Genomic DNA, 57,671 nt, shown 5'->3' with positions numbered 1-57,671 from the left:
CAGGCCCGCGGCGAGACGGTGGACGCTCGATCGGATGTCTATTCGGTCGGCTGCGTGCTGTTCGAGATCCTCACCGGAGAGCCCCCGTTCACCGGTGACTCTCCCATCGCGGTGGCATACCAGCATGTTCGGGAGGATCCGCGGCTGCCGTCGCTGGTCCAGGAGGGCGTACCGCGCGAGCTGGATTCGGTCGTTCTGAAGGCGATGAGCAAGAATCCCGCCAACCGCTATCAGACCGCGGCCGAGATGCGCGCGGACCTGATCCGAGTGCTCGGCGGGCAGCGACCGAGCGCGCCGATGGTGATGACCGACGAGGATCACACCACCTTCCTCGACTCCACCGGTCCTTCCGCGCACGGATACCGTCGCAGCGGCGAACACGGCGACGCGGATCTGGACAATTACGACTACGAATCCAACGACACCCGGCAATCGCGGCGCGTCGTCTATCTCGCGCTTGGTGCCGTCGTCGCGGTCGCGGTGGCCTTCGGTCTGTTCTGGATGCTCGGTCCGGGGAGCAAACCCGATCAGATCGCCGTCCCGGATCTGTCCAACACCTCCATCGATGAGGCCCAGAAGACCTTGGAGGATCTGGGGTTCAGTGTTGCCATCCAGCAGAAGCCGGATGGCAAGGTCAGCACCGGCAATGTCATCTCGACCCAGCCGCTGGGCGGGTCCCGTGCCGATGAGGGCAGCACCATCACGGTACAGGTGTCGACCGGCCCCCAGAAGGTCCCCGTGCCCCAGTTGGCCGGTCTGCCCCGGCAAGAGGCCGAACAACGGCTCAGCGAGGTGGGCCTGCTGCTCAACCCGCAGGTCCGGCAGGGACCATCCAGCCCGCAGGACAAGGACAAGGTGATCGCTCAGGAACCGAGTTCGGGTGTCGAGGTCGACGCGGGCGGTCAGATCACCGTCACGCTCGGATCGGGGCCGGAACAGGTGCGGGTGCCCAATGTCGTGGGTCAGCAGATCGAGGTGGCCCAACCGAACCTGGTGGACAGCGCGGGATTCAAGATCGTGATCCAACAGGTGACTTCGCAGCGGCCACGTGGCGAGGTGCTGGCCACTGATCCGGCCGGCGGCAGTATGGCCGACAAGGGCTCCACCATCACCGTGCAGGTCGCCGACAGCAACCGTATTCTCATGCCGAACCTCACCGGACTGAGCGTGGCGGAGGCGGCGAATGTGCTGCGGGAAGCCGGTTGGGCGGGCAGCGTCAACCAGATCCGCCAGCTCACTCAGATAACCCTCGATTCCGAGCAGGGCGGCAAGATCATCGGACAGACCCCCGCACCCGGCACCACCATCACGACCACCTCGCCGGTCACGGTAAACGTGGGCGTACTGCCCCTCGGTACCCCCTGAGTCGGACCGTCGGGGCCCGCCCGGTCGCCCCGGGTTTCGGGTCTGCGTCGGTCCCTCCCAATCGTTATCCGCGGCTCGTTCCCGTCACCCGATCGAGATGCGTTGGACATCGGCACGCCTCGATGAATTATGGTGAATCCCATTCACGCCCAAGGGATTTCCCACGTGTACCCGAGAAGGATCGCACGCTCGACAGAAGGGCCACCGAGTTGGCGAACGAGTGTGTCCGGAGCGTGTCGGCCAAGGCGTATCGACCGGAGCGGCCGGATGGGAAGATGGGTTTGCTCCATTCGAACCAGCATCGCTGAGGAACGAGGAGGTAGGCCGTGACCACTGCCAGGGACATCATGAAACCGGGCGCTCACTGGATTTCCAAGGATCAATCGGTCGCACAGGCGGCCCGCACCATGGCCGAACTCGGCGTCGGCGCACTGGTCGTCGCCGATGAGAACGAGCGGATGTGCGGCATCATCACCGACCGCGACATCGTGATCAAATGCGTGGCCCAGGGGTTGTCCCCGTCGGGGACCCGCGCCGCCGAACTCTGTGAGGCGACGCCCCGATGGGTCGCCGCGGATGCCGACGTCGACGAGGTCCTCGACGAAATGGAGGGCCATCAGGTCAAACGGATACCGGTTATCGAGGACAAGCGCCTCGTCGGCATGATCAGCGAAGCCGACCTGGCCCGGCATCTGGACGACAATCAGCTCGGCGAATTCGTCACCGCGGTTTACGGACGGTCCTGACCGTCGATCCGGACAGGCCTGGGCGGCGATCGGACAACCGTCGCCCGGACCGATTCCGGTGGTAGATCACACCGCCAGCGCCGCCACTTCCGCTTCCAACGTCTCGATCAGCCCTTCCGCGGGACGTTCCCCGCAGCTTTCGAGCCAATTCGCCAACATGCGGTGCCCGCCCTGGGTGAGCACCGACTCCGGGTGGAATTGCACTCCCTGGATGGGCAGGTCACGATGGCGCATGGCCATGACTATGCCGCTCTCGGTCCGACCGAGCACCTCGAACTCGTCGGGCAGGGTCTCTTCCAATACGGTGAGCGAGTGATAGCGGGTGGCGGTGAACGGGTCGGGCAATCCCGCCAACACACCGGCGCCGATATGGAATACCGAACTGGTCTTGCCGTGTAGCAGTTCCGGAGCCCGGGTCACGGTCGCGCCGAAGGCGGCACCGATGGCCTGGTGGCCGAGACACACCCCGAGCAACGGTGTCCGCTCTCGCGCGCAGGCATGGACCAGGTCGATACTGGCCCCCGCGCGGTCGGGAGTGCCGGGTCCGGGGCTTATCAGCACACCGTCGAAATCGGCGGCGACGGCGTCCCGGTCGGCGAGATTCGGATCGTCGTTACGCCAGACCACGGCTTCCACGCCCAGCTGGCCCAGGTACTGGACCAGGTTGAACACGAAACTGTCGTAGTTGTCGACGACCAGAACACGCATGATGAGAGCCTACGTGTTCGGCCGGCGGGCCGTCGCATCGATTACGTCCGCCCGATCACGCGCCGCTCCCGGCGCCTCCACTCGACTCACTTCGGCCGGCGTGCCGCGCCATCTCCTTCGGCGTCGACACCCGAGCGTGGTACCAGGTGATATAGCCTGAAGTCAGGATCTGCACGCCGAATACGAGGACGTCATGCCGAAGTCGAAGGTCCGGAAGAAGACCGATTACACGATCAATCCCGCCGCCAACCGAACCCCGGTGAAGGTGAAGGCAGCCGGGCCGTCGCCGGCCTGGTATGTCGCCATCATGCTCGGCTTCATGCTGGCCGGGTTGTTGTGGTTGCTGGTCTACTACCTCGCGGCAGAGCAGATCGGCTGGATGAACGATCTGCACGCCTGGAACTTCCTGATCGGGTTCGGACTGATGGTGATCGGCCTGATCATGACCATGCGATGGCGTTGAGCCGCGCGCGGATTACACACATGTCATTCATACACACCTGTGGATGAACCTGTGGACAACTCACAACGCCCGAGCGGTGGGGTCGGAGAAAGGCCGTATGGCATGACGACGCCGACGCACCCCGCCCGCCCGTCCACCAGGACCGATTGGGGGCAACCGCCCACATGCCATCCGTGAACCCGGCCCCACGCCTGGCGTGGACCACCCCCACCCCTGCGCTGGTCGCGGTCGCCCTCGGCGGTGTGATCATGGCCGTCGCCGCCGTTTTCTCCCCCGACGCCCCCAGCCGGTTCCTCGTCGGCGCGGCCGCGGTGGGTCTCCTGTGGATGGCCGTGCTCGGCTTCCGGCAGCGCCCCCGACTGGCGCTCGTTCCCGGCGACGATCCCCACCTGGTGGTGCGCACCCTCACCGGACCGACACGCTATACCCGCGAGCAGATCCTGCGGGCGCGCCCGGTGTACTACCGCCGTCTCGGCCGCAAGATGCCCATGCTGGAGATCGACGTGACCACCGATGGCGCGGAACGGCTGCTGATCTTCGGTCGATGGGATCTGGGAACCCATCCCGAGGAGGTGTACCACACCTTGCGCACCGAACTGAACCTGCGTGGTGAGGACGTGCGATAGATCTAGACGGTCAGCGCCGTCGACATCACCGCGATCACCGATAGTGCCACCACTGCCAGCGCCCCCAGCGCCGTCCACCCCACCGCTCGCGCTTTTTCCGGGGTACGCGCCCGCAACCATTGGGGCAGGAACAGCACACCGAGCGTGGCCAGGGTGCCCGCTGCCAGTCCGCCGAGATGGCCCCACAGCGAGATACCGGGCAGCGAGAAACTGATGAAGACATTGATGCCGATCAGGATCAACATGCTGTTCGGGCTCTGCCGCAGTCGGATCAGCACCACGGTGATCGAGCCGAACAGCCCGTATACCGCGCCGGACGCGCCGGCGGTCAGGTTTTCCTGGTCGAGCACCATTACAGCGGCCGAAGCGCCGAGCAGTGAGACCAGGTAGACCGCCAGATAACGAGCCCGGCCGAGGACCAGTTCGATATCCCGTCCCGCGACGTACAACGCGAACATATTGAGCAACAGGTGAATCGGCCCGTAGTGCAGGAAGCCGGATCCGATCACTCTGATCCAGTCGCCGGTGGCGACCGCGGGTGGGTACATGACCCAGTCGAGGAAGAGTGCGGAACCTGCGTAGTTGTCCAGCACGCTGCGCGATTGGGCCGCGGTGATCCCGAAGACCAGCACATTCACCGCGATCAAGGCGTAGGTCACGAAGGGGATCGCGGTCCGGGGGGCCGTTCCCGCGGCCACCGTCCGTACCTGCGGTGCCGAACGCCGATCGACGCGCAAACAGTCCACGCAATGCTGGCCGACCGAGGCCGGACGCAGACATTCGGGGCAGGCGGGCCTACCGCACCGGGTACAGGACAAACCGGTCGAGCGGTCCGGATGACGCACACAGACCGGTATCGACTGCCGTGGGTCCGCGGGGTACTGGGGGTTCATCGGAACATCCGGTTCACAGGGGGACGGCCCGAATCCGAACAGGTCGCGGGGCCGGCACCGTGGCTGGTACTCACGAGCCCATCGTGCCACGGCCCCTTCGATCGCCCCGGCACCCCAGGCGGGGCCACACCGCTCCGACACACCCCGACTGCGGGCACCACCTGGGGTTCTGCATATTCGCCCGGCCTGTGTAAAAGTTGATGAATGAGCTTGGGACCATTACGTCTGTCCGGTCGTTCGCGTAATCGGCTGTTGGCCGCCGCCGCGGTCGCGGCAGCCGGTGGTACCGCTCTGGTGATACGCAACAAACGCCCACAGCTACCCGACCCTGCCCCCGTTCCACCGCGGATCGGCTATACCCGCGGTAATGCGGTGTCGACCTCCGAGGGGACGAACACCGACACCCGACCGCAGGTCAGCGACTGACGGTCCGGTGGTACTGGCGCAGCGCGGCCGGCACGAACACCGCGAGAATGATCACCACCCAGAGCAGGGTGGTGGCCACCGGATGCTGCATCGACCAAGCGGTCGAGGTGTCCGCGAGCGGTGAGGTGTTGCCGAACAGTTCGCGTGTCGCCTGGGTGAGCGCCGATACCGGGTTCCATTCGGCGAATACCCGCAGCACGGCCGGTAGGTCGTTCAACGGCACGAAGGTGTTGGCCAGGAAGGTGAGCGGGAAGATCACCATGAAGCTGGCGTTGTTGAAGACCTCGGGCGTGCGGACGAGCAGCCCGACCACCGCCATGATCCAGGAGATCGCGTAGGCGAACAGCAACAGCAGCATGTAGGCCAGGATGGCGTCCAGGAACGAACCCCGGATACGCCAGCCGACCATCAGGCCGGTCAGTGACATCACCACCAGGCTGACGAGGTTGATCACCACATCGCTGACAGTGCGGCCGATGAGCACCGAGGACGGCGCCATGGGCAGCGTGCGAAAGCGGTCGATGATGCCCTTCTGCATATCCTCGGCCAGGCTCAACCCGGTGAAGGTGGAGCCGAAGACCACGGTCTGCGCGAAGATGCCCGCGATCAGATACTCACGGTAGCCGCCTTCCAACCCCGGTACCTTGATCGCACTCCCGAAGATGTACGCGAAGAGCAGTACGAACATGATCGGCGAGAGAGTGCTGAAGATCAGCACATCGGGTACCCGCTTGATCTTGATGACATTGCGTTTGGTGACGGTGAGGCTGTCACCGATCACCATGGACAATCGTTCGAGCAGAGCGAGGCGTTCGTCCGGGTGTTTTCCCGGGGCCACCGTGGTCATCCGGTCTTTCCTTCCGTTGCCGCCTGATTCGTCAGGGGATGTGCGGGCCCGGCTCCTCCGGCCGCCGGGTCCTCCCCACTTGTCGGGCCGGCCGCGACAACAGTCGAGGTTCGCTCCGCACCATCGGCCTCGTCGGCGCTGTCGACGGGTTTCTCATCCGCCTCGCGACCGGTGAGGGTGAGGAAGACATCGTCGAGCGAAGGTCGTCGTAATCCGACGTCATGGATCTCGACCTTGTACTCGGCCAGCCGGCCGACCGCGGAGACCAGCGCCTGGGAACCATCGCTGACCGGCACGATGATCCGGCGCAGCGCCGGTTCCAGATGAATCTCTCCATCGGCCAGGGCGGCCAGCGCTTGTCGCGCCACCGGCAGATCGTCGACGTGGCCGACCGTGAGTTCGATCCGATCGCCGCCGACCTTGGTCTTCAGTTCGTCGGCCGTACCCCGGGCGATCACCCGACCGTGGTCGATCACCGCGATGGCATCGGCGAGCCGGTCGGCCTCCTCCATGTATTGGGTGGTCAACAGCAAGGTGGTGCCACCGGCAACCAGTTCCTCGATCACATCCCACAGATCCAGCCGGGCCCGCGGGTCCAGGCCCGTCGTCGGCTCGTCCAGGAACAGGACCGGTGGATTGGCGACCAGAGCGCCCGCGAGATCGAGCCGGCGACGCATACCTCCCGAATATCCCTTGACCGGGCGGTCGGCGGCATCGGTGAGCCGGAAGCGGTCCAATAGTTCGCGGGCGCGTGCTTTACTGCGCCGGATTCCCATGTGGTAGAGCCGACCCACCATTTCGAGGTTCTCGAAACCGGTGAGATATTCGTCCACCGCGGCGTACTGTCCCGAGGCACCGATCCGGGATCGCAGCGCACGCGGGTTCCGAAGGACGTCCACCCCGGCCACGGTCGCGCGGCCCGCATCGGGAACCAAGAGTGTGGTGAGGACTCGGACGGTGGTGGTCTTACCGGCTCCATTGGGGCCCAGCAGGGCGGTGACGGTCCCCTCCGGCACGGTCAGATCGAGCCCGTCGAGGGCCCGCAGCCCGCCGTATCGTTTGACGAGCCCCTCGGCGACGATTGCGTCGGGCATGGTTCTCCTGGGATTCGTATCTGCTGTTTCGCGTCTGCTGTTTCGCGACGACTACGTGTTGTTCCCGACGGCGGAATCACACCGACGGCAGGGCTCATATCCGGTCGTTCAACCAAGGCGGATCTCAGTATTGCGCCACCCGCCGCCGTTTTCACCTCATTTATCCAGGCCCGGGATTGCCGCATCACAGTGCGGAGGCCGTCCCCACCCCGGCCGCCGCTCGGGCCGCGCTCGTGCGGGTTCGACCGATTCGGTGATTGCGGACGAACAGGAAACGTCGTGTGCCGCCTTACCGCACGATGTGTTGCGGCCACCGGCGCCGGTGTGAACCGCCCCAAAAAAAGTTCGAAACTCATGGTTCGCCTTCACACCTAGCGGCGGATCATCGCGTAGGATCGTTCGTGTCGGCCCCTCCCCCCCGGGCCGACCTTATGCGGGCCTCGGCCAACTCCCCCCCTTCGCCGAGGCCCGCTCTCATGTCCGGACCCGAAGTTCCGGCCCTCGTTCCGGCCCTCGCGACTCTCACCTCTCTCGGCACCGACTCGTCGAAATCGCAGCGCGCTACCACCGTCCTCGACGGATGGGCCTCGCTGTGGCGAAAATTGACCACCGCAATGATGAGATATTTCTAGTATCATTATCTCATTCTGTCGCTGCAGTTGATCAAGGGAGATCCGCATGACCGCGTCCGTCGACGACACCGCCTTCACCCGGGTCGACCCCGACGTGCTTCCCCCGCGTCGGCCGTTCGGTCCCGGCACCCGCACCTGGGAAGAGGTCGGCCTGATCACCTTCTCTCTCACCGCAGGTTCGGCGTTCCTGTTGCAGACCATGGAACCGACCATCTCCGCCGTGGTCGACAAGTACTCGACCTTCCGCACCGATCCGGTCGGCCGAGCCGTACGCAGCCTCTCCGCGGTGATGACCTGGACCTACGGCGGCGAAGAAGCACTGGCCGAAACCGAGCGTCTGCGCACCATGCACGCCCCGCTCAACACCGTCGACGAACACGGGGTCAAGCACAAGGCACTGTCCAGCGGCCCCTGGGCATGGGTGCTGCACACCGGCACCTTCGCGTTCAGCGAAAACGCGAAGTACTTCTCGCGTCGGCCGCTCACCAGAGCCGAGAAAGAGGAGTACTACCGGGAAACATTGCAGTTGATGCGTAACTTCTCGGTGCCCCCCAAGGAATTGCCCGCCACCTACGCGGATTTCGAGAAGTTCTTCACCGATACCGTGGAAAACCATCTCGTCGCCACCCAGACGGCTCGCGACTACCTGAAGGTGATCCGCACCATCGCCCCGCCGAAGCAGTTGCCGCGGATTCTGCACCCCCTGTGGCGGCTGTCGGCCGATCCCATCGGACGGATGCAGTACTTCGTCACCGTGGGCACCACCCCCGAGGCTGCGCGACGCAAACTGGGCCTGACCTGGACCGAATCCGATGAACGCAAACTGCGTGTGCTCGGTTGGGTGATCGCCCGCCTGATCCCCCTGCTGCCGGAACGGCTGCGTTATTTCCCCATCGCCTACGAAGCGCGCCGACTGGAGCGCGACAAGGCCAAACTGCGCAAGGTCATCGCCACCCGACCGGTCTGAGAATCGCTCGGGCATATCTACCTCGGGCATATCTACCTCGAGCATATCTACGTGGCCGCCCTCGCCTCCTCGACGGGGGCCACACAGAGGCATCTCCGGGCCGCTTATCCGGCTCGTCCACGCTCGTACCGTGGAAACCCTTCTCGTATAGAACAGCTCCGCGGCGGCATCGAGCACAGGTGGCTCCACGCGGACGATCGCAACAGTATCTGTTAACGCTCGTTATACTCTCGCGGAGCTCGAGCCGACAGGAGCCGCGACGATGACCAGCACCACCCTCGTCCCCGACTACCACCAGGTAATCCGCCTGTCCAGGGAGCTGGGCCCGTTCACGGTCCCCGAGAAATTCCGGGACGAGAACGACCACATGAACGTGCGGCACTACTTCGACCTGTGCGTCGAGGGAGCGGGTCGGGTATTCGACCGGATCGGCATCACCGACGACTACCGCGCCGAACGCGGTCAAGGTTTCTTCACCGCCGAACACCACATTCGCTACTACGCCGAAACCCGGGTCGGAGACGAGGTGTCGGTGTACTTCCGCGGTATCGAACGCTCCGACAAAGTCGTGCACGGTATGGCGCTCCTGGTCAACGACACCACCGAAAAACTCTCCTGCACCCTGGAATTGGTCGGTATCCACGTCGATCTGACCAGCCGGAAGGTCACCCCGTTCGCCCCCGATATCGCCGCCGCGATAGATCGCGAACTGCGCTCCGCGGATGTCGACTGGTCCGCACCCGTCTGCGGTGTCATGGGAGTTCGCCGGTAGCCGACCCGATAACCGGCAGGTGATTCGCCACCGGTGTATCGAACTCCGCTCACCTCGGATCGTCCGCGAATACGTCCGCGGGCCCGGCGGCCCGGTCACCCTCGCGATGAGATCTGCTGCACGCTCCAGCTGTTACCGTCCGGGTACTCGAAGAAGATGAAGCCGACATTGTCGAGCGGATCCATTGTGGGAGAATGATTTTCGTCCACAACTCGGATATCGGTGACCGCGACGCCGCGCGCCACCAGTTCCTTGTGCGCCTGCTTGATATCGGACACGACCAGTTGGAGACCCTTCACGGAGCCGGGTTCCATCTTCGGGATCGCGCCTTCGCCGATGACTATGGAGCAACCGGAGCCCGTGGCATCGGCTGCACGATGCGCCCGCTGTTGCCGACCCTTGTATCGTGGTCGACCGTGAACCCCGATCGCTCGCTGTAGCAGTCCTTCGCCCGATCGATATCCGATACCCGGACGATAACGACCCCGCGGGTCCAGTTCATGGCGTTTCCTTTCGGATCGGTACAGATCTCAGCAGAGACGGCCCGACGCCGCGAGAATCATCGCCTCTCGGTTGCGTGGCTGCCAAACGTTCGTGCGTTCGACCACCCACCGACGGGTGTGGTTGATCGGCACGAACGCGCCCTTCGGACTGATCCGCCAATCGCATCCCAGCTCCTCGAGGAGACTTCGAGTGATCACGGAGTCCTGGCCTGCGTCCAAGTGGACAGTGATCTTCTGCGGCAGATGAAATCCAAAACCTCGAGTTTCTCGAGTGTGGGACGCAGAAGAGGAAAGTCGTTCCGGTTGGCTCCGGCCGGGACCCGGCCGATTGGAATGCCACCGCATTTCACCACGAAGTCGTCGAGGTCGGGCCCGACCGCCTGATCATGGCACCAAGAGCGAGACGGTGGATTGCGTTGAAAACACCCGCTCGGATCCATTCATCGCGCCGGGCACGCATCCTGGTCGCCGAGCAGGTCTCGTCCGCGTGCTGTCGGTAGGAACCTCCCAGGACGAGGCGGGCAAGGAGTTTGTCGAACACGACCCTGTCAAGGATGCGGGAGCGATGGCACCCCAGAGGATGAGCGATGGTCCGTTCGGGAAGCAGAGGAAACAGAAGCGCCCGCCCCTACGACAGACACGCGACTGCGACAGGGGCGAGCGTCGTGCTGTTCGGTCTATGCGTCGGCCTTGACAGCACCTGAAGCCCGGCCGGTGACCACCGCGCCCAGGGCCGGCCCTGCGATAGCCAACACCGCAGCGACAAGGAATGGATCACCGGCGTGCAGAGCCGGAGCGAAACCGATTCCCACATAAACGGCCACACCGGTCGCGCCACCGAGCTGGTCGGCGGCGCGCTGGACGCCCGAGGCGATCCCGGCGTCGTCGTCCGTGGTCCCGCTGACCGCGATGTACTGCAGGCCGACAAGGCCGAAACCCATACCCGCCGCGATCAGCAGCATCGCCGGGAACAACCATGCCGCCCCACCACCGAGGACGGTGACGACAGCGACCACGACCATCGCGCCCGCGGCGCAGGCGAGTCCGATCATCACACACGCACGCGCACCCCAGCGTTCCAGCAAGTGCGGTACGAGCATCGAAGCCGCGATCAGCGCCACCGCCAGCGGCAGCATCGTCAGTCCTGCCCCGAGCGGACCGATGCCTAGCCGGTCTTGGAGATAGAAGGTGAACAGCAGGAACGAGGTCGACAGCGCTCCACTGAGCAGCGTGGTGGTCAGGTTCGCCCGCACCCGGGACCGGTCGGCGAAGAAGGTCATCGGGACCAGCGGGTTCTGCGACCTCGACTCGACCCACACGAACCCGACGGCGGCCGCTGCCGCACCGGCAAGCGAGGCCATGATCGGCCACGGACTCGTGCCGGGCTCACCGGCCTCGACCACGGCGTAGACGAACAGCAGCGGGCACGCCGTCAGCAGGAGCGCGCCGGGCAGGTCCGGCCGGCCCCGCTCACGGGGCACGGACCGGTCGGCCGGAACCAGGAAAAGCGCAGCCATAACCACGACCACGATGAACGGCACCGAGACCAGAAACACCCATCGCCATCCCAGGTGAGCAGTGATGATCCCGGACAGCGCGAACCCGAGCACCAAACCGCAACTGGCCACGGCTGCCCACACGCTCAGGGCGTGGGAACGGCGCGGCCCTTCGGGGAACAGCAGCACGATGGTTGCCATCGCCGCGGGCAGCGCGACGGCCTCACCGGCCCCTTGCAGGAGACGAGCTGCGACCAGCACCGGGAACGAGGGGGCAAGGCCTGCCAATAGGGACGCCGCGCCGAACAACATCGTGCCTACCAGGAGGGTACGGCGGCGGCCCAGCAGGTCGCCGAGCCGACCGCCGAGCATCAGCAACCCGCCACCGGTAATCGTGTAACCGACCACGACCCAGGTCAGGGAGTGGCCGTCGATGCCGTAGTCCGCACCGATCGAGGGCAGCGCGATGTTGACCACGGTCACGTCGACCGCGATGAAGAATTGCAGCATAGACATTGCGCACAACACGAGCCATACGCGTACAGGGGCGGGACTTTGCCCGCGAGAAGTAGAGGAAATGCCTGAAAGCATCGAGTGCTCCGTCGCTCTGAAGGGTTACCGAGCAGCACCAAGGGCCGCTCCGGACCAGTTCACGAAGCGGCTGGACGTTCCAGGTGAAGTGTTGTTACGAGCTGGTCGTCCCGCCGCTAGCGAGACGACCAGGTCACTGCCGCGCAAGCGGCCGAGCACGAAGCGCCTGACATGCCCCGAATCCTATCGACGAGCATCTGCTCCCATGTCACAGACGTCTGCACCTATCCGCGCGATCTCTAAGGGATTTCGGCGGTTTCGCCTTGAATGAGGAGCGGAATGAGGAGCGCTCTCTACCTGAGATCGCAGGTAGAGAGCGTTTTCTGTGGAGCCTAGGGGAATCGAACCCCTAACCCCTGCCTTGCAAAGGCAGTGCTCTGCCAATTGAGCTAAGGCCCCTAGCGAAGTACCGGATGGTGCCACATTCGCCTGCGAAACAGTAGCGGTCCGGCACATACACCGTCAAACAAGGGTACCCGGATCCGACCCGAGCCACGGCCTGGACAGTCCGTAGACGCCGACCAGGCCGTGATCAGGCGGCCGCTACTCGGCGGCCGGTCGAAGTGACAGGAACAACGATCCGGCGCGGGTCAGCGCGTGGTGACCTCATGCCAGAGATCGGCGTCGCTGCGCCGACGCAGCTTGGTGACACCGATGAGAACAGCCAGTACAGCACCGATGATGAGAACGCGTTTCATGGCTATCAGCCTAGTCGTAACCGATTCGGCCGGTTGAGCGGTCCCTCGTTGACGATACAAGACCGGCCCGGTGACTCGGATAATGAAGATCCTTGTCGCAGAACGGAAGCTACGGTTCCTCCGACCGTGAGGATGGATCCCCCTCAGAGCATGCCTGCTCTCATTCGAGGTTTCCATCCGCAGGTTGTGCGGTAGGGGTGCGGCAACCCCGATGCCCGGGCCGCTCGTTCGGCGTCTCGGCCCCTTCCGGAACGGGCCGGTGGGATCCGACGAAAACGACCCTCGACCGATAACCGATCAGAGGGTCTTTTGCAGATATTCACGGGAGTGTGGGCCTAGGAGGACTTGAACCTCCGACCTCTTCGTTATCAGCGAAGCGCTCTAACCGCCTGAGCTATAGGCCCGTGGGGGACTCGCCCCGTTACGAGCGAACCGGAGCTAAAGGTTACCCTGTCCCCTATCGAACAGCCAAAACCGCAGGTAGATAGCGGTTCCATCGACCATGGGAGGGACTTTCCGCGCTATTTCGCCCTGGAAACCCCGAAGGCCGGTGCCCAGCGGATGACACCGGCCTTCGAGGTCGTTGTTGCTCAGTCGGGATCGGCCAGGGTCACCTGGATGCCGCCGACCATATCGCAGCACTGGTTGTAGATGAATGTGCCGACGGTGGCCAGCGCGGTGAACAGCACCACGTTGATCAGACCGATGACACCGGCATAGCCGAAGACCGTGCCCGCGTCGATCAATCCCATCGAACCGCTGTCCTGCGAGACCATATCGGTGAACGTGTTGTTCAACCGCTCCCAGACGCCCATGCCCTCGAGCACGATGTAGAGCAGCCCGACCGCGAGCATCCATACGAAGAACATGGCGACGCTGATCACCAGGCTGATCTTCAGGGTGGACCAGGGGTCGATCCGGCGGATCTGGACGGTCGCGCGCAGCGCCTCACCACTGACGCCCGCCCGGGGCGCCGACGACGCGACCGGGGCCTGCGCCCGGGGCGGATTCTCCGGGGGGAGCGGATGGCGGAGCTCGGATAGGTCCGGCATGTCCTTGATCAGCTCCGGTCGGGCGATACTGCGGGTGGGACCGTCCAGGCCGATGGATTTCACCATGGCCGCCTCTTTACGGGCCGCCTTGGCCGCCAGGTCGGCGGTGGTACGGGCATTGGTGGCACCACCACTGAGACCGACCGGCGGGGAACTCGGCTGACTCCGCCCGGGGACCGGGGCGTAGCCCGGTCGTTCCAGATTCGTCTGCGGCTCTCGCTGCGGCAACTGCGACCAGCCCTCCTGGTAGGGGGACTTCGCGCCCCCACCGGCCTGTTCGGCAGCCTGGCCGCCTTGCGGCGCCGAACCGGACTGCGGGCCACGACCACCTTGCGGTGCCGAACCGGGCTGGGGTCCCGGACCACCTTGGGATCCCTGGTTGCCCTGTGGTCCCTGATTGCCTTGCGGCCCGGGACCGCCCTGCGGCCCCTGATGGCCCTGCGGCCCCGGGCCACCCTGTGGGCCCGGGCCACCGGCCGGCCCATTGGACGCTTGAGCGCCCTGCGGCGGAATCGCGGGCCCGAACTCGCCCTGCTCGCGCTGATCCTGCGGCTGACCACCGGCGGGATTACCACCTTGTTGCCCGCCGCCGGACTGCTCGTTCTCCGCGGCGACACCCGGTCGCGGGATCGGGCGCGGCTGAATGGGTGACTGTGCCATCCTCTCGGTCACACCATTCGTCTGTTGCCGCTCGTCGTTCGGCTGTTTCGGAGTGGTCAATTGGGAATCCTCGGATCCGTTCGTTGCCGCCGCTATATGGATTTACTGCTCTGAGACGTCGCTGCCATCGATCCGTTCGGGTTCGTCGGCGTTGCGCGCGATCGCAAGCAACGTATCTCCCTCGGCGAGGTTCATCAATCGCACACCCTTGGTCTGCCTACCGGCCCGCCGAACCTGCCGGGCCGCGGTGCGGATGACACCGCCGCCGGAGGTGATCGCATACAACTCATCGTCGTCGTCGACGATGAGCGCCCCCACCAGAGTGCCACGCCGCGTGTCGTATTGGATTGTCAATACACCTTTTCCGCCACGTCCCTGCGGGGTGTACTCCTCGATGGCCGTCCGTTTCGCGTAACCGCCGGATGTCGCGACCAGAAGGTAGGTACCCTCCCGAACCACATTGAGCGACAACAATTCGTCGTCGGCATTGAACCGCATACCCTGCACGCCCGAGGTGGCGCGCCCCATCGGGCGCAGCGCCTCGTCGGTGGCCGAGAAGCGGATCGACTGTCCCTGGGCCGATACCAGCAACAGATCGTCGTCGGCAGAGCACAGGACGGCGCCGACCAGCTCGTCGTTGTCCCGGAGGTTCACCGCGACGATACCGCCGCTGCGATTGGAGTCGAAGTCCGACAGGCGCGACTTCTTGACCAGCCCCTTCTTGGTGGCCAACACCAGGTACGGCGCGTCCTCGTAGGACCTGATCCGGATGATCTGGGCGATCTTCTCGTCCGGCTGGAAGGCCAGCAGGTTCGCCACGTGCTGACCGCGCGCGGTCCGGTTGGCCTCGGGCAGTTCGTAGGCCTTGGCGCGGTAGACCCGACCCTTGTTGGTGAAGAACAGGATCCAGTCGTGAGTCGAGGTGATGAAGAAGTGCTTGACGATATCGTCCTGTTTGAGGCCGGCGCCCTGCACGCCCTTACCGCCACGCTTCTGGCTGCGGTACAGATCGGTCTTGGTGCGTTTGGCGTAGCCGGTCTCGGTAATGGTGACGACCACGTCCTCACGGGCGATCAGGTCCTCGTCGGCCACATCACCGTCGGCGGCGATGATCTTGGTGCGCCGCTCGTCGCCGTACTTCTCCACGATCTCGGCCAGCTCGTCGCGCACAATGGCGCGCTGCCGCTCCGGTTTGGCGAGAATATCGTTCAGGTCGGCGATTTCGGCCTCGATCTTGGCCAGTTCGTCGATGATCTTCTGCCGTTCCAGGGCCGAGAGCCGGCGCAACTGCATGTCCAGAATGGCGGTGGCCTGGATCTCGTCGATATCGAGCAGCTGGATCAGGCCGGTACGGGCGGTCTCGGTATTGGCCGAGCGGCGGATCAGCGCGATGACCTCGTCCAGGGCATCCAGCGCCTTGACCAGACCACGCAGGATATGGGCTCGTTCCTCGGCCTTGCGCAGCAGGTACCGGGTGCGCCGGATGATCACGTCCAACTGGTGGTTGACGTAGAGCCGGATCATCTGGTCGAGCCGGAGGGTGCGCGGCACGCCGTCGACGATGGACAGCATGTTCGCGCCGAAACTGGTCTGCAGCTGGGTGTGCTTGTACAGGTTGTTCAGCACGACCTTGGCCACGGCATCGCGTTTGACGGTGACCACGATGCGCAGGCCCACCCGGTCGGAGGACTCGTCGTGGATATCGGCGACACCCGCGATCCGGCCGTCCTTGACCTGTTCGGCGATCGCGTTGATGAAGTTGTCGGTATTGACCTGGTAGGGCAGCTCGGTGATGACGATCGTGGTGCGTCCCCGGCTGTCCTCCTCGATCTCCACCACACCGCGCATCCGGATGGAACCGCGTCCGGTGGTGTAGGCGTCCTGGATGCCCTGGGTGCCGACGATCAGGCCCGCGGTCGGGAAGTCGGGCCCCTTGACCCGTTCCATACAGGCGGCGAGGGTGGTCTCCTCGTCGGCATCGTGGTTGTCCAGGGCCCAGTAGATGGCCTCGGCCAGCTCGGTGAGGTTGTGCGGCGGGATATTGGTCGCCATACCGACCGCGATGCCGTTGCTGCCGTTCATCAGCATATTCGGCACCCGGCTGGGCAGGACGACCGGTTCCTGGGTCTTACCGTCGTAGTTCGGGATGAAATCGACCGTCTCGTGGTCGATTTCGCGCAGCATCTCCATGGCCAGCGGGGTGAGCCGGCATTCGGTGTAGCGCATGGCGGCCGCGCCGTCGTTACCGCGGCTGCCGAAGTTGCCCTGGCCGTCGACCAGCGGGTAACGCATGGACCACGGCTGGGCCATCCGGACGAGGGTGTCGTAGATGGCCGAATCGCCGTGCGGGTGGTAGTTACCCATGGTGTCGGAGACCGGCCGGGCCGATTTCACGTAGCTGCGGTCGGGCCGGTAGCCGTTGTCGTACATGGCGTACAGAATCCGGCGGTGCACCGGCTTGAGGCCGTCGCGTACCTCGGGCAGGGCACGGCCCACGATCACGCTCATCGCGTAATCGATGTAGCTGCTCTGCATCTCCTGCTGGATATCGACCGGTTCGATCCGGTCGCCCGCACCGCTGGGCGGCAAGGTGGTGTCGGTCATGAAGTCTCCTGGTACGAAAAGAAGTCAGGGCTGGTCACCGCGCGCTCCGGCGCAGGCGGGACCGGCTATACGTCGAGGAAGCGGACGTCCTTGGCATTGCGGGTGATGAAGCTGCGACGTGCCTCCACGTCCTCCCCCATCAGCACGCTGAACAGTTCGTCCGCGGCCGCGGCGTCGTCCAACGTCACTTGACGAAGCACCCGAACCGAGGGATCCATGGTGGTTTCCCACAGCTCCTTGGGGTTCATCTCGCCCAGACCCTTGTACCGCTGGATGCCGTCGTCCTTGTTGATCTTCTTCCCGGCGGCCAGACCGGCCGCCAGCAGGCCGTCGCGCTCTCGGTCGGAATAGGCGAACTCCGGCTCGCTGCGCTGCCACTTGAGTTTGTACAGCGGGGGCTGCGCCAGGAAGACATGGCCGTTCTCGATGAGCGGGCGCATGAACCGGAACAGCAGAGTCAGCAACAGGGTGGAGATGTGCTGTCCGTCGACATCGGCGTCGGCCATCAACACGATCTTGTGGTACCGCAGTTTGGAGATGTCGAACTCGTCGTGGATACCCGTGCCGAAGGCGGTGATGATCGCCTGGACCTCGTTGTTCTTGAGGACCTTGTCGATGCGGGCCTTCTCGACATTGATGATCTTGCCGCGCAACGGCAGGATCGCCTGGTACATCGAGTCGCGGCCGGATTTGGCCGATCCGCCGGCGGAGTCGCCCTCCACGATGTAGATCTCGGACTTGCTCGGGTCCTTGGAGCGGCAGTCCGCCAGCTTGCCGGGCAACCCGCCCAGGTCGGTGGCGCTCTTCCGCCGTACCAGCTCGCGGGCCTTGCGGGCCGCGACCCGGGCCTGCGCCGAGGACACCGCCTTCTGCACGATGGTCTTGGCGTCGGCCGGGTTGGCCTCGAACCAATGCGCCAGGTGCTCGTTGCAGGTGCGTTGAACGAACGATTTGACCTCGGTATTGCCGAGTTTGGTCTTGGTCTGGCCTTCGAACTGCGGTTCGCTCACCTTTACGCTGACGATGGCGGCCAGACCTTCCCGGATATCGTCGCCGGTGAGGTTGCCGTCCTTCTCCTTGAGGAGTTTCTTCTCCTTGGCGTACTTGTTGACCACCGAGGTCAGCGCCGCGCGGAACCCTTCCTCATGGGTGCCACCCTCATGGGTGTTGATGGTGTTGGCGAAGGTGTGCACCGACTCGGAGTAACCGGAGTTCCACTGCATGGCCACCTCGAGCTCGTGCCCGGTGCCCCGGCCGGTGAACGCGACAACCGAGTTGTGGATCGGAGTTTTCGTCCGGTTGATGTGGCGGACGAAATCCTCCAGGCCACCCGGGTAGTGGTAGGTGCGCGTCTTGACCTTGGGTTCGGCCGGTGCCTGCTCCCCGTCCTCGGCGTGTTTGGGCGCCTCGGCGGTCTCGCTCACCACCTCGTCGGTGACGTCGGTGTCGCCGACCCGCTCGTCGGTCAGCACGATGGTGAGTCCCTTGTTGAGGAACGCCATCTCCTGCAATCGGCGGGCGACCGTCTCGAAGTTGAAGGTCGTGGTCTCGAAGATCTCCGGATCGGGCCAGAACCGGATGGTGGTACCGGTTTCCCGGGTGGGTTCACCCTGGATCAGCTTGCCGGGGGTGGCGTCCTTGTAGCTCTGACTCCAGTGGTAGCCGTCGCGCTTGACCTCGGCCTCCAGCCGGGTGGAAAGCGCGTTGACCACGGAGATACCGACGCCGTGCAGACCACCGGAGACCGCGTAGGACTCGGAGTCGAACTTGCCGCCCGCGTGCAGCTGGGTCATGACGACCTCGATGGTCGGAATGCCCTGGGCGTGCATGGCGACCGGAATACCACGGCCGTCGTCGACCACCTGCACACCACCGTCGGCCAGCAGCGTGACCTCCACTCGGGTGGCGTAACCGGCCATCGCCTCGTCGACCGAGTTGTCCACAACCTCCCAGATCAGGTGGTGCAGACCGCGTTCACCGGTCGAACCGATGTACATGCCCGGGCGTTTGCGTACCGCCTCGAGCCCTTCCAAAACGGTAATGGAGGAGGCACCGTAGTCCTGTTTGGCCGATGTCGCCTTCTTCGAGCCCTTGGAGTCGTTGGCAGCCACTGGTCGGTAGCTCTCCTTACTTGCTGATCCCCGGAACGGCGGTCGGTTACGCGGGCACACCCGGACCGACGAGAGCTCGAGACGAAACGGCTGCTCGAGATTCCCGGCCCACACGCGGGCTGTACACAACGCACCGACAGGGTCGCCGCTGATTACCTCTCCATCCTACTTGCCCGCCCAATTTACAACCCACCTACGACACCTCTGGCAGCGCCGAGGAGAAGAGAAATCGAAGCGGCACGGGTCGCCTCCGCCTGACGGCCGTTTCGATCCATCTGAGATGGCCTGAGAGTTACATGAGGCACAGCGGCCGATCACGCGTGGATCAACGGCTGTCGAATCGATCGATGAACTCCGCGGTGAGCACGACCAGATCGACGACATGAGTGAACGGCGACCAGTGCCGGGCATCGATCTCACGAATGGTCAGATCACGAACCCAGTTGCCCGCCTCGGCGTGCACTACCGGTCGAACGGCGCGATCGCCGGTGGCGACGATCACCTGTACGGGCACCTCGATCGGGCGCGGGCGGGGATGGCGCAGGTGGGAGTGGATATTGGCCCGATAGAGCTCGAGACCGTTGACCATATCCGCACGCAGGGTGGGGCCCGTGCGCACCACGGCGGGATCCAGGCCGTCGAAGAGCGATAGGAACCGCGGCCAGTGGCCGGCCAATCGCCGCAGGACCATCTCCGGTAGTCGCGGTACCCGGAAGGCGAAGGTATACCCCGAGGCCAACCCCTGTTCCACCGAACCGCGAAGCCGCGCCGGTGAGAACGGACCATGCAGATAGGCACCCAGGAAATCGAGGTTGGGCCCGGATATCGACGTGAACGAGCCGATGAAGGTGGGTGCGTCGTCGGCGCCGACCAAATCCCACCCGATCACCGATCCCCAGTCGTGTCCGACGATATGCACCCGATCACCGGATGCGACGGCGTTTGCGACCGCCCGGGTATCGGCGGCGAGCTCCGCGAGACGGTAGGCCGCGGTGGTGCGCGGAACCGTACTGGCGCCGGCGCCTCGATTGTCGAAGGCGATCACCCGATAATGCGAGGACAGTGCCTCGGCGACCCGATACCACAGCACATGGGTGTCCGGCCAACCATGGACCAGCAGGACCGGCGGTCCTGCGGGATCACCGCACTCGAAGACCGCGAGTTCGATATCGCCCCGCCGGACGATGCGTGTCGGAACGGCGGGGAACGGATCGGTGGAGACGGTCATGGGCACCTTTCACGCTATCCGTAGGTATCGCGCGGACCCCGCCCTCGAATATGGCGTTCGCCCTTGCGCCAGCTGGGCGCGGCGGGACCGGAGATACGCAAGGATTTGACCACACCCGGCCCTACCGCGGCGGTGATCTTGGCCAGGATCTGCGACTGCAACATCCGTAACTGGGTGGCCCAGGCGGTCGATTCCGCCGCGATACTCAGGACGCCGTTCTCCAATTTGACCGGTACGGCATGCGCGGCGATATCGTCGCCGACAACCCCGGCCCAACGACCGAATACCGTCCCCTCGGCCACTTTGGCCGACCAACCGCGGCTGCGCGCGATCGAGGTGGCGAGGGTGGACAACAGCTGTGGATCCCGATCGTCCGGGCGAGCTCCGGACCATCCGGTACGCCTGCGCGCACCCGAACGGGCCCCTCGGCGCGGGGAGGAGCGACCCTGACCCACGGATTTGCCGGCGGCGCGGGCCGCGGCCCGCGCTTCTTCGAGAGCACGGCGAGCCAGGTCGATCCCGCGCAGTTCCGACTCGCCGCCGGCGGGTTGAGGGTTCGTGGGTTGTCCAGGCTGTTCGGTCATGGCTGTGTTCCACTCACCTGTCCAAGTTATCCCCAGTTGTTATCCCCAATTACGCCCGGTTTTCCCCAGGGGGTAACAGCACATGTAAGCTGCGGCCGCCTCGAGCCGCCCCAGGTGGTGATCAATCGACAGTTGGAGCATATACGCAGGTCGGAGCAAATTTTTCGACTATCGACATTGCTGTTGACCGATAGGGTACGATCGCTGCTCCGATGCGGGCGACGATCGGTCGAAGCAAGTTATCCACAGGGTTGTGGATAACTTTCCACAGGTGCGCTGGGCAGGGTTTCTGTCCGGCGAGACACTCTACGGCACCCTACCGACGGGCGCCTCGGGCGGGAAGCCCCCGGGGAATGTTCCTGATCATGTCGATTCACCCGACCCCGGTAGCACGGTTCCCCGAAGGTTTGCCGCGGGTGAATCGATACGGGATACCCGGTGATCGGCGGCGCCCTCGGTGATCACCCGGACGGTGGTGCCACTCAACTCGGCGGGCACATCCTCGGGGACCGCCGCGGTGATGAGCACCTGTTCGGCCTCGGCGGCCACCCGCGCGAGCGCCGCGCGACGCCGGCGGTCGAGTTCGGCGAAGACATCGTCGAGCAGCAGCACCGGCTCGGTACCGCCTGCCCGCAGCAGATCGAACGCACCCAGACGCAATGCCAACGCGAACGACCAGGACTCCCCGTGACTGGCGAAGCCCTTGGCCGGGGTACCGCCGAGCAGCAGATCCAGGTCGTCGCGATGCGGACCGACCAGGCAGACACCCCGTTCCAGCTCCTTGGGGCGAGCGGCGGCCAGTTCCCGCAACAACACCGATTCCAGCACCGCGGTGTCATCCGGGGTGGGTGCCCGTTCGGGATCCAAGAACTCCGGCGGTAGTGCCGCGCTGCGGTATCCGATCGCCGCCGGACGCGACTCCGGGGCGATGGAAGCGTAGGAACGGGCGAGATGGGGGTACAGATCGTGAACCAGCCGCAGGCGCTCGGCGACGAGAACGGCGGCGTGACTGGCCAGATGCCCGTCCCAGACGTCGAGGGTGCCCAGATCCGCTTTCGACCCGGCACGCCGACCGGCGGTTTTCAACAGGGCCGAACGCTGTCGCAGCACCCGCTCGTAGTCCGAACGAACCGCCGCCAGGCGCGGTAACCGAGCTATGCACAACTCGTCGAGAAAACGGCGCCGCTCACCGGGATCACCGCGCACCAGTGCCAGATCCTCCGGAGCGAACAAAACGGTGTGCAGAATGCCCAGGATCTCGCGGGGGCGACGTACCGGCGATCGGTTGATCTGGGCCCGATTGGCCGAGCCACGGTTCAACTCCACATCAATGCGCAGCTCCCGCCCGATATTGACCACATTCGCCCCGATGCGGGCCCGTTCGGCCCCCATCCGGATCAAGGGCGCGTCGGACGCGACCCGATGGGAGGCGAGAGTGGACAGATAGCCGAGGGCCTCCAGCAGATTGGTCTTGCCGTTGCCATTGGCGCCCAGGAAAACCGTCACGCCCGGGGAGAGCTCGATATCGGCCTGTTCCCAGGAGCGAAAGTCGCGCAGGGTGAGCAGCCGGACGAACATGGGTCAGACCACCCGCACAGTGAGCCCAGGGTTGTCCACGAATGTGGACAGCGTCGCCTGCACGCCCCGTCAGCTCGGCAGTCGAACCGGCATCAACAGGTAGACGTAGTCGCTCTCCAGCGCCGCGTAGGCACCGGAATCGAGTACCTGCGGTTCCTCCTCGCTCGCGGGCAGCAGCACCGCCGGACGACTCGGTGTGGTGAAGCCGAAGGTAACCCGTTCCGCGTGGAGCGCCGACAGACCATCCGTGAGATAGCCCGGGTTGAAGGCGATGGTCAACGGTTCGCCGCGGAAGTCGGCCGTCAGCCACTCCTCGGCTCGACCCGCGTCGTCCCCGCCGGCCGACAACAGCAGGCCTTCGCCGGAGAACTCCAACCGAACCTGCGCCCCACGCTCGGCGACCAGCGCCACACGTTTGATCGCTTCGGTGAGCGCGGCGACCTCCAATGTCGCGATCGAGGTGTGTTCCTTGGGCAGCAGCTGGCGGAACTTGGGAAACTCGGCGTCGAGCAGGCGGGTGGTCGTCCGACGGCCCCCGTTCACAATGCCCATCAGCCCATCCGATCCCGACCCCAGGGACAGTTGGACGGGCGCCTCGGACGATCCCAGGGTCTTGGCCGCCTCGGAAAGGGTCCGCGCCGGAATGAGCACCGCGGTCTCGATATCCGGGCGCGTGGGCTTCCACTGGATATGCCGCACCGCCAGGCGGAAACGATCGGTCGCCGCCAACACCACCTCGGAGCCCTCGATCTCGACCCGAATACCGGTGAGCATGGGCAATGTGTCGTCACGTCCGGCGGCGACGGCCACCTGCCCCACCGCCTCGGCGAACAGATCGACCGTGAGCTCGCCGCTGGCCTGGGGCACCTCGGGCAGCTGTGGATAGTCCTCGACCGGCATGGTGGGCAGGGAGAACTTCGCACTGCCACAGGTGATCAACACCCGACTGCCCTCGACCGAAACATCCACGGGCTTGTTCGACAACGCCTTGGTGATATCGGCGAGCAACCGACCGGAAACGAGTACCTCGCCGGCTCCGGCGACCTCGGCGGCGACGCGCATCTGAGCCGACACCTCGTAGTCGAAGCCGGAAACGGTCAGACCATCGTCGTCCGCGACAAGTAGGACCCCGCCGAGGACCGGGACGGGTGGACGTGACGGCAGGCTGCGCGCCACCCACGCCACCGATTCCGCGAAATCCTCACGGGCGACCCGAAACTTCATGTTCGCAAGCTCCATCGCCCGACTGTCCTCTCCCGTTCCGTGATCTCTTGCGGCGGCCGGATACTGCTGGATCGGCCGCTTGGGAAGTGTGGCATAAGCGGCCGACATCAAACCGTACCGCGTGCGGGGCGAGTTATCGGCTCGACCCTCTGGTCCCGTGGCACGAACCCGGCCGTGCGGTTGATGGGATGAGCGCGCTACGACGCCCCGGTTCGTTCCGGAGGAGGGCGCCGGTGCGATCTCTCTCGGTCATCCACATGAGCACACAAACGAGACGTCCACACGAACGAGCGTCCGGATGAGCGCGGACCGGAACCGAAACCGAACGGCCGCGCCGGAAGACGGTCGGGGACGACGAACGGTTCCTCGAAGGGAGACGGTGAGAACCCGGCGGCGGTACCGGGACTCGGCCCCCGTCCACTATCACTGTCCGTCCACTATCACTGTCCGTCCGCTGTCGGCCCGTACCGAGCCGATGTTCGTCCCTTCCTCCCCGCCTACCGGCGAGCGATTGCATTGGCGCGGTCCGTCGTCAACTTTCCACACCCCCTGTTTTCAAGAGAGTTATTCAAATGAAGAACTGAAGTAGTAATAGGGCCTGTGGAATCTGTGGAATCCCGGAGTTTTCGCAGGTAGATAGGCGTGGCGGGGTGTGGATGACCGTGGAATGAATCGTGGATGAATCCGGGGCTCCTGTGGAGAGCCCAAGGTTGTCCCAAATCCATCCTCGAGTTGTCCTCGAGTTGTTCCACTGTTTTCCCCTTGTTATGCACAGTGTGCACCGATCCGTGGATAACCGGTGGATTCCTCGAGGAATCCACAGGGATTCCTCGAGGAATCCACAATCCTGAACCATCGAAACCCCAGCTCAGCGCCTGTGGACTACCAACCCTGTGGAATCTGTGGACAACTGCCTGTGGACGAAGCGCGCCCCGCCGCCGCGAGCACCTGTGGATCAATCCGTGGATAACCGGTGGATTCCTCGAGGATTCCACAGGGATTCCTCGAGGAATCCACAACCCCGGGATAGAGAAAACCCCAGCTCAGCGCCATACACAGGCTGTGAGCCGGGGTTGCTGTGGATGAATGTGGATCAGCGGGAGCGCTGTTTGATGCGGGCGGTGAGCTCCTGAACCTGGTCGTACACCCGCCGCCGCTCGGTCATCTCCTTGCGGACCTTCTTCTCTGCGTACATGACCGTCGTGTGGTCACGGCCGAACGCTTGGCCGATCTTGGGCAGCGATAGATCGGTGAGCTCCCGGCACAGGTACATGGCGATCTGCCGGGCCTGGGCCAGCGGCCGGGCCTTACCAGGGCCGACCAACTCCTCCATCGTCGTATTGAAGTACTCCGCCGTGACGGCCATGATCGTGGCCGAGGTGATCTCCAATGCCGCGGTATCGGGCATCAGATCACGCAGCACCACCTCGGCCAGCGATTGATCCAGCGGCTGCCCGTTCAGCGAGGCGAATGCGGTGACCCGGATGAGTGCTCCCTCGAGCTCCCGGATGTTGCGCTCCACCCGACTGGCGATCAACTCCAGGACATCATGCGGGACGTCGAGGCGATCCATCCGCGCCTTCTTGCGCAGAATGGCGATCCGGGTCTCCAGTTCGGGCGGCTGCACATCGGTGATCAGTCCCCACTCGAACCGGGTCCGCAGGCGTTCCTCCAGGGTGGCCAGCTGCTTGGGCGGGCGGTCCGAGGACACCACGATCTGCTTGTTCGCATTGTGCAAGGTATTGAAGGTATGGAAGAACTCCTCCTGGATACCTTCCTTGCCTTCGATGAACTGGATATCGTCGACCAGCAGGATGTCGGTCTCTCGGTAGCGGCGCTTGAACGCCACCTTCCGGTCGTCGCGCAGACTGTTGATGAAGTCGTTGGTGAATTCCTCCGTGGACACGTACTTCACCCGCATCCCGGGGAACAGTCGCTGCGCGTAGTGTCCCGCGGCATGCAGCAGATGCGTCTTGCCCAGTCCCGAGGCACCCCACACGAACAATGGGTTGTAGGCACGGGCGGGCGCTTCGGCGATGGCCACCGCGGCGGCGTGCGCGAATCGGTTGGAGGCACCGATGACGAAGGTCTCGAAGGTGTACTTGGCATTCAGGCTCGCCGACGACGAGGTGGTCGACGGTTCCGGCTTCTCCGACGATTTACCGAAGTAGGTGGGCCAGGAGCTGCGAACATTGACCACTGGTTCGTCGTCGAGGCCGTCGCGCCGCGGCGCATCCTCACCCGAATCGCGCACACCTTCCTGTCGTGGCACAGATGTCGTGTCGTGTGTGGGTAGGGCGTCGGCGCCGAACAGCGATTCCTGTGCGGGCACACTGTCACGCCGCGGTGGGAGTCTTGGTTCGGACCGGTCGACCGATCCGGGGACAGGATCGCCCGGTGACACGGAAGCCGACTCTCGCTCCTCGCCGATACGGTCGGGGTACTCCCGGTACGTCGAATAGTTCGGGCCGCCGTAGTCGGACGCCGAACGAAGCTCCCGATCGGACTGGTACCGGGGGGTGTACTCGGTCGACGGGCCGTACTCTCGTGGCTCCGAATACTCCCGTCGTTCCGGAAACGACGGGTTCGGTGGATAGCTCGGCCCCTGCACAGGTTCAGCATCTCGTAGGTAACCGGGATCGCGGGAGAACTCCGAATCGTGTCGGCGTTCCGAGATGACGGGGGGATACTCACCGTCCTGCCGCGCCGCCGGGCCCACCGAGTAGTTCGTATCGGGGCGATCGGCCGCGGATTCGCCGAGATCGGAGGGGTATCGGATGGAACCGGACACGGTCTCCGGCGCCACGGCGGGCGGGAAATCCGGACGGGTATCGCCGTGCCGCTCCGGTCGGCTGGTCATTCTGGGGTTACGCGAGGGGCCGGCCGACGGCTCCTGGGTCGGTGGGGTCGGTGCGGCGATCCGCACTCCGAGTCCTTCCACCTGCGGACCCAGTCGTCGGCCCAATGAGCGCAGGATGGGTTCCCGCAGATCGCGTTCGATGGCTTCCTGGGCGAGTGAGGACGGAACCGAGAGCAGTGCGAATCCCTGGACGACGGTCAGCGGTTTGACCAGTTTCAACCAGGCCTGTTGGGCCCTGGTCACCGGCGCGATCTCGCCGTCGGGCGAACCGGTGGTCAGTTCGGCGACCACTTCGGGCCATATGGCGGCCAACACGTTCTGCTCGTCGTCCATGCACTATCCTCCCCGGGAGTCGGTCGATGGGCGCAGACGTCCGGGGGTACGCGGTGCGTCTACCGTTGGTTCGCTTCAGCGATGCTGCGTACGTCCTCGTGACCCGGGCCGGCCACGTCTGCCACCGCGCGGACGTGGCAACCCATATGGGACGCTGCCCGGACTCCCCCGTTTTCCAGGCGGCGGCGTGGCACCATCGGACCTACGAATATGCCACTCACAAGTAATCCACACAATTATCCACAGATGTGGAGAACACCTGTGGATTACTTGTCGGCCTGGAACGCCTCGGCGTCCCGGCCTCGGATGGCTTCTTACCTGCGGATCCGTATCGGCCCGGTGGTTGTGTGGCGATCTCGGCGGGTGATCTCGACCACCGGCTCGGCGGTTTCGTGCGCAGCAGGGTTTCCGCGGCGCGAACGGTATGCTTGCCACCGTAACGTATGTGAGCGGGCCCTCACCGCGGTATGGGCGAGTTTGACCAGCTACCGGGCGATAAGTACTCTCGTACAGTCACCGCTCGGTGTGGTGGTCGTCCTGTGCTGAGCAGCTGCATCATGCAGGCGGCTCGCCAGGGCCAACGCGCCGATGCCGACCTCATGAATCACCGAAAGCTTCGGGTGCCGTCGGGCGCCCACCAACTCGAGGAGTGTTGACCGTGGCCAAGGGCAAGCGGACGTTCCAGCCGAACAACCGTCGTCGGGCGCGGGTTCACGGCTTCCGCCTCCGGATGCGGACCCGTGCGGGCCGCGCCATCGTTTCCGCGCGCCGCCGCAAGGGCCGCGCCGCCCTCACGGCCTGATCGTCTCTCGAATTCGGTGTCCGATGTCCGGCCCGCCGAACGCCGTAGCCCACGCCGCTGATCGCTCACGCGCCCCCGGATTCTCGGGTGCTTCCTGAGCCGTATCGGCTGCATCACCGTGCCGATTTTTCTCGGACGGTGCGCCGCGGCCGGCGAAGCGGAAGGCCGGATCTGGTCGTGCATGCCTTTGTGCACCGGCCCGATCCTTCGACCGAGGACGGGTTGGTGCGGGTCGGTGGCCCGCGATTCGGACTGATCGTCAGCAAGGCGGTGGGCTCCTCGGTGGTTCGACACCGGGTGGCCCGCCGCCTGCGCCATGTATGCGCCGAAATTCGCGATGAGGTGCCGGCCGACGTCGATATCGTCATCCGGGCTCTTCCGGGTGCGGCGGTGGCCGACAGCGCTGAACTTCGACGCCAGCTACGTGGCGGACTGCGTAAGCTGGACCTGCGCGCCGCCCCTACCGATTCCTGCGCCGAGGCAGGTGAACCGTTGTGAGCTTCATGTCGACAACGGCCCGCTTACCGGCGAATACTTTGATCTTTCTGATCGAGCTGTACCGGACCTACGTGTCCCCCACCCGCCTGCCGGTCTGCCGATTCATCCCGACCTGCAGTGAATACGCGGTCACCGCATTACGTACTCGTGGACTCGTGGTCGGCCTCGCACTGACAGTTGTGCGGCTGGCCAAATGCGCACCCTGGCACCCTGGTGGGTGGGACCCCGTCCCACCGCGGCGGAGCAATGGCCCCGGAGACGGCGGTTCGTACGACCACGCAGAGGTGACCCGGCGTCGAGCGGAGCATCCCCATGAGCATGGGGACGAGGCACTCGCCGAATCGACGTCCGACTCCACCTCAGGGGGCGTTTCGGCGCCCGAGCTCAACGCTTGTAAAGGATCACCGCGTGTGATCGGCGACACGAACGACGGGAGTACATAGAGCCGTGCTCGACTTCATTTATTACCCGGTATCCGCGATCCTATGGTTCTGGCACCGGGTCTTCGGCTTCGTCTTCGGCGCGGACGCCGGCCTGTCCTGGGCGTTGTCGGTGGTGTTTCTCGTTTTCACGCTTCGGTTGGTTCTCTACAAGCCGTTTGTGAAGCAGGTTCGCACCACCAAACAGATGCAGGAACTGCAGCCGCAGATCAAGGAGCTGCAGAAGAAGTACAAGAACGATCGCCAGAAGATGGCGTTGGAGATGCAGAAGCTCCAGAAGGAGCACGGCTTCAACCCGCTGATGGGATGCCTGCCGATTCTGGCGCAGGTGCCGGTCTTCCTCGGTCTGTTCCATGTGTTGCGCTCGTTCAACCGGACCGGCCACGGGTTCGGCCAGCTGGGGATGGACGCCTACACCAATGCGCACACGCCGAACTACATCTTCAGCGTGGACGATGTGCAGTCGTTCTTGAGCGCACGCATCTTCGGTGCGCCCATCTCGGCCTTCATCACGATGCCGACCACCCAGTTGGAGGCGTTCGCCGACTACGGCGGTCTGCCGAGTCGGATCGGTATCGCCGCGGTCTCCATTCCATTGATGATCATCGCTGCGATTGCCACGCACTTCAACGCGCGGGCCTCGGTCGCCCGGCAGAGTCCGGAGGCGGCGGCCAACCCCCAGGCAGCGCTGATGAACAAGCTGGCGCTGTGGGTCTTCCCCTTCGGTGTGCTCGTCGGTGGTCCCTTCTTGCCGATCGCCGTCCTGCTTTACTGGGTTTCCAACAACATCTGGACCTACGGGCAGCAGCATTTGGTATTCGGCCGCATGGCCAAGGAGGAAGAGGCGAAGCGGCAGGCCTTATTGGAGAAGCGGGCGCAGAACGCTCCCAAACCGGGTGCCAAGCCGATCGATCCCAAGAAGAAGCAGACGGTGCGATCGGAGACCAATGGGACCACGGAGAAAACCGCCGAGGGCAAGGCGGGTGCCACGGTAAAACCGACTGCGCAGTCGGCCGGTAAGCAGTCGGGTCAGCGGCGCACGGGTGGTCAGAAGCGGCCGGGTAATCGCGGCCGGGCGAACCAGAAGCGCCGGCGCTGAGCCGAGGAACCTTATTCGCTGAGCATCACCGCTCGAGGTGCGGGCCGGACAACCGGGCGGCACCCGACGAATGGATAAAGGAAAACACATGACTCTCGAGACCGATGGTGAGGACGCCACCGTGGCGACGACAATGGCGGGCGCCGGAGCCGATTCCGACGATATCGTCAGCGACACCGAGGAGGCGCTGATCGAGGAGGGCGAGATCGCCGGTGATTACCTCGAACAGTTGCTCGACGTACTCGACTTCGACGGCGATATCGATCTCGATGTCGAGGGCGATCGCGCGGTGGTCAGTATCGACGGTGGGCGGGACCTGTCGAAACTGGTCGGCCGCAGTGGTGAAGTGTTGGATGCATTGCAGGAGTTGACTCGCTTGGCCGTGCAGCAGGTCACCGGTGTGCGCAGCAAGCTCATGCTGGATGTGGCGGGATGGCGAGCCAAGCGCCGCGCGGATCTGAGCGCCCTGGGCGCCGCCGCCGCCCAGCGAGTGCTCCAGAGCGGGAAGCCGGAGGCGCTCGCCCCGATGACGCCGTTCGAGCGGAAAATCGTGCACGATGCGGTCGCGGTCATCGACGGGGTATCGAGCGAGAGTGAGGGTGACGGGCCGAATCGTCACGTGGTGATTGCGCCGGAGTGATTCCTCCGGAGCCCCGATGCTCCTCGTATAACCGGATAACGGAACAAGATCCCGAGTCGTTCTCGGATTCACGCGGTCGCCGCGACATCCTCGAGGTGAGGATTGCGGCGACCGCGTCGTTTCGGTGGAGGCGGTCCTACTTCCCCCCGGTCGTCACAGGCTCACCCGTCCATGACCATTAGGGTCTTCGCTATGTCCTGGTGGTGGGCGCCAGGCGGCATGGACCGGATCCAACTCTTCTGGCCCAGACCCTTCGGAAGGATGTTTCACGTGGAACCTGACCTCGGCGGAGCGATCTCGATGCCGGAGCCACCACCCGCCGCCGCGGCGACCATATTCGGTCCTCGGCTCGAGTTGGCGCAACGGTACTGGGTAGCACTCGCCACCGCGGGGGTGGAACGCGGGCTCATCGGTCCCCGTGAGGTGCCGCGCCTCTGGGATCGGCACATCCTGAACTGCGCCGTGGTCGGCGAACTCATCACCGAAGATGCGACGGTTGTCGATATCGGTAGCGGTGCCGGCCTGCCCGGTATCCCGCTGGCCATTGCTCGTCCGGATCTACGGATAACACTGGTGGAACCATTGCTGCGTCGAACCGTCTTCCTGAAGGAATTCATCGAAGATGCGGGTCTCGATATCACCGTCGTACGCGGGCGTGCGGAACAGTCGGGGGTTATCCGGGAAGCGGGTGGCGCGGATATCGTGACCTCCCGTGCGGTCGCTCCCTTGGCGAAGCTCGCTCAGTGGTCCCTCCCCCTCCTCCGTCTCAACGGTCGGATGTTGGCGCTGAAAGGTGAGAGCGCCGCGGAAGAGTTGGAGCGTGATCGGGCAGAGGTCGAACGCGCCGGCGCCGGCCACCTCACGGTGGTCCAATGCGGTACCGGGTTGGTATCCACACCAACGCTAGTGGTGTCGGCGGAGCGTTTGCGGCGTTCCGAGCGTGGGCCGAAGCGCAATGGACCGCGAGCGGGGCGAGGCGGCCGAAAGAAATCCTGATCGGAGCACGGCCGGCTCTACCGACGTTAGATACGCGTAATACGCATGGGGTCGGGCCTGAGCGTCGGGGGCACGGGGGCTCGAGTGCGACCGTGATGGATTGTGGCTTCGCTGAGTCATAGCGGTGCATGTTTCATGTGAAACGTGTCCGTCGGTTTCGCCATCCGAGTTGGCGGAGCATGCCGTGACATCAGGGCGGTGCTGAGGGGTCCGGCATTCGATTGCACCGGTCCGTCTCGCACCCAGGTCTGTCCACGCTTTTGGGAGGGCTTGCGACCCGACCTGTGCCGACCAACTCCGGTACGCGGATCAAGGGTTGCTCTTTCGTGAAAAACGTAACCGACGCAGGTTCGAGCGGGTTGGGTCGATACGGCATCGCAAGTGTGGTTCGGCGTTCGGTCCACGGGCTGCGAAGTGGATACGTGAACACCGTTCCTTCGATGAGTCCGGGGTGGCTCATGGAGAACGGTGCGCTACCGGGTTCTCCGGAGCGGCCGGTCATGTGTTGTGGTTGGTGCACCGTTTCATGTGAAACATCGTGGCGATCGCCGGTCGATGCGTCCGAGGGTCGACTTTCGCGGTATATCGCGGGAGAGTCACAGCGGTTCGGCTTTCTTATTACGCTTCGTGCCGGCAAGCTAATAAACGTCGAGCGTGAGCGTCGGTGCCACGGAGGGATATTGATATCGCAGCGGCAACGGCTCCGTTCGGACGGCCGGGCGGCGTCGCTCCGGTCGGACATCAGGTTCGATCCGACACAGCTTTCCACGACACGGCACTGGCTGTGCCCGGAGTACGTGATCCTGCAGTTCTCGCGTTAGGAGCGGTCTATGTCTAGCGGTTCGGCGAATGTTTCACGGGAAACGTCGCGGGTTCCGGGGATGTTGGATGCCAGCAATATCAGCCCGGATTCCTTCGGAAGCACACCGTTCGGGCATATCTCCCCTACCGAGACGCCGATAGCAGCCGAAGCGCACCGGGCAAGCCGGCTCTTGCCCGCAGGAAAGGTGACCGTGCCGAAACCGCATGAGCAACGGATCATTACCATCGCCAATCAGAAGGGCGGGGTGGGTAAGACGACGACCACGGTGAATCTCGCCGCGGCCCTCGCGCATCAAGGGATGAAAGTGCTTGTGATCGACCTGGATCCCCAGGGCAACGCCAGCACCGCCTTGGGGGTGGAACACCAGTCGGGCACGCCGTCGACCTACGAATTGCTGATCGGCGAGATCAAGGTCCAGGAGGCAATTCAGCGGAGTCCGCACAACGACAATCTGCTCTGCATCCCGGCGACCATCGACCTGGCGGGCGCGGAGATCGAATTGGTATCCATGGTGGCTCGGGAGAGCCGACTCAAGGGCGCTATTCAGGACGCCAATATCGCCGGATACGACATCGACTATGTGATGATCGACTGCCCGCCTTCATTGGGCCTGCTGACCGTGAATGCCATGGTGGCCGCCAAGGAAGTGTTGATTCCGATTCAGTGCGAGTACTACGCACTGGAGGGGGTGGGGCAGCTCATTCGCAATATCGGCCTGGTTCAGGCGCATCTCAATCCCGAACTACATGTCTCCACCGTGATCCTCACGATGTACGACGGTCGCACCAAGCTCGCCGATCAGGTCGCCGAAGAGGTACGGAGCCATTTCGGAGACGTGGTCCTGCGGTCGGTTATCCCGCGCAGCGTCAAGGTATCCGAGGCACCTGGTTACGGTATGACCGTGCTCGATTACGATCCAGGCTCTCGGGGTGCGTTGAGTTATCTGGACGCCGGCCGGGAGATAGCGGCCCGCGGGGCGACCAAACACCCCGCGGCCGCGGATAGTGCGAAGTGAATCGAATCGGGTGTGATCGGGCGTGGCAGCGGAACAACGAAAAGGTAGGTCGATGAGTCAGTCGAAGAAGGGCGGACTGGGACGCGGCCTGGCGGCATTGATCCCGACGGGTCCGGCCGCTCCGGCAACCGCGACCGGCGGGCTGAGCGCCGATGCGGCAGATACCGTTATCGGCGATCCCCTACATCGACCGACTGCTCCCTTTCTCCACCGCGTACCCGATCCCGATATCGAGGAACCAGATCTCGCATTCGCCGGCGATGCCGTTTATCGAGAAATTCCGCCGGATCTGATCGAGCCGAATCCGAAACAGCCACGGCAATACTTCGATGAGGCGGCATTGGCCGAACTCGTCCACTCCATCCGGGAATTCGGCTTGATGCAGCCGATTGTCGTTCGCAGACTGCCCGGTGATCGGTATCAGCTGATCATGGGTGAACGCCGCTGGCGTGCCTGCCAAGAGGCGGGGCTGGAGACCATCCCGGCCATTGTCCGAGAGACCACCGATGACGGGCTGCTCCGCGATGCGCTCTTGGAGAACATCCATCGGGTGCAGCTCAACCCGCTCGAGGAGGCGGCCGCCTATCAACAGTTGCTCGAGGAGTTCGGGGTCACCCAGGAGGAGCTGGCCAATCGGCTGGGGCGCTCCCGCCCCGTGGTGACCAATATGATCCGCCTGCTCAAGCTGCCCATTCCGGTGCAGCGTCGGGTCGCGGCGGGTGTGTTGTCCGCCGGGCATGCGCGTGCACTGCTCGGTTTGGAGGGCGGCCCCGAGGCGCAGGAAATGCTTGCGGCTCGGATTGTGGCCGAGGGGTTGTCGGTGCGCTCCACCGAGGAAGCGGTGAAGCTGGCCAACCGAGAGCTGGCGAATGGGCGGTCCCCCAAGGAGCCCGCTGCCCGCCGTAAGCCGACGTTGGCTCCGGGTCTCCAAGAGGTCGCCGAGCGACTGTCGGAGTCGTTCGACACCAGGGTCACGGTGAGTCTCGGCAAGCGGAAAGGCAAAATAGTTGTCGAATTCGGTTCTGTCGATGACCTCGACCGGATCGTCGGTTTGATGCAGCGTTCCGCGCTGGAGAATTGAGATAACCGGCTCAAAAGGCCGGGATCGGTTACCTGACGTAGAAACGTCACTGTGACGGAGCGAGAATTATCCGGTTGTCTTGTGGATACCGGTGCCGTGGCGTAAACCGAACAGTGAACGGGTGACATGAAACGAGGCAGGTTCGCTTGAACGCTATTTTTGCCGGCGAGAAATTTGATGTGGCGTGAGCGTTGATGAATCGGACAGCTGGAGGCTGAGCAGAGCGGTGTCGACCAGCGTCACAGCACTTACCCTGGACGACTTGACCAGGTTGCCCGCGCACTCCAGACGCTGCGTGTTCTGGGAGATAGACCCCGCGGTGGCTGCGGACTCGCGCGAGTTCAGCGATCCGGTCTTCGAAAAGGAGGCCTGGATCTCAACGGTCATGCTCGAATGGGGTTCCTGCGGACAGATCGCGACGGTCGACGGACACAGTGCCGGGTGCGCCTTGTACGCGCCGCCCAGCGCGGTGCCCAGGGCGGGTCTCTTTCCCACTTCGCCGGTCAGTCCGGATGCGGTGCTGTTGACCGCTCTGCACACCGAATCCCGTTATCAGGACAGCGATATCGCGCACCGGCTGGTCCAAGCGGTGGTCGCCGATCTGGTACGCCGCGGTGTGCGCGCCCTGGAGGCTTTCGGTATTCGGGCCGCTCCCCCGAGCATGGCCTTATCCGACCGTCCGACCGGCAACCTACGACTGATGGAACGGATAGGTGTTCCGGAACAGAATCGGCGATCGACTCGCTCCGGTTCGGGATGTTCACCCGAGAACTGCATGATTGATGCCGACTTCCTGGAAGAGGTCGGTTTCGAGGTGGTGGCCCCTCATCACCGTTTCCCTCGACTGCGTCTCGAACTCGACTCCGACCACGGGTGGAAAGAGGATGTCGAGCATGCCCTCGACCAGTTGCTCGCGGCCGCGTCCATGACAGTGCCCACCAGGCTACTCACGCTATGAGTTCTGTCCCCTGATACGCCATCGGCGCCACCGATCCGAATCGGTGGCGCCGATGTATCGATGGACGCTATCCGCGGTCGGCGGCGGCCAGCTCTTCGGCGAGGAGTTCGGCAAAGGTATAGGTACCGGTGGGCTGGTCATCCTGTCCCAGCAGGTACAGCCGCTTAACCGAGATGAGGATGGCTTCGGCGATCACATCACGCATGCGCGGATTGGTGAGTATCGCCGCATCGTATTCGTTGGTGAGATAGCCGAGATCGATCTGAACGGTCGGCATCTTGGTGAGTCGCAACAGATCCCACGTGCGCGCATGGGTGCGGCAGTCCTGCATCGAGGCACGGGCCACCACCTCGCGCTGGATGAACCCGGACAACACCTGTCCGATCATGGACACCGAGCCATGGGAGTTACCGAAATAGAAGCAGGCGACCCCATTGGCCAGCGGACTGGAATTGGTAGCACAACGCAGCGAAATCATCAGGTCCGCGTCGAATGCGTTGGAGGTTTCGGCCCGCTCGGCATCGGTCGGGTTGGCACCCCACGGCCGGGACAGAAAGGTTTCCATACCGGTGGCCGCCATCCGCCCCTCCAACCGGCCGGCCAGGTCCCAGAGAATTTCCGATTCGTAGACCACCCCGGTCTCGGTGGGCACGGCGAAGCCCCGATCGGGTCCACCGAGACCGGGATCGATCACAATGCGTTTGCCGGTCAACTGCGGACCGGCTCGGTGCACCACTTCCTCCTCGGCGATCCGATGCGGATTTCCCCCGGTGACCCGGGCGCCGAGCAGTTCCAGGGAACGCAATGTATCCGGTCCGCAGATACCGTCGGCGGCCAGGCCGATCTCCCGCTGGAACGCGGTCAAACCCTCATGGGTATGCGGCCCGAAGTAGCCGTCGACACGATGCACATAGAAGCCGAGATCCTGGAGCCGCCGCTGTAATGTCGCGACATCGTCGCCGTACAGCGGCGCGGACAGCTGGTAGATCAGGGTGCGGGCGCCGAGGCGATAGGAGGCCTCCTTCAACGCCCGATATGTGGCCGGACCGACCACCCCGTCGACCAGTAGACCGCGGTGCTGTTGGAACGCGCGAACCGCGGAATCGAGTTGATCGTCGAAGGTGGCCTCGGTGTCCTTCCAATACTCGTCCACACCATCGGTATCGATACCGTTGTGTGCGTGCAGGAACCCCAGACTGGCCAGGGTGCTCCGAACCTCTGCAACGGCTGGACCGGTGTCGCCGTAACGAAGTCGGTGCATGCGTGAGGGCCCTTTCCTTCCGTGAAACCCGGGTACCCACTCATGCGATGGCATACACCCTCGCACGACCGGAGCGTCATCAGCCTGAGCGGACTCGGCGGCCGGAGGCGGTAGCGTGGTGTAACCGCGCGGGCCGCCCCGCTCGGGCTCAATCGGCACTGATTGTCGCAGACCCGGCCCGCAATATAACGATTACGGGTGAGAGCATGCTATGGCGCGTCGCCGGATCGCGAAAGTCAGAGGACGTCTTCGAGTTCGCGCAGCAGAGCGGCCTTGCCCTTTGCTCCGACAATCTGCTTCACCGGTTTACCACCGGCGAAAAGCATCATAGTCGGCAAGCTCATCACCTGGTAATCGCGGGCGGTCACCGGGTTGGCGTCCACATCGAGCTTGGCGACGACCAACTTGTCGGCATGCGTGCCCGCGATTTCGTCCAATACCGGGGCGACCATTTTGCAGGGGCCGCACCAGTCGGCCCAGAAGTCGACAAGGACCGGCTTTTTGCTGTTCAGAACTTCCTCGGCGAAGTTCGCGTCGGTGACGGTGCGGGTGGTATCGGACATAGGTGTTCTCCTCGTGATAAGCAGGACGGCACGACCGGAACGGGTGAAACCGCTCAGTTGTCGGCGGCGACGGCCACCGGCCGATCGGCATTGGGCAGCGTATTGGCGGAGATATCGCCGCGTTCCGCCAGCCAGCGCTCGGCGTCGATGGCGGCACGGCATCCGGTTCCGGCCGCGGTGATCGCCTGCATATAGGTGTGGTCGACGAGGTCACCCGCGGCGAAGACACCGGGCACCGCGGTCGCGGTCGTCGGCTCCTGCACCAGGACGTAGCCTTCGCTGTCCAGCTCGAGCTGTCCGCGGACGAGTTCGCTGCGCGGGGTGTGGCCGATGGCGACGAAAAGCCCGGTGACGGCGAGCTCGGAGGTTTCGCCGGTGCGGGTATCGCGCAAGGTCAACCCCGTGACGCTGGTCTCGCCGTTCACTCGGTCGACCATCGCATTGGTCACGAAGGTGATCTTCTCGTTGGCCTTGGCCCGTTCGAGCATGATCCGAGAGGCGCGGAACTCGCTACGGCGATGGATGATGGTGACGCTCTCGGCGAATTTGGTGAGGAAGATCGCTTCCTCCATGGCCGAGTCGCCGCCGCCGACCACGGCGATGTGCTGCCCCTTGAAGAAGAAGCCGTCACAGGTGGCGCAGGCACTGACCCCACGGCCGAGTAGTTCCTGTTCTCCGGGCACACCCAGGTAGCGGGCCGCCGAACCCATGGCGAGGATCACGGCATGGGCCTCGTAGGTCTCGCCGCCGACCGTCACCTTCTTCACCGGGCCGCTCAGGTCGATACCGTCCACATCTTCGGTGCGGAGCTCGGCGCCGAAGCGTTTCGCCTGTTCCCGCATCTGTTCCATGAGGTCGGGCCCCATGATGCCGTCGCGGAAGCCGGGGTAGTTCTCCACCTCGGTGGTGGTCATCAGGGCACCACCGAACTGGGTGCCCTCGAACACGAGCGGCTGGAGCTCGGCGCGGGCGGCGTAGACGGCAGCCGTATAGCCGGCCGGCCCGGAGCCGACGATGATCAGGTCGCGAACAGGCGTGCTCATGAGGCCCTTCCGAGGTTCTTACGCGGTCGTGTGAGTCAACAACAGGGTAAACGCACTTGTTCCCCGCCTCGTCCGCCAGGCGATCCGGCCGTCGGCCCGGTCGTGTCGGTGGTTCAGCCGATATCGGTGATGGTCAGCACTTGTGGATCGTCCGCGCTGCATCCCGCTCCGACGACCAAGGCCGTGATCTGTGCGCCTTCTCTCCCACCGACCAGGATGAGCACGGCATCGCGGCCGTGGAAGGTCATATCGGTGGACCCGAGGACGGTGCTGTCCAGTCCCGCCGCGCGAACACAGTCGGTGAGCGCGGTCGGTTCACCGAGACGACCGCTCACATCGTGGCGGCCCAGGGCGCGCAGGGCGACCGCCGCGGTGAGGTCGTCGTCGGAATCGGGCTCGGCCGGGTCGGCGGGCCCCGTGATCTCGATGGTCGGTGGTGCCGCGGTGGGGGTGCGGTTCTGGTCGCGAAAGATGGTCATCACGAAACCGAGACATGCGATCACCGCGATGGTGGCCGCCACGGCGACCGATAGACGCAGGGCACGGCGGGCGCGGTACCGGTCGAGCGAAATCGTTTGTGATGCGAGCGGTTCACCCGAATCGGGTGTGAGCGGGGTGACCGAAGTAGGGGAGTCGAGGGGTTCGAGAGCTTCGACGAAATCGGTCAGCCGGGCCGCGATATCGGCCGGCATCGGGTGGACGATCTGCTCGCTACGGCCGAGGTCGGCCAGTTCGTCTCGTAGTTCGTCGAGTGAGCGTAGGTAGCGTACGGCGTCGGGGTCGCGCCGAACCTCGGGCCACAATTGGCTGCCCAGCTCCGGATCGATATTCCCGCTGTGCAGGTCGGACAGTAGTTCCGGCGGGAAGGGAGGTTGCGGAACGGGATTGGTCACTCTCGCACCTCCACGATGTATTCGTTCATCAGACCTGTACCCGGCCATAGCCGGTGTCGTTGGATCCCACGGCCGAGTTGTCGTCCGGCGTTCAGTGGTTTCGTCACTACTACTGACGCAGAGCGATCACCTCCGGTTCCCCGGGTCCCGAAGAAATTCCAGGCTCTTCTGGAGACGTTGCCGAGCCCGGGCGCAGCGACTCTTGATCGTGCCCGCTGGTACGCCGAGAAGTGCCGCGGCCTCGGCAACGGAATACCCCTCCATATCGACGGCCACCAGAGCGGCCCGTTGATCCGGCGGTAGCTCGAACAACGCTCGGTCCAGCGTGATCGTAACCTCGACGTGCGCGTAGCTGTCCCCCTCGGTGCGTATATCGGCCAGGTATTCCGGCGCGACCGCCACCGAGGGGCGAGCCTTGTTACGGCGAATTCGATCCAGACAGGCGTTCACCACGATGGTGTGCAGCCAACTGCGCACCTCCGCCTCGGCCCGAAACGTTCCGGCGGTCCGGTGCGCGGACAACAGGGCGTCCTGCAGCGCGTCGGCAGCGTCCTCGCGCGTATACGAGATGCGGACGGCCGTCTGCCACAGATGGTCCTGATGCCGACGTAGCAGGACGGCGAAAGCATGCGGAACGCCGCGTGCGTGTGCCTGGAGAAGTTCGAAGTCCGAGGCCGCATCGAGCCTTGCGCCACGTATCTCGGACGCACCGGACGACTTCCCCCCACGAACCCCCTCGTTCAGTTCGAACGGCAATACCAACCCCTTGGACAGCGCTCGCGGTGGCAAACGAGCCCAGTGGATCGTTTTGCCGAAGAAGTCGCGGCGTCCGGACCGGCTCCGGTCCCGACAGCGCGCAGGATCGAAACGACTGATCCCGAAGGCTCCCCTGCTGAGAGCGCGATCAGCATCATATCCGGGTAACGACTTCGGCAGCAACCGAATACGGTGTTCGGGAGGCTCCGGTCCGGGGCGGATATTCGCAGGTCACCGCTCGGTTGGAACCGTGACCGGTGCGGAGGCAGACGTACTCGTGGCGGTGCGGGCGTACGCCCCTAGGAGGCCACCTCGAAGCCGATCTCGGCTATCGAGGTCTGGAACTGTCCGTCGGCATTGCCGAGGCCGGTGATCCAGATCAGCACATAGCGCGTGGACTGCGCGGCCTGCAGCGGGATCTCGGTCACACCGTCGCCCAGTTGGGCGGTTCCGATCAGCTGGGTCTGATCCAGGGTCGGAGAAGCCGTGGGCGAGGTGCGGATCTCCACCGAGGTGCCCGGACTGGTCGAAGTGATGGTGATCTTGGTCGGTGTGGCCGGACTCGGCAGCGTGGCCAGCAGGCCGACCCCGTTCTTCAACGAGGGGAACTGCTGGAAGTACTGATCGGTCTCCCAGGTCGTGGTGGGATCGCCGTCCGCGGCCAACTGGGCGCCATCGGGATCATCCGGGGTGCCTTCCGGAGAGAACACCGTCATATCCGTGATCGGAGTCGGCACCCCCGCCGCGGTGGTGGCACCGGGAGTCTCCGCGGCCGAGGATGTCTCCGGTGGAGAACTGGCGGTGGTGAGGCCGATGATGCGCTGTTCGTTGAGCGGTTCGCTGGACGAACCCGGCGCGAAGATATTCACCAACCACCAGATGACGATGCCGAGGACCAGGGCGGTGAGAATGCCGAGCCCCACCATGATCCACATCATCCGCTGCGCTTTTTCCCGTTCGGCCGCGAGCAGCTCGGGGTCGGCCAGCGAATCGTCATCGGCGCCCGGGGCCCGCTGCCCCAGCCGTAGGACCGGGATGAAATCGGTCTTCTGATCGACCACCGAGGCCTGATCGAGCACGTGCTGCACCGTGGCGGCCGTGCGCACCCCTCGGTTCGGTTCCAATGCGCGTACCGCGACAGCGGAGATCTCGAACGGCACCTCGGGGCGGATCTGCCGGGGTTCGATCGGGGTGCCATCCGGCCCGAAGTCGGCCAGACGCAGCCCGCCGATACTTCCGACGCCATCCGGGGTGCGGATCGGCCAGCGGGCGGTGATCAGCGCGTACAGCATGGCACCCAGGCCGCGTACATCGTCTTGGGGTTCGGTATCGCCGAGGGTGCCCGGGAAGGCCAGCACCGCGTCGCCGGAAGCGCTGATGCGCACCCGGTCGGGGTGGTCGATCGATAGCGCGCCGCCACCACGGTGGGCCATCTCCGCCGCCGAGGCCAGTGCCCGGATGGCGCGGGCGGCCCCGATCGGCGACGGTACGGTCTCCGCCATTTCCCGCAGCGACCGTCCCGGGGTCCATTCGGCGACCACGATGCCACCGGAACTGCCGCGCACCACGTCGAGAACGCGGGCCAGACCGGGCGAATTGATCCGGCCCAGGCGCAAGGTGCGCGAAAGGATGGCCTGCGGGCCGTCCTCACCGGAATTGTTCGTGGCCTTCTGCTCGGCGTCGACGAAGGTCAGCGCGACCTCACGGTCCAGTTTGATATCCAGGGCCTGCCAGAACCGCAGGCCACGCGCGCCGCCGTGATCGGCCAGCAGGCGGTAGCGGCCCCCCGCCACCGATGCCCCGGGAATCAGCTTGGGGCCCCGCTGGATGGGTCGCGTCGGACCGGACTCCGCAGCCATCGGTGGAACCGGGATCATGCCGGTGTCGTACATGGGGTCGCGAGGCGGCGCCTCGGCGAATCGACCCGCCTGTTCGGGCTCGCCGGGGACCGCCGCGGGATCTTCCGGCGAGTCCGGACTTTCACCGGGCTGTTCACCGGATTCCTCGGAATACGGTTCGGGCCTGTCGACCGATTCGAGCGCGGGTGAGCGCACGTCACCGCGCTGCCGCGCGGGATCGTTCGATTCCGCCGGTTCGGGCGGATTATCGGTGGACACGCCGCTCGCCGGCTTCGTGGAAGAATCGGCGGTCGGGACGTCGCCCACCGCGTCGTCGCTCACCCTCGGTCCTCCTTCGCCCTGGTATGACGCAACTCCGGCGAATTCGCCACTTGTACTTGTCTGCCGAACAGGGTACGGGAACTGACCGGAGCTGGTGAGATCAACCGAACTCGGGCGTATAACGGGCAGCACCATAGTGGCCTGCGCGTCCATATACGAGTCGAAACCGGAGTACGCCAGATACGGATCGGGCCGGCGCAGCACCTGGGTGGCGTATTCGTCCTCGACCGGTTCGTCGAGGTGCTCGAGCTCGGGGGCCCGCGGGGTGAGCCCCAGCCGCCGCGAAATCGCCACCGTGATGGCGACGATCTCCGGGACCCCGACGAGTCGCATCAGCCCGAACGCCACCCCGAACATCACGAGCGCGGTGATACCGACCCGCAGCAGCGAACCGACACCGCCCAACGATTCCGACAACCCGGGTAGGCCGAGCAGGCGGTCCACGATGAGCATGACCACACCGCCCGCGACCGAGGACATCACCACGCGACTGACGGTGCGTCCCACATTGGCCATCCGCAGATCGCCGAGGCTGCGATGCAGTAGATAACCACCGATGAAGGCGCCGGTGGTGAAACCCAGCCCGGTGGCCACACCCAGCACGATCACGACCTGATCGCTGCTGCTCGCGACGAACGGCGCCAGGGCCGAGAACACGATCTTGACGGCCGTGATGCCGAGGATGATCCAGGTCGGGGTCCATGCCTGCTCCCTGGCGTAGAACACCCGCAGGTGGATCAGCACCAGGGAATACGGGATCAGGGTGAAGGCCGACCAGCTGACAGCAGTGCCGAGTCGGGAGCCGTCCTCGGCGAATCGGGCGTAACCGAACAGCGCGTCACCCACCTGGGGGCCGGCCAGCGTGAGGAAGGTGACGATCGGGATCAACGCGATCATGGTCAGCCTGGTCGCGGCCGACAGATCGTCGACCACCGCGGGGGTGTCGTCGGCGGCGGCGTTGCGACTCAGTCGGGGCATGATGGCGGTGAGCAGGGTGACGCCGATGACCCCGTAGGGCAACTGGAGCAGCAGCCAGGCGTTTTGGTAGATGACCGGCCCGGCCTCGTCGGCCTGCGAGGAGATGTTGTTGGCGAAGATGGTGCCGATCTGGCTGATCAGCACGTACAGGATGATGGCCGCCGCCATGGTGCCGAACTGTTTGAGTCGGTTGTCCAGACCCCATAGCGGGCGCAGATCGATGCCGTGCCGGCGGATCGCGGGCAGCAGACTCGCCGCCTGGGTGAATACGCCCAGGGTCACGCCGCCGCCGAGGAGTAGCAGTTTCGGATCGCTCATCCGTACCGGATCGAGGGTGATCTCCCCCGGGGTGATCGCGTAGAGCCCCAGCACGACGAGCACCACGACGTTGTTGAGGACCGGTGCCCAGGCTCCGGGGCGGAACGCGCCGCGAGTATTGAGAATCGCGGTGAGCAGCGCCGACAGACCGTAGAAGATCACCGCCGGAAGTAGCAGGAAGGTCAGCGCGGTGGTGAGCGCGGTATTGACCTTGCCGTCGGCCGAGACGAAGACATGGGTCGCCAACAACGGCGCCGCCGCGGTGGCCAGCACGGTGGTGGCCGCCAGGATCGCGAAGGCGGCGGTCACCAACCGCCGGACGAACGAGGCTCCGCCGTCCTCGTCCTCCTGTTCCGCGCGGACCAGGGTGGGCACCACGATGGCGGTGAGCACCGCGCCCAACACCAGTTCGGCGATCATGTTCGGGATCAGACTCGCCGAGGAGAACGAGCTGGCGATGGCCGGGCCGAGCACCGCCAGCAACAACAGCTGTTTACCGAAACCGGTGATCCGGCTGATCAGGGTTGCGAAGGCGATCGAACCGGAATCGCGGAGCAGCCGACTGTTACCGCTCTCGCTCTTCTTCTCGTCGGATTCGGTGGCGACCGGTGCGTCGGTGGCCGGGCGGGTCCGGTGGTCGTCGGGTACGCGGCCCGCTGCGGCCGGCTGCGGCGGCCGATCCGGACGTGCCTGCCGCGGGTCAGGCTGCGATTCCGCAGGCCGCGGCCCGGCTTGGTGCGCCGGTCCGGGGGATGGTGTCCGCGGCGGCCGCATACGCTGTGCCGGATACGGCTCGCGGGCCGGTCCGGGAGGTGGCGGCACGGCCGGCTGGGCCCCGGACCGTGGTCCCGGTTGTGGGCGTGGCGGTGCCCCTGGGCCGGGCGGTGGACCAGGTCGACGCGGAGAGCCCGCAGACCCGGCCCCGGCAGGTGGGTTGGATCCGCCGGGGGGCGGTACAGCCGGACGTGGGCCGGTGGGCGGTGGTCCGGGTCGGCGCATCGGCGGTACGGCCGGCTGGGCCCCGGTCGGCGGGAGCGGGGGCCGGTTCGCCGGTGGTACGGCCGGATTCGCCCCGGGCACCGGACCACCACGGCGGATCGGTGGTACGGCCGGTCGCGGTCCGCTCGGTGGGCCGGGGCGGACCGGGGGTGCCGGTCGTGGCGGAGCGGGCGGCCGCGGCTGCTCCGTGGGCGTGTAACGGCTCTCCCCCGGATGGGGTCCGGCCCCCGGGGCCGGAGGGACGGGTCGCTGCGCCGGTGGGAGGGGCTGTGCCGGAGGTCGGGGCCCGGGAGGTATCCGTCGCAGTTGCGGTGCGGGTTCGCGTCGGGCCTCGAGGTCGTCTCCTCGAGGTACGTCCGCGTGGAACCCGTTGTTCTGCTCGGCGCTCATCTCGGGGTCCCCGGGCGGTAGTTGCACGCGTTCCCACGGTGCAAGCGGGACCCGACGGGCGGGAGCGCCGTCGGGTCGTCGTCCAGGTCGTTGCCGATGAGCGGAGGAATCATCGTCGCTCATCATGCCTCCTGTATCGCCCCGGGCCCCGTTTACCTGGTGTCGGCTGTGTCGTAGCGAACACCTCGCCCGTGCCGTGCGGGGCGAGGTGTTCGATAGGCCACGTCCGTCTGTGTTCCGTATGTGCGGCGAGTGCCGTGCCCACCCCTACCGGAGGGCAATGCGTCCCGCGCACATTCTCCATCTTCCATGGGGTGTGACCGTGGGTCACCCTCTTCCGTCCGCCGCGTCGATTCGCGCTGTTCACCACCGGTGCCATCGGGTCGCGTGTGCTCCGCGGCCCCGGCTGTTCGGATGGTCAGACATGCTCGGGCGGGCGGCTCGGTTCGGATACCGGTCGAGGATCCGCCGCATCGGTTCGGGACGATTCCCCGGCCGGGCGTCGGCCGAGTCGGCGGCGGGCCCGGCCGTAACGGTTGACCCGTTGCCGCACGCCGGGATCTATCCCCTTGTCGGCCGGGTCGGGCTGTCCGTGGAACCGTCGCCACAACCGGCGTCCGGCCAGCAGAAGCAGCAGTACCGCCGCGCATGCGGTGATGATCGCCAGTGTCTGACCGTAGGCATTGGAACGCACCGACACCGAGGTGGCATTGCCGAGCGCGATCCCGTCCGGGGTGGTGAGCGAGATCGGGATCACCAGTTTCCGGCTATCGCTGACCTGGGTCGGGATCTGGAACGAGCGGGTGCCTCGCGGCGGCAACTGCTGTTCCCCGATATCGGTGATCTTCGTTGCCGTGGGCGCATCGATCCGGAACCGGATACGCACCGGGACCGGCAGATTGTTGCGCGCCACCAGCAGCAGTGGGCTCTGTTCGGAGGCCAGGGTGTAGGCCCCGCCCGGGGGAAGTACCGTCACCGATCGATAGATCTCGTCCAATGCGTGGGTGACCTGGTCGATTCGCCGTTGGGCGAAGACCTCGGCCTGGGTGGTTTCTCGGCCGCGCCGGTCGGACAGGGTCAGCGCGCGCAGCAGGTCGTCGCGCAGGGGGCCCATGAACATCCGGGGGGTCAGCTCGGCCTGGGGCACCTCCACCATGGCCCGCAGCAGCTGGGTGATGCGACCGGACTGGTCGTGCACGGGATCCACCAGATGGCGGGGGACGGCGTCGTAGGCGGCCTGGTCCAGATAGGTGAGCCGATGGGGCCTCGGATCGGGCTGCTGGGCGAGCAGGTCGGTGAATTTGCGCGGTGTTGCCAGTCCGTGCTGGAACAACAGCTTCACCTGGCCCAGCAGTGCGGTCGCCTCTTCCAGATTGGCGCCCCACTGTTGGGGTGGCATCAGCAGTTGGGATCGGGGTGCCCGGGGATTCAGCGCCGCCCAGGAGAGCGCTCCGAGAGCGTCCTGCAGGCGGGCGACACGGGAGTCGTTGGTCACCTCGTAGCGGGCCGGGTCGGGGGTGTACGAGGGAGTCGGGGGATTGGAGCCCACCGCCGCCAGCGCGGTCGCGGACCAGATGTCGAAGGTCGCCACCCGCAGCGCGGGATCGGTGGCGGGTTCGGAAGGGCCGGTCGGGCTTCGGTCCTCAGCGGCGGGGTCGGCGGCCGGTGGTGTGGTTTCCGCGGCATTCGACGCGGTGATATCGGGAAGTCGCACCAGATCGGGCGCGGCACCGGTCTCGTTCGGCGCGTCCACGGGTGCGGTCGCATTGCCCGCCAGCACCGCTGTGGTGAAATCGTGTTCCCGCAGCATACGGGCGGCGTTGTCGTCGATACTGCCCGCATCGGGCACACTCACCCCGCGCACCGATGTGGTGCCCAGGATCGAATCGACCACCTCGGCGGGCGCGTCGAGTGCGCGCGCGGTGATGGCGGGATCGTGCACCGCGGCCAGTGCCGTCGGATCAACCTGGGCGAACGGCAGGGCGACCGTACACATCGAGGAGGCGAGGGTGCGCAGTCGAGCCAACCACGTCTGGGCGGGTTCGGCGCCGCTACCCTCCCGGGTGGCCCCGTCCGGGTCGGACGGACTGGCCAGCACCCGGTAACCGCCGGTCATGGCCTGCACGGTGAGCAGTAGATCCGGGTCGATCGCGAGACACACCGCCGAGGCCGCACCTCGGTCGCGCTCGTTTTCCGAGCCGAGCGTGGTCTCCAGGGCGGTGAGGAGCTGATCGAGCCGACCGCCCTTGGCGAGCGCGGCGCCCAATTCGTCGTCGGTCAGCTCCACCTCGGCGGGTATCGTTCCCGGCACCCCGGCCACCAGCCGCGGTCGGTCGGCCAGGGGCCACAGCAGGGTGGTGGCCACCGGCGCGGCCGCGGGGGGAGGCACCGGCGCCGTTCCCTCGGCAGGGGGCAACCCCAGGACGGGCAGCAGGAACCGGGCATCGTCCAGCCGCGCCTGACCGCCGTAGTCCGGCACCCCGTTGACGTTCAGCAGCAGCGGATAGACACCCGTCTCGGAGATCTGTAGCGATGGCTCCCCGGTGGAACGCAGCGGAACGCTGAGCGTGAACTGCTGCCGCTGACCGGGGCTCAATTGTTCGGCTATGTCCTGAAACGGCGTGGCGATCTCGTAGTTGACCTCCTCGAGCCGCAACGCGGTGCGCAACTCGCTCGGGTCGGTCACCGCATGAGCCCGTTGCAGTCGAATGCTCACATCGTCGACCATTCGGTCACCGATATTGGTGACGGTTCCCGATACGGTCAGCACCGGGTCGCTGACCGTGCTCACCGCGGTCGGTGTCACCGAGTCCACCGACAATTTCAAGAACTTCGGCGCGGTAGAGGTGTCGCCGGACCCGATCTGTTGGGCCCGCGCAGGGGATCCGATCAGCGCGGGCACTGCTGCCGTCGGGCCGAGGACGATCAGGAGCACGAGGATGATCCGACTCAGTCCACGCGTCATCTCTTGCCGGTCTCCATCCGGTCGATCAGGCGGTTCGCCACCTCGGCCAGCCGTCGTTCGTCGGCGTAGGCGAGTCTGCTGTCCAGTTCACTCAGCGGCACCCAGGCGACCTGGGTGACCTCCACGTCCGCGTCGGACAGCTCACCGCCGACCGATCGCAACAGGAAATGATGCACCGTCTTGTGTACCCGCCGACCGTCGGTAACGAACCAATAGTCAATACTGCCCAGCTCGGCGACCACCACTCCGCGGATTCCGGTCTCCTCGGCAACCTCTCGGATCGCCGTCTGCTCCGACGTCTCCCCCTCCTCGATATGCCCCTTGGGCAGCGACCAGAGTAGTCGACCCCGTCGGTCGGTGCGGCCGATGAGCGCGGCGACGCGCTGTTCGGGGGGCCCGTCCAGGCCGTCGACGACCAGTCCCCCCGCCGAGGTTTCCCGGACCGTGCGCAGGCGTGGTTTCGCCGCGCTACCGGCCGAACCGCGGCGTCGGGGTTGGCGACGTCGATTGTTCGCGCGATCGGCCGGAGACACTACGTAATACTAGAACCAAATCTCCCGCATTCACGCCGTGGGTTGCGCCGGACGCGGGACCGGTGCGGAATATGGCTTGCCCGGTCTCGGTAATGTCTTCCTCCGTGGTATCGACCGAGTCCTCCGACGCTGTGCCGGATCGGCGCACCCGTTTGCTCGCGGCGGCCGCGATTACGCTGGGTCGGCTTTCCGATGTGCTGACCCCGCTGGGCGAGATATTCGCCGCGCGCGGGTTCCAGCTGTATCTGGTCGGCGGCAGTGTGCGCGACGCCATCCTGGGCAGACTCGGCACCGATCTCGATTTCACCACCGACGCCCGCCCCGAGCAGGTGCAGGAGCTGATGCGCGGCTGGGCCGATCACCTGTGGGACACCGGTGGGTTGGCCTTCGGCACGGTCAGCGCCGCCAAGGCCGATCAGCAGCTGGAGATCACCACCTTCCGCAGTGACACCTACGACCGGGTGTCGCGGAACCCGGAGGTCACCTTTGGTGACACTCTCGAGGGTGACCTGATCCGGCGTGATTTCACCGTCAACGCCATGGCGGTGCGGATCGGGGCCGACGGTGCGCTGGAGTTCGTCGATCCGCTGGGCGGGATGGACGATCTGCTGGCCGGTGTGCTGGACACCCCGGCCGCGCCCGAGGACTCGTTCCACGACGATCCGCTGCGCATGCTGCGCGCGGCCCGGTTCGTCTCGCAGCTCGGTTTCGATCTGCATCCGCGGGTCCGCGCCGCGATCCACGAGATGGCCGGGGAGATCGATCGGATCACCCCGGAGCGGGTGCGTACCGAACTGGACAAATTGATCGCCGGAGCGCACCCCATCGACGGTATCGACATCATGTGCGAGACCGGCCTCGCCCAGCGGGTGCTGCCCGAGGTGCCCGCGATGAAACTCGAAATCGATGAGCACCACCAGCACAAGGACGTCTACTGGCATTCGTTGACGGTCCTGGAGCAGGCCATCGACCAGGAGGAGGGCGATCCGGATCTGGTGCTGCGCTGGGCCGCGCTGCTGCACGACATCGGAAAACCGGACACCAAACGCAATGAGCCCGGCGGCGGAGTGAGCTTCCACCACCACGAGGTGGTGGGCGCGAAAATGGTGCGCAAACGGATGCGGGCACTGAAGTATCCGAAACAGTTCACCGAGGACGTCGCGAAACTGGTGTTCCTGCACCTGCGTTTCCACGGGTACGGCAAGGGACAGTGGACCGATTCGGCGGTGCGCCGGTATGTCACCGACGCGGGTGATCTGTTGCCGCGGCTGCACAAACTGGTGCGGGCCGACTGCACCACCCGCAACAAACGTCGGGCCGCCGCGCTACGCCGCACCTACTCCGAACTGGAGGAGCGGATTGCGCGACTACAGCAGCAGGAGGACCTGGACCGGGTCCGACCCGATCTGGACGGTAACGCCATCATGGAGCTGCTCGGCCTGCCACCCGGACCGGAGGTGGGTAAGGCGTGGCGTTACCTCAAGGAACTGCGCTTGGACCGTGGCCCGCTCACCCGGGAGGAAGCGGAGAAGGCGCTGCTCGAATGGTGGCAGGCGCAGCAGCACTGACCTGGGTCAGAACACGATCAGGGTGGTGCCCGCGACAATCGCGGAACGAATCTGAGCCAGGTCGAACGATCCGCTGATATCCGGCACCTCGATCTCGAACCGGATCCGTTCGTCGTCTCGCGCGGCGCGCCGGACGATACCGCCGCGCGGTAGATCGGGCAGCATGGTCGGTTCGACCGCACGCATCCGAGCGGGCAGCGGCAGCCCCCACCATGTGGCCCGGCGCACGTCCAGATGCAGCATATTGTCGGTGATCGACGCGTCCAGCAGCGCCTTGACCCGACGCCGGCGGTGCCCGGCGTGGATGAGCCCGTCCGGGGAGAGCGTGAGCAGCCAATCACCCTCGCGGGTGCCGAGCCATTCCACGAGCGCCGCGGTGGTGGCCGTACCGGTGATCTCTACCCGATTGATCCGGATCTTGGTCGGTACGCCGGGGACCAGCCGCACCCCGTGGCAGACGAGGGTGAGCTCCTCGATGGGGTGGTCGTCCCAGCGCAGCCCGGTGAGTGCCGCATCGATGTGGAAATGCGCTCCACGCCGGCGGACCTTCAGCATGGTCAGGGTTCCGGTGAGCTCGTGGCCGAGCAGGGTGGCGCTGATCTGCCGACCGTGGAATCTGCTCAGAATCCCCTCGCTGAGCACGGTCAGCAGCACATCCGGCATCAGTGCGGTTACGGTACCGGCGCCCAGATCGGCCACCGGGTCCAGCCAGGCCATGGTGTGACTGAGCCACTGTTCCGGCCAGGTAGGCCGGAACAGGCGTTTTCCCAGGTCGAGAGGATTCGGTATAGGACTCGACCCCGGATCGGAATACGTGGCCATGTCGTTTCGAGCGTACTGGCCGGTCACCGGGTAGACCATCCGACGCGGGTGCGATGTCCGCTACCCGGCCGCGGTCGGTGCGGGTCGATTCCGGTCCGGGGCGGGTCGGATCACACCGACCGATCGGCGGTCGTATCGGCCCGGCCGTAACCGCCGCCACCCGGGGTCTCGATGATCAGGACATCACCGGCCGCCAGGTGGGCCGTATCCACACCGGCCAGTTCGACCACGGTGCCATCCGATCGTTCGACCCGATTCCTACCCAATGCCCCCGGCGCTCCGCCCGACATCCCATAGGGCGGGATCCTGCGGTGCCCGGACAGGGTGGAGACGGTCACCGGCTCGGTGAAGCGTAGGCGGCGTAGCGCACCGTCCCCGCCCCGCCACCGACCTTCGCCACCACTGCCGGTGCGGATCGAGAACTCCTCCACCAGCACCGGAAGCCGCCACTCCAACACCTCGGGGTCGGTGAGGCGGGAATTGGTCATATGAGTCTGCACCACGGACGCACCGGAGAACCCGTCCCCGGCGCCCGACCCCGAACCGATGGTCTCGTAGTACTGGAATCGGTCGTTACCGAAGGTGACATTGTTCATCGTGCCCGAGCCCTCGGCCTGGACGCCGAGCGCCGCGTACAGCGCGCCGGTAATGGCCTGTGAGGTCTCCACATTGCCCGCGACCACGGCCGCGGGCGGCTCGGGTGCGAGCATGGACCCCTTCGGCACGATGATCCGCAATGGTCGCAGGCATCCGTCGTTGAGTGGGATGTCCTCGGTCACCAGGGTGCGGAACACATACAGCACGGCCGCGTTGACCACCGCGTACGGTGCGTTGAAATTCCCCGGAAGTTGTGCCGATGTGCCGGTGAAATCAATGGTTGCCCTGCGGTTGTCGGAGTCCACGGTGATCCGCACGCGAATCACCGCGCCCAGGTCGGTTTCGTAGGTGGCCTCCCCGTCGCCGAGCGAATCGATGACCCGCCGCACCGCCTCCTCGGCATTGTCCTGAACATGGCGCATATACGCTTGCACGACATCGAGCCCGAAATGCTCGATCATCTTGCCGACCTCGTCGACTCCTTTGGCATTGGCCGCGACCTGCGCACGGAGATCGGCGAGATTGGTGGCCGGATTGCGGGAGGGGTGGGTCGCCTCGGTGAGCAGTCGGTAGGTTTCTTCTTCACGGAACCGGCCGCCCTCGACGAGTAGCCAGTTGTCGAAGACCACCCCTTCTTCTTCGATTCGCCGGCTGTTCGCGGGCATGGATCCGGGGGTGATCCCACCGATCTCCGCGTGGTGCCCGCGGGAGGCGACATAGAAAAGTATCCGGGTGCCCGCTCGGTCGAAAACCGGTGTGATCACCGTGATATCGGGCAGGTGGGTGCCGCCGTGATAGGGATCGTTGACCGCGTAGGCGTCACCCGGACGCATGCTTTCCCGCCGCCGGATCACCTCTTTGACGCTGGTACTCATGGAGCCGAGGTGCACCGGGATATGCGGGGCATTGGCGACGAGATTGCCCTCGGGGTCGAACAGTGCGCACGAGAAGTCCAGCCGCTCTTTGATATTGACCGACTGCGCGGTTGCCTCCAAGCGCGCGCCCATTTGTTCGGCGATCGACATGAACAGGTTGTTGAACACCTCGAGCAGCACCGGATCCACCGCGGTGTCCACCTGGGGGGCCGCTGTCGCCGCCACTCGTTCCAGTATCAGATGTCCGATCTCGTGGACCCTGGCCTGCCATCCCTCGTCGACCACGGTTGTCGCGTTCGCTTCGGTGATGATGGCGGGTCCGGATACGGTGGTTCCGGATGTGAGGCCTTCGCGCCGGTACAGGGGTACCTCGTGCCACGAGCCTCCGGTGTGCAGTCGTACGGTGACCGGCTCGGTCGAATCCACCGAACCGGTCACCAGACCGGATAGTTCCGGTTGCGGGGTCAAACCGGTGGCCTCCACCGACAGCGCTTCGATCACGATCGGTCGGTCGAGGACGAACGAGAAGGTGGCCCGGTGCCGTTCGACGAAATCCGCTGTCATCCGGGCCGGTTCGGTCAGCTCCACCGGGAGCGCGGTATCGGTGCCGTCGTAACGCAGATGCGCTCGGTGCACCACGCGAATCCGGTGGTCGGGAATGTTTTCGGCGGTCAGTTCGGCCCGTGCGGCGGATTCCAGCCCCGCGGCGATATCGGCGACCCGGGCCATGGCATCGTCGGCAAGCACCAGCTCGACGGACTGCTCTCGCATGGCGGTGGTGTCGGCGAGCCCGATACCGAGCGCTGACAACACCCCCGCCGCGGGTGGCACCAGCACGGTGCGAATACCCAGGGAGTCGGCCACCGCGCAGGCCACCTGGCCGCCCGCCCCACCGAAGGTGGTCAGCGCGTACCCGGTGACATCGCGTCCTTTCTGCACCGAGATCCGTTTGATGGCCGCCGCGATATTGGCCACCGCAATGTGCAGATATCCCTCGGCGACCTGCTCGGGTGTGCGATCGTCGCCGGTGTGGGCGCGGATCTCGGCGGCGAGTTCGGTGAACCGCCGGTGCACCAGGGCGCCGTCGAGCGGCTGGTCGCCGTCCGGTCCGAAAACCTTGGGAAAGTACTCCGGTTGGATTCGGCCGAGCATCACATTGGCGTCGGTGATCGTCAACGGCCCGCCGCCGCGATAACCGGCCGGTCCCGGCACGGCGCCCGCAGAGTCCGGGCCGACGCGGTACCGGCTGCCGTCGAAGTGCAGGATGGAACCCCCGCCCGCCGCGACGGTATCGATATCGAGCATCGGCGCGCGCAATCGCACTCCGGCGATCCGAGTGGTGAACACCCGATCGTATTCGCCCGCGAAATGCGAGACATCGGTTGAGGTTCCACCCATATCGAAACCGATCACCCGGTCGAATCCCACGAGTCGTGACATTCGGACCATCCCGACGATGCCACCCGCCGGACCGGACAGGATCGCATCCTTACCGCGGAAGTGATGCGCCTCGGTGAGCCCTCCGTTGGACTGCATGAACATCAACCGCACCCCGGTGAGCCGGTCGGCCACCTGCCGCACATAGCGGCGCAGTACCGGTGAGAGATACGCGTCCACCACGGTGGTGTCTCCGCGCGGGACCAGCTTCATCAGCGGACTGACCTCGCCGGCCAGCGAGATCTGGGTGAACCCGATATCTTCGGCCAAGCGACCGATCCGCTGTTCGTGCTCCGGATAGAGGTGGCTGTGCATGCACACCACGGCGATCGAGCGGATACCGCTGTCGTATACCGATCGCAACTCGGCGGCGAGCGAATCCAGATCCGGCGGAGTGAGTACGGTGCCGTCCGCCGCGACCCGCTCGTCGACCTCGACCACCCGCTCGTACAGCAGTTCCGGCAGGACGATCTCGCGGGCGAAGATCTGCGGCCGGTTCTGGTAGGCGATGCGCAGGGCATCGCGGAAACCGCGGGTCACCACCAGCGCGGTGCGTTCCCCGGTGCGTTCGAGCAGCGCATTGGTGGCGACGGTGGTGCCCATGCGGACGGTGTCGATACGCGGACGCTCGGACCGGAGGTCGTCATCGGACTCCGCGGCCAGGATCTCGTCGATCCCGGCGATTGCCGAGTCGGCGTACCGGGCCGGATTCTCCGACAGCAATTTGTGCGTGACCAGGGTGCCGTCCGGGCGGCGGGCCACCACATCGGTGAAGGTACCGCCTCGGTCGATCCAGAACTGCCAGCCGGTTTCGGTGCTGTCCACGGTGTCGGCGGTCGACGATTCGATCACAGTGTGCACCATACTTCGGGATCGACCGGTGTGTTCGCGCCGAGGACGCTGCCCCGGGCGGACGCGCTCACCGGACGGGTTTCAATCGCGCGTGCATCAAATACACGTTGTAGCTGTCCCAGGACGAGAGGGTGAAGTACAGGTCTTCGGCGGTGGACCACGGATGAATGAAGCCACCGTACGACTTGGGATAGTCGTCGGTGGAGACGAGTGGCACGGCATCGGTCCAATTGCCCTGGGGTTCGGCCGCGGTGCGTAGCACGATCGCACCCCGCGCCGAATCCAGATACACCATCTGCCATCGGTCGGTCTCGGCGTCGAAGCGCACCGAGAGCTCACTGGCGATACCGGGCACCAATGGTGTGGCCAGGTTCTCCGCCGCAGGCGCCCAGGTTCCGCCGACCCAATACTGATAGGCCGATTTGTTCAGCACCTCGTCCTCGGGGACCCGGGCCAGACCGATCACCCCGATCCGTCCGTTGGGCGTGCCGAACATATAGACGTAGTCGCCGTGGGGCACCATGGCCGCCACCTGGAACCGACCCAGTCCGAACAGGTTCTCCCATTTGGCGTGCTGGTCTTTGACCCAGGTGCTGCCGTTGTCGTCGGAGTAGGCGATACCGCCGTAGTTGGTCCACCACAGACCGGGGATACGACTCCAGCGGTTGACCGACATATAGCTCAGATACTGTCGGCCATCGAGGGCGAAACCGGAGGTCGGGATGGTGGTGGTCTCCCAGTTCTTGATCTTGCGACTGCCCAGCAGTTCGGCGGCGTGGCAGCGGCTGTCCTGCACCATGGTGTCCAGCCGCATCCCGTCGGACAGGTCGCGGTCGGTGCTGTAGCCGAGCACATTGGACCGCCAGTCCTCGTCCTCGCCGCCGGCGCCACCGACTCCCCAGCCCTTGCCGAAGGTGTCGCCGAAGACCACCGCGATCTCCCCCGGCCGGGTCTCCCACATCAGACCCAGGTCGGTCCCGTCGACCTGCCAGCGCATATCGGTCCGATTCTCCGAGCCGTGTCCGGTCACCTGTTCGACCAGCCGCACCGATTCCACCTGTGGCGCGATCACCGGTGGGGCGAGCGGACCCGGTTCGGCCGGGTGGACCACCTGCGGCGGTGCGGGTCGTGGTTGCTCACCCGGTCCACCGGGCACCGGGATGGGAATGGGTTCGATCTCCGGTTTGAAATTCAGCCGGGGTAGTTTGATCGGCTCGCCGGAGCCGGTACCGCTGCCGGATGCCGAACCGGTAGCGGGGCGGGATCGGGTTTCGGTGGGGGGTTCGTCCTTCGGTTCCGGCGCTTTCGGTTTCTCGCTGTCGCGAATATCCGGGCAGGGATTTCGGCATGGGTCGCTCGGCAGCGGCTCGGGCACGATCCGGGTGTTGTCCTGTGGTGGGTCCGGAACCGGGACCGGGGTGAGCTGCGGTATCGGCACCGGAATATCGATCTGCGGCGGCAGCTGGGGGAGCGGTGGCGAAGGTGGTGCCGACGGATCCGGCTGCCGGGCGAGAGGATCGAAACCGACCTCCCCGCAACTGTTCACCGGAGGCGGCGCCCATGGATGCGGGGCGGCATGGGCCGGGACGGGCACGATGAGGGGGCCCGCGAAAACCGCGCCCGCCAAGGCGAGCGCCGATCGCGTGAGCGTGGGGCGTGCGGGTGACCGACCGCCCCGCGCGAAAGGGGAACGTGATGTCGATATCGGTGGTGAGGACGAGAATCGGGTGATCATCGGCGCGTGGCGGCGTCGGCGATGCGTAACTGTCCCAGTTATGGCCCTCGACCCCCTGTCGATTCCGGATACCGGCAAGAAACCTACCGGATTCATTAGCGCGCGGTCGGTTTTACATGCGTTCGCACCGCGCGTCCCGAACGGGCTCCGCGAGTCGGCGTCCGGATCGCCTCACAGGTCCTTGCGCTGTGTGCGGTCGGTGTCGTGGATACGCGGAGTGCGCCTGCCGTTCACCGCTATGGCGGTGATCCCGGCGAGATAACAGAACGCCCCGGCCGCGACCACCTCCATTGATCGTCCATCGGCCGGGATCACCAGTGCCGTCACCGCGACGGCCAGTACGAACGCGATATTGAACACCGTGTCCTGGAGGGCGAAGACCTCGCCGCGCCGGGTGTCCGGGATATCGATCTGCAAGGTAGCGTCACCGGCGAGTTTGATCGTCTGGCCGGCCAGCCCGAACAGGAATGCGGCGGCGAGCAGAAACTGGTGGGCGCGTGCGGCGGTATGCGCGGAGTCGGCCAGGGCGGTGGGGGTCACCAGGCACATCTGCACGACGGTCGCGATGATCAACCCCGTGACCACGGTGCGGGGTCGGCCCAGACGCGGGATGAGCAAGGGGGCGATCAGTGCCGCCACCAGCATGCCCGCGGCTGTCGCGGTGATGGCGACGCCGAAACCGACCAACCCGCTGTCCAATGCCGAGGTGCTCGCGGGGGCTTCTCGCAGCACCAGCACCATGATCAGGGTATTGGCGCCGAACACGATGCGATGTGCTCCGATTCCGAGCATGGCCGTGGTCACCGCCACCGAACCCCATACCGTCGCCGCCCCGATACGCAATCCGGATGCGATGGCGCGCACGGCGCCGCGCGCGTCCGTGCGTTCGGAGTCCGGACCGAGCACGTGGGGAGCGAATCCGGCTGCCAGCAGTACGCCCGCCACGGACCCGGTCGCGCTGAGGGCCACCGCGACCGCCGAGGCGGTATCGCCTGCACCGAGGACGCCGATCACGGCAACGGCGAGCGCCGCGCCCGCCGCGGCGCATGCCGAGCCGGCGGTGGCCAGTACGGAATTGGCCGGGACCAGCCATTGCCGGTCCAGGACCCGGGGTAACGCGGCCGAGACCCCGGCCGCGACGAATCGACCGATCCCCACCACGGCCAATGCGAGCAGCAGTAGCGGCGTCTCGTCGATACCCGTCGACAGTCCCGCACACACCGCCGCGATCAATACCGCCCGCAGCAGATTCGCCAGCAGTAGTACCAACCGCCGGTCCCACCGGTCCAGTAGCGCGCCCGCATAGGGTCCGATCAGCGAATACGGCAGCAGCAGCACCGCGAAACCCGCGGCTATGGCAACGGGGTCGGTTTCCCGCTCGGGATTGAACAGAATCGCTCCGGACAAGGCCGCCTGGAACGCTCCGTCCCCGAACTGACCGGTGAATCGCACCAGGGTGAGGCGCAGGACGCCGGGAGCGCGCAGCGCCGTAC

42 protein-coding genes, 2 tRNA genes and 1 pseudogene (1 of these 45 running past the window's edge) are annotated in these 57,671 nt (G+C 65.5%); 17 read left to right on the top strand and 28 right to left on the bottom strand.

Translation table 11 applies throughout. The annotated features are described in order from the left end of the window. On the top strand, positions 1 to 1,365 hold the 3' portion of the coding sequence (gene pknB, locus ON32_RS00225) for a Stk1 family PASTA domain-containing Ser/Thr kinase (RefSeq protein WP_040787743.1). 558 nt of this gene lie to the left of the window's left edge; the window shows 1,365 of its 1,923 coding nt (coding positions 559-1,923); its start codon lies beyond the left edge, outside the window; its stop codon occupies positions 1,363 to 1,365. A gap of 326 nt (positions 1,366 to 1,691) precedes the next feature. Then, complete coding sequence (locus ON32_RS00220) at positions 1,692 to 2,111, top strand: CBS domain-containing protein (RefSeq protein WP_040787741.1); 420 nt, start codon at positions 1,692 to 1,694, stop codon at positions 2,109 to 2,111. A gap of 66 nt (positions 2,112 to 2,177) precedes the next feature. Here the strand turns inward: ON32_RS00220 and ON32_RS00215 are convergent, their stop codons facing one another. Then, positions 2,178 to 2,819 (bottom strand): aminodeoxychorismate/anthranilate synthase component II, encoded by a 642-nt coding sequence (locus ON32_RS00215; RefSeq protein WP_040787739.1) that lies wholly within the window; start codon positions 2,817 to 2,819, stop codon positions 2,178 to 2,180. Between the two features lie 193 nt (positions 2,820 to 3,012). Between ON32_RS00215 and crgA the strand changes: the two genes are divergently transcribed. Continuing rightward, on the top strand, positions 3,013 to 3,282 hold the full coding sequence (gene crgA, locus ON32_RS00210) for a cell division protein CrgA (protein WP_040787738.1): 270 nt from the start codon (positions 3,013 to 3,015) through the stop codon (positions 3,280 to 3,282). A gap of 164 nt (positions 3,283 to 3,446) precedes the next feature. Beyond that, positions 3,447 to 3,908: a PH domain-containing protein gene (locus ON32_RS00205; RefSeq protein ID WP_040787737.1), complete on the top strand. Its 462-nt coding sequence runs from the start codon at positions 3,447 to 3,449 to the stop codon at positions 3,906 to 3,908. Between the two features lie 2 nt (positions 3,909 to 3,910). Here the strand turns inward: ON32_RS00205 and ON32_RS00200 are convergent, their stop codons facing one another. Then, positions 3,911 to 4,801, bottom strand: a complete 891-nt coding sequence (locus tag ON32_RS00200) for a rhomboid family intramembrane serine protease (protein WP_051132700.1) — start codon at positions 4,799 to 4,801, stop codon at positions 3,911 to 3,913. A gap of 204 nt (positions 4,802 to 5,005) precedes the next feature. Here ON32_RS00200 and ON32_RS00195 point away from each other — a divergent pair, with 204 nt between their 5' ends. Then, a complete protein-coding gene (locus ON32_RS00195) occupies positions 5,006 to 5,227 on the top strand; it encodes a hypothetical protein (protein ID WP_040787733.1) in 222 nt (73 codons plus the stop codon). Here the strand turns inward: ON32_RS00195 and ON32_RS00190 are convergent. Together ON32_RS00190 and ON32_RS00185 are read right to left on the bottom strand one after the other, a co-directional pair. Continuing rightward, positions 5,217 to 6,011 (bottom strand): ABC transporter permease, encoded by a 795-nt coding sequence (locus tag ON32_RS00190; protein WP_040787895.1) that lies wholly within the window; start codon positions 6,009 to 6,011, stop codon positions 5,217 to 5,219. The genes ON32_RS00195 and ON32_RS00190 overlap by 11 nt on opposite strands. Before the next feature lie 59 nt (positions 6,012 to 6,070). Then, complete coding sequence (locus ON32_RS00185; RefSeq protein ID WP_083873799.1) at positions 6,071 to 7,168, bottom strand: ATP-binding cassette domain-containing protein; 1,098 nt, start codon at positions 7,166 to 7,168, stop codon at positions 6,071 to 6,073. A 678-nt stretch (positions 7,169 to 7,846) separates the two neighbouring features. Here ON32_RS00185 and ON32_RS00180 point away from each other — a divergent pair. Both ON32_RS00180 and ON32_RS00175 read left to right on the top strand, forming a co-directional pair. Further along, positions 7,847 to 8,767, top strand: a complete 921-nt coding sequence (locus ON32_RS00180) for an oxygenase MpaB family protein (protein ID WP_040787732.1) — start codon at positions 7,847 to 7,849, stop codon at positions 8,765 to 8,767. Between the two features lie 262 nt (positions 8,768 to 9,029). Next, complete coding sequence (locus tag ON32_RS00175) at positions 9,030 to 9,539, top strand: thioesterase family protein (protein WP_040787731.1); 510 nt, start codon at positions 9,030 to 9,032, stop codon at positions 9,537 to 9,539. A gap of 95 nt (positions 9,540 to 9,634) precedes the next feature. Here the strand turns inward: ON32_RS00175 and ON32_RS30730 are convergent. The 12 genes and pseudogenes from ON32_RS30730 to dnaA form a co-directional block, all read right to left on the bottom strand. Continuing rightward, positions 9,635 to 10,041 (bottom strand): annotated as a pseudogene (locus tag ON32_RS30730) (VOC family protein). 678 nt (positions 10,042 to 10,719) lie between these two features. Further along, positions 10,720 to 12,054 (bottom strand): MFS transporter, encoded by a 1,335-nt coding sequence (locus tag ON32_RS00165; RefSeq protein WP_051132699.1) that lies wholly within the window; start codon positions 12,052 to 12,054, stop codon positions 10,720 to 10,722. Positions 12,055 to 12,455: 401 nt separating this feature from the next. After that, positions 12,456 to 12,528: transfer RNA gene (locus ON32_RS00160), tRNA-Ala, on the bottom strand. 629 nt (positions 12,529 to 13,157) lie between these two features. Continuing rightward, a tRNA-Ile gene (locus tag ON32_RS00155) sits at positions 13,158 to 13,231 on the bottom strand. A 186-nt stretch (positions 13,232 to 13,417) separates the two neighbouring features. Next, on the bottom strand, positions 13,418 to 14,599 hold the full coding sequence (locus ON32_RS30725) for a DUF3566 domain-containing protein (RefSeq protein WP_040787730.1): 1,182 nt from the start codon (positions 14,597 to 14,599) through the stop codon (positions 13,418 to 13,420). A gap of 42 nt (positions 14,600 to 14,641) precedes the next feature. Then, the gene (gene gyrA, locus ON32_RS00145) at positions 14,642 to 17,143 is read right to left on the bottom strand and encodes a DNA gyrase subunit A (protein ID WP_040787728.1); all 2,502 of its coding nucleotides are present in this window, start codon (positions 17,141 to 17,143) and stop codon (positions 14,642 to 14,644) included. A gap of 65 nt (positions 17,144 to 17,208) precedes the next feature. After that, positions 17,209 to 19,254 carry a DNA topoisomerase (ATP-hydrolyzing) subunit B gene (gyrB, locus tag ON32_RS00140; RefSeq protein WP_040787726.1) on the bottom strand — a complete coding sequence of 682 codons (2,046 nt, stop codon included), beginning with the start codon at positions 19,252 to 19,254 and terminating at the stop codon, positions 17,209 to 17,211. A gap of 325 nt (positions 19,255 to 19,579) precedes the next feature. After that, positions 19,580 to 20,482 (bottom strand): alpha/beta fold hydrolase, encoded by a 903-nt coding sequence (locus ON32_RS00135; RefSeq protein ID WP_040787724.1) that lies wholly within the window; start codon positions 20,480 to 20,482, stop codon positions 19,580 to 19,582. Between the two features lie 14 nt (positions 20,483 to 20,496). Then, complete coding sequence (locus ON32_RS00130; protein ID WP_040787723.1) at positions 20,497 to 21,066, bottom strand: DUF721 family protein; 570 nt, start codon at positions 21,064 to 21,066, stop codon at positions 20,497 to 20,499. A gap of 363 nt (positions 21,067 to 21,429) precedes the next feature. Continuing rightward, positions 21,430 to 22,644 (bottom strand): DNA replication/repair protein RecF, encoded by a 1,215-nt coding sequence (gene recF / locus ON32_RS00125; RefSeq protein ID WP_040787721.1) that lies wholly within the window; start codon positions 22,642 to 22,644, stop codon positions 21,430 to 21,432. 69 nt (positions 22,645 to 22,713) lie between these two features. After that, entirely contained in the window at positions 22,714 to 23,883 is a 1,170-nt protein-coding gene (gene dnaN / locus ON32_RS00120; protein WP_040787719.1) for a DNA polymerase III subunit beta, read from the bottom strand. 1,078 nt (positions 23,884 to 24,961) lie between these two features. Further along, on the bottom strand, positions 24,962 to 27,061 hold the full coding sequence (gene dnaA / locus ON32_RS00115) for a chromosomal replication initiator protein DnaA (RefSeq protein WP_040787717.1): 2,100 nt from the start codon (positions 27,059 to 27,061) through the stop codon (positions 24,962 to 24,964). 658 nt (positions 27,062 to 27,719) lie between these two features. Here dnaA and rpmH point away from each other — a divergent pair. From rpmH to ON32_RS00075, 9 genes are all read left to right on the top strand, one after another. Continuing rightward, positions 27,720 to 27,863, top strand: a complete 144-nt coding sequence (gene rpmH / locus ON32_RS27440) for a 50S ribosomal protein L34 (protein ID WP_081706069.1) — start codon at positions 27,720 to 27,722, stop codon at positions 27,861 to 27,863. Positions 27,864 to 27,950: 87 nt separating this feature from the next. Beyond that, positions 27,951 to 28,361, top strand: a complete 411-nt coding sequence (rnpA, locus tag ON32_RS00105) for a ribonuclease P protein component (protein WP_040787713.1) — start codon at positions 27,951 to 27,953, stop codon at positions 28,359 to 28,361. Positions 28,362 to 28,366: 5 nt separating this feature from the next. Next, positions 28,367 to 28,804 carry a membrane protein insertion efficiency factor YidD gene (gene yidD, locus ON32_RS27435; RefSeq protein WP_083873820.1) on the top strand — a complete coding sequence of 146 codons (438 nt, stop codon included), beginning with the start codon at positions 28,367 to 28,369 and terminating at the stop codon, positions 28,802 to 28,804. Between the two features lie 4 nt (positions 28,805 to 28,808). Next, on the top strand, positions 28,809 to 29,900 hold the full coding sequence (gene yidC, locus ON32_RS00100; protein WP_040787711.1) for a membrane protein insertase YidC: 1,092 nt from the start codon (positions 28,809 to 28,811) through the stop codon (positions 29,898 to 29,900). An 88-nt stretch (positions 29,901 to 29,988) separates the two neighbouring features. Further along, entirely contained in the window at positions 29,989 to 30,540 is a 552-nt protein-coding gene (locus ON32_RS00095; protein ID WP_040787710.1) for a Jag family protein, read from the top strand. Between the two features lie 261 nt (positions 30,541 to 30,801). Then, positions 30,802 to 31,536: a 16S rRNA (guanine(527)-N(7))-methyltransferase RsmG gene (gene rsmG, locus ON32_RS00090; protein WP_051132698.1), complete on the top strand. Its 735-nt coding sequence runs from the start codon at positions 30,802 to 30,804 to the stop codon at positions 31,534 to 31,536. Between the two features lie 881 nt (positions 31,537 to 32,417). Then, entirely contained in the window at positions 32,418 to 33,374 is a 957-nt protein-coding gene (locus ON32_RS00085; protein WP_157224033.1) for a ParA family protein, read from the top strand. 52 nt (positions 33,375 to 33,426) lie between these two features. Continuing rightward, a complete protein-coding gene (locus ON32_RS00080) occupies positions 33,427 to 34,455 on the top strand; it encodes a ParB/RepB/Spo0J family partition protein (protein ID WP_040787707.1) in 1,029 nt (342 codons plus the stop codon). A gap of 226 nt (positions 34,456 to 34,681) precedes the next feature. Then, on the top strand, positions 34,682 to 35,413 hold the full coding sequence (locus ON32_RS00075) for a hypothetical protein (protein WP_040787706.1): 732 nt from the start codon (positions 34,682 to 34,684) through the stop codon (positions 35,411 to 35,413). Between the two features lie 67 nt (positions 35,414 to 35,480). On the opposite strand, the gene ON32_RS00070 is transcribed toward ON32_RS00075, so the two are convergent. From ON32_RS00070 to ON32_RS00030, 8 genes are all read right to left on the bottom strand, one after another. Beyond that, a complete protein-coding gene (locus ON32_RS00070; protein WP_040787705.1) occupies positions 35,481 to 36,674 on the bottom strand; it encodes an N-acetylmuramoyl-L-alanine amidase in 1,194 nt (397 codons plus the stop codon). A 236-nt stretch (positions 36,675 to 36,910) separates the two neighbouring features. After that, entirely contained in the window at positions 36,911 to 37,237 is a 327-nt protein-coding gene (trxA, locus tag ON32_RS00065; RefSeq protein WP_040787704.1) for a thioredoxin, read from the bottom strand. A gap of 53 nt (positions 37,238 to 37,290) precedes the next feature. After that, the gene (trxB, locus tag ON32_RS00060) at positions 37,291 to 38,280 is read right to left on the bottom strand and encodes a thioredoxin-disulfide reductase (protein ID WP_040787703.1); all 990 of its coding nucleotides are present in this window, start codon (positions 38,278 to 38,280) and stop codon (positions 37,291 to 37,293) included. A gap of 113 nt (positions 38,281 to 38,393) precedes the next feature. Continuing rightward, a complete protein-coding gene (locus ON32_RS00055; RefSeq protein WP_040787698.1) occupies positions 38,394 to 39,173 on the bottom strand; it encodes an RsmA family anti-sigma factor in 780 nt (259 codons plus the stop codon). Positions 39,174 to 39,299: 126 nt separating this feature from the next. Continuing rightward, a complete protein-coding gene (gene sigM / locus ON32_RS00050; RefSeq protein WP_040787887.1) occupies positions 39,300 to 39,872 on the bottom strand; it encodes an RNA polymerase sigma factor SigM in 573 nt (190 codons plus the stop codon). Positions 39,873 to 40,228: 356 nt separating this feature from the next. Next, positions 40,229 to 44,179: a murein biosynthesis integral membrane protein MurJ gene (locus tag ON32_RS00045; RefSeq protein ID WP_051132697.1), complete on the bottom strand. Its 3,951-nt coding sequence runs from the start codon at positions 44,177 to 44,179 to the stop codon at positions 40,229 to 40,231. Positions 44,180 to 45,212: 1,033 nt separating this feature from the next. After that, a complete protein-coding gene (locus ON32_RS00035) occupies positions 45,213 to 47,759 on the bottom strand; it encodes a DUF6049 family protein (protein ID WP_051132695.1) in 2,547 nt (848 codons plus the stop codon). After that, entirely contained in the window at positions 47,756 to 48,292 is a 537-nt protein-coding gene (locus tag ON32_RS00030) for an NUDIX hydrolase (protein WP_040787696.1), read from the bottom strand. The genes ON32_RS00035 and ON32_RS00030 overlap by 4 nt, the downstream gene beginning before the upstream one ends. 92 nt (positions 48,293 to 48,384) lie before the next feature. Between ON32_RS00030 and ON32_RS00025 the strand changes: the two genes are divergently transcribed. Continuing rightward, the gene (locus ON32_RS00025) at positions 48,385 to 49,860 is read left to right on the top strand and encodes a CCA tRNA nucleotidyltransferase (RefSeq protein ID WP_040787694.1); all 1,476 of its coding nucleotides are present in this window, start codon (positions 48,385 to 48,387) and stop codon (positions 49,858 to 49,860) included. Between the two features lie 6 nt (positions 49,861 to 49,866). On the opposite strand, the gene ON32_RS00020 is transcribed toward ON32_RS00025, so the two are convergent. The 4 genes from ON32_RS00020 to ON32_RS00005 all read right to left on the bottom strand — a co-directional run. Then, positions 49,867 to 50,682, bottom strand: a complete 816-nt coding sequence (locus tag ON32_RS00020; protein ID WP_040787881.1) for a hypothetical protein — start codon at positions 50,680 to 50,682, stop codon at positions 49,867 to 49,869. 110 nt (positions 50,683 to 50,792) lie between these two features. Then, positions 50,793 to 54,416 (bottom strand): hydantoinase B/oxoprolinase family protein, encoded by a 3,624-nt coding sequence (locus tag ON32_RS00015; protein ID WP_040787879.1) that lies wholly within the window; start codon positions 54,414 to 54,416, stop codon positions 50,793 to 50,795. 94 nt (positions 54,417 to 54,510) lie between these two features. Next, positions 54,511 to 56,178 carry a glycoside hydrolase family 183 protein gene (locus ON32_RS00010; protein WP_083873797.1) on the bottom strand — a complete coding sequence of 556 codons (1,668 nt, stop codon included), beginning with the start codon at positions 56,176 to 56,178 and terminating at the stop codon, positions 54,511 to 54,513. A 171-nt stretch (positions 56,179 to 56,349) separates the two neighbouring features. Next, a partial coding sequence (locus ON32_RS00005) for an MFS transporter (RefSeq protein WP_051132693.1) occupies positions 56,350 to 57,671 on the bottom strand: 1,322 nt, incomplete at its 5' end.

This window comes from Nocardia paucivorans NBRC 100373 (assembly GCF_000308675.1).
Classification (GTDB): Bacteria; Actinomycetota; Actinomycetes; order Mycobacteriales; family Mycobacteriaceae; genus Nocardia; species Nocardia paucivorans.
The sequence above is the reverse complement of the archived record's forward strand: the minus strand, read 5'-3'. Positions and strand labels throughout refer to the sequence as shown.

What these genes read in the sequence shown, in the direction of transcription:
- ON32_RS00215 (WP_040787739.1), bottom strand. Translation starts at nt 2,819, where the DNA reads ATGCGTGTTCTGGTCGTCGACAACTACGACAGTTTCGTGTTCAACCTG.
- crgA (WP_040787738.1), top strand. Translation starts at nt 3,013, where the DNA reads ATGCCGAAGTCGAAGGTCCGGAAGAAGACCGATTACACGATCAATCCC.
- ON32_RS00205 (WP_040787737.1), top strand. Translation starts at nt 3,447, where the DNA reads ATGCCATCCGTGAACCCGGCCCCACGCCTGGCGTGGACCACCCCCACC.
- ON32_RS00200 (WP_051132700.1), bottom strand. Translation starts at nt 4,801, where the DNA reads ATGAACCCCCAGTACCCCGCGGACCCACGGCAGTCGATACCGGTCTGT.
- ON32_RS00195 (WP_040787733.1), top strand. Translation starts at nt 5,006, where the DNA reads ATGAGCTTGGGACCATTACGTCTGTCCGGTCGTTCGCGTAATCGGCTG.
- ON32_RS00190 (WP_040787895.1), bottom strand. Translation starts at nt 6,011, where the DNA reads ATGGTGATCGGTGACAGCCTCACCGTCACCAAACGCAATGTCATCAAG.
- ON32_RS00185 (WP_083873799.1), bottom strand. Translation starts at nt 7,168, where the DNA reads ATGCCCGACGCAATCGTCGCCGAGGGGCTCGTCAAACGATACGGCGGG.
- ON32_RS00180 (WP_040787732.1), top strand. Translation starts at nt 7,847, where the DNA reads ATGACCGCGTCCGTCGACGACACCGCCTTCACCCGGGTCGACCCCGAC.
- ON32_RS00175 (WP_040787731.1), top strand. Translation starts at nt 9,030, where the DNA reads ATGACCAGCACCACCCTCGTCCCCGACTACCACCAGGTAATCCGCCTG.
- ON32_RS00165 (WP_051132699.1), bottom strand. Translation starts at nt 12,054, where the DNA reads ATGTCTATGCTGCAATTCTTCATCGCGGTCGACGTGACCGTGGTCAAC.
- gyrA (WP_040787728.1), bottom strand. Translation starts at nt 17,143, where the DNA reads ATGACCGACACCACCTTGCCGCCCAGCGGTGCGGGCGACCGGATCGAA.
- ON32_RS00135 (WP_040787724.1), bottom strand. Translation starts at nt 20,482, where the DNA reads ATGACCGTCTCCACCGATCCGTTCCCCGCCGTTCCGACACGCATCGTC.
- ON32_RS00130 (WP_040787723.1), bottom strand. Translation starts at nt 21,066, where the DNA reads ATGACCGAACAGCCTGGACAACCCACGAACCCTCAACCCGCCGGCGGC.
- recF (WP_040787721.1), bottom strand. Translation starts at nt 22,644, where the DNA reads ATGTTCGTCCGGCTGCTCACCCTGCGCGACTTTCGCTCCTGGGAACAG.
- dnaN (WP_040787719.1), bottom strand. Translation starts at nt 23,883, where the DNA reads ATGGAGCTTGCGAACATGAAGTTTCGGGTCGCCCGTGAGGATTTCGCG.
- dnaA (WP_040787717.1), bottom strand. Translation starts at nt 27,061, where the DNA reads ATGGACGACGAGCAGAACGTGTTGGCCGCCATATGGCCCGAAGTGGTC.
- yidD (WP_083873820.1), top strand. Translation starts at nt 28,367, where the DNA reads ATGTCGACAACGGCCCGCTTACCGGCGAATACTTTGATCTTTCTGATC.
- ON32_RS00095 (WP_040787710.1), top strand. Translation starts at nt 29,989, where the DNA reads ATGACTCTCGAGACCGATGGTGAGGACGCCACCGTGGCGACGACAATG.
- rsmG (WP_051132698.1), top strand. Translation starts at nt 30,802, where the DNA reads ATGTTTCACGTGGAACCTGACCTCGGCGGAGCGATCTCGATGCCGGAG.
- ON32_RS00085 (WP_157224033.1), top strand. Translation starts at nt 32,418, where the DNA reads ATGTTGGATGCCAGCAATATCAGCCCGGATTCCTTCGGAAGCACACCG.
- ON32_RS00080 (WP_040787707.1), top strand. Translation starts at nt 33,427, where the DNA reads ATGAGTCAGTCGAAGAAGGGCGGACTGGGACGCGGCCTGGCGGCATTG.
- ON32_RS00070 (WP_040787705.1), bottom strand. Translation starts at nt 36,674, where the DNA reads ATGCACCGACTTCGTTACGGCGACACCGGTCCAGCCGTTGCAGAGGTT.
- trxA (WP_040787704.1), bottom strand. Translation starts at nt 37,237, where the DNA reads ATGTCCGATACCACCCGCACCGTCACCGACGCGAACTTCGCCGAGGAA.
- trxB (WP_040787703.1), bottom strand. Translation starts at nt 38,280, where the DNA reads ATGAGCACGCCTGTTCGCGACCTGATCATCGTCGGCTCCGGGCCGGCC.
- ON32_RS00045 (WP_051132697.1), bottom strand. Translation starts at nt 44,179, where the DNA reads ATGCGGCCGCCGCGGACACCATCCCCCGGACCGGCGCACCAAGCCGGG.
- ON32_RS00035 (WP_051132695.1), bottom strand. Translation starts at nt 47,759, where the DNA reads ATGACGCGTGGACTGAGTCGGATCATCCTCGTGCTCCTGATCGTCCTC.
- ON32_RS00025 (WP_040787694.1), top strand. Translation starts at nt 48,385, where the DNA reads ATGTCTTCCTCCGTGGTATCGACCGAGTCCTCCGACGCTGTGCCGGAT.
- ON32_RS00020 (WP_040787881.1), bottom strand. Translation starts at nt 50,682, where the DNA reads ATGGCCACGTATTCCGATCCGGGGTCGAGTCCTATACCGAATCCTCTC.
- ON32_RS00010 (WP_083873797.1), bottom strand. Translation starts at nt 56,178, where the DNA reads ATGATCACCCGATTCTCGTCCTCACCACCGATATCGACATCACGTTCC.